Below are 56,522 nucleotides of genomic sequence, written 5' to 3'. Positions count from 1 at the left end.
CGGAGCCGCTGAAGGTCCAGCGCTGGTTGCTGTGGCCGGTGCACGACCACTGGATGACTCGCGCTTCCGCCGCGGTGGACGCTCCGCTCACGTCCATGCACTTACCACTGTCGATGTTCACCAGCGAGAACGACCCGTCTCCGCTGTGGGCAACGGCCTGCCACAGCTGACTCGGGCCGCCGGAGGGGGTGTTCTGCACCACCGCAGCCGCGTCGGACGGCGAAGCCGACTGGACCTGTGCGTTCTTGCCGCTGTGCGCCGCGGTCAGCGCGTACACATGGCCGTCCTGCGGTCCGGTGGCGGCGGTGGCCACGTCGGCCGGGACGAGCACCAGCCCTACGACGAGAGCCGCGGCTCCCATCGAGGCCGTCCTGTTCCGAAACGTTCTCATGAGTCCTGCTCTTCCATGTCGTGTGTCTCCTCATCGGTCACACGGTGACGACGAAGCCGGCGCCCCCGTCCAGAGCGGTTCGGCTTCGCCTCGCCGCAGGAGTGGGCGCGCCAGGGGAACCGCCCGAGCCGCCGGAAGGGCCGGCTCGGGCGGAACCTCGGTCTTGCCGGATGTGGCGACTGCCGTGTCACCGGGGAGGGCGTGGGGCCTCGGGGGCCCGGCCGAAGGCGGCCTTCCCCGCAAGGCGCCGAAGCCGCGGTCGCGCCGGCGGCAGCCGCTGCGCGGCTCGGATCAGCTCCGCGTCCAGCGCTGGTTGGTATCGCCGTGGCACGACCAGAGCTGGATCCCGGTGCCGTTCGCGGTGCGCCCCTCGACGGCGTCGAGACAGAGCCCGGACTCGGCTCCCACCACGGTGCCGTTCGAGTTGACGGTCCACTTCTGGTTGCCGCCGCCGTTGCAGGACCAGATCTCCACGGGTGTGCCGTTGTAGGTGCCGTGGTCCTTCGCGTCCAGGCACTTGTCGCCGAAGACCCGCAGTTCCTTGGCCGAGGTCAAGGTCCACTGCTGGTTGTCACCGGCATGGCAGTCCCACAGGTGCGTCAGGGTGCCGTTGGTCTCGTTGTAGCCCGGCACATCCAGGCAGCGGCCGGACCCGACGCCGACGGCCTTCGTGGTCGACCCGATCGACAGGTTGTCGAACTGGCCCGTCTGTCCTTGGCTGTTGCCGTAGCCGGCCTGCCCCTCGGTGTAGGTGCTGTCGTTGACCGACCCCACCTTCACGCCGTCGATCCAGGCGGTGATCCTGTTGCCGTGGAAGCCCAGCCTCAGGTTGTGCCAGGAGTTGGTGCCCAGCGCGGCGACCGAACCGCCGGCCAGCGTCACGAAGTTGTTGTCGGTGTCGTTGCGCAGGATGGACCAGGCACCGGTGTTGCCGACCCGCAGGTAGTAGCCGTTCAGGCCCTCCGGACCGAAGGAGTGCTGCCAGGTGGCGCGGCCGATCAGCTCGGTGAAGCCCGCGCTCTCCAGCAGCACGTCGCCGGCGACCTGGTAGTCCTTCCAGCCCAGGTCGCCGAAGAGTGCGTAAGGGTGTGACAGGGGCGCCCAGGTGATCGGCGCCTGGGCCGACATCTGACGGACGCACTTTCCGGAGCGTCCGCCCCCGCAGCCGACGACCTCGTAGGCGCCCTGCTGGTCCTGCACGTACTTCGCCTGGGTGCCGGTCGCGTAGCTGTCGTAGGAGTCGGCGTACGGCAGTGCCAGCGAGCCCTTCGCCGGACTGGCGGCGGTGCCCTTGCCCTGACCTGTCGTGGTGGTGATGGTGTAGACGTACCCCGGCTGGACGGTGAGCGAGTAGGTGCCCCCGGAGGGGGCGATGTCGCTGCGGCGCACCATCGCGGTCGAGGAGTCGGTGGAGTTGACGTTGGTCGACCAGACGTGCACGGTCCCGGTGGACAGGCCGCCGGTCACCGTGAAGTCGAGCGTCTGCGCCGTGGAGGCCGGGGTGGTCTCGATGATGGTGCTGTAGTCGCGGTTGTTGGTGGACTTGAGGGTGACGTAGCTGCCGTTGGAGGCGCTGCCTCCGATGTAGCCGGTGGAGCTGTCGAGGTACTTCCAGCCCGGCGAGGTGAACTGGGTGGTCTGAGCGGTGACCCACAGGCTCTGGCCCGTGGAGTACCAGCCGGACCAGGGCTGGTTGGCGACCATCAGGCCCGTCGTCGCGTAGGGCAGGTTGGGCGTCATGGCGCCGATGAGCGGCCAGTTGATGGTCGCGGTCATCCTGCCGTCGATGTAGTCCCGGTTGTTCGCGCGAGCCATGGGTGCGGCGCCGCTGTTGTAGTCGTGCGAGCCGTTCTCACTGGCCCACAGCTGTTTGCCGGTTGCCTTGGCGTTGGCGGAGCTCGGGCAGGAGGTCTGGGGGGTGAGCCAGCCGCACGGGTAGTGGGCGCCGATGATGTCCACGGCGGAGGCGAACGTGGGGTCCGCCAGTACGTCGTTGGCGATCTCCCAGCTGTGGTCGTCCGAGCCCACGATCTTGACCGAGGAGTAGCCCTTCGAGTCGAGCGCCGACCGCAGGTTCTTGTACCAGCCGATGTTGTAGCCGCGCTCGTTCCAGCCGCCCAGGTAGCTGATGTTCAGGCCGTGTGACGTGGCGCAGCCCAGCCAGGAGATCAGATAGTCGATCATGTCGGCGGTCCAGAAGTTGCCGCCGCCGATCCAGCCCGGCGCACCCCAGGCGAGGCCGGCCAGCTTGATGTCGGGGTTGCGGGCGACCGCCTGCTCCATCAGCCAGAACTCGTAACCGACGTTGCAGTTGATCGTGCCCCTGGTGTGCTCGATGCTCGGCTCGGCGCCACTGGTCGAGTTGGTGTCGCCACCGATCTCCGTCTTGAGGATCTGCAGATTGGCGCCGTAGTCGGGCTTGAAGAGATAGTCCAGGATCTGGCTGCGCTGCGGCTCCGGGTAGTCGATCAGCAGTCTGGTGTTTCCCCCGCCACCGCTGATGGCACCGATGCCGTCGAAGGTACGCCCGCCCGAGGCGCCGTCGAGGGTGATCGACGTCGCGGCCTGGGCTGGGGCGGCGGTGAGCAAGGATCCGATCATTGCGATGACGAGCGCGCACACCAGGGCGAGTGTCCGCGGTACGCGGTGGCGTAGTCCGCGCCAAGTGGGCGGGTGTCCGTGGATCAGCATCCGTTCTCCTCGGATTGTTTGTCTATGGCGGATTTCGTTGGAGGGGGAGGGTGGTTGGATGAGCGACACCTTGGCGCAACCAGCGCCTGAAGTGGAGAACTGCCCGCACACCTAGGGCGTTTGGTCCAACGCTCGGGCGACGTCAAAGCCTCGGACGCCGAAGGTATGGGCGATTATGTTCGGGGTCAATGCTTCCGGCAGAGCAGGTCGCGGCCGACCCCCGCCGCGTGGCAGCCCACGTGAGACGGCCGAACAGAAGCCCTCCTCCCACTCCATGAACCGAACAAGAGGTCCGATCTATCATGAGCACGGAAGAGAGCCACGATGGGTTCACACTTCGACGGACGGAGTCGGAGGACCCAGCGTCGAGGCCGTCGGGACGTGCGCGCGCCGGCGCGCGAGGCCGTGTCCCTGCGCCGGACCCGGACAAGGGTGGCCGGTGTGAGGAGCCGTACTCCCGGCACGCCAGAGGCCACCGCGCCCGTGGACGCCATGGAGAGTGCAATCGAGACCTCGGGGCAGCGCGGTCCCCCGGTCGGTGAGTGACCCGGTCAGGCCGGCTGTGGACCCGACGGCGACGAGGGTGCCGCCGCAAGCATCGCCGGTGCCTCCTGGTGTCGCAGGACGCCGTCGATCGCGGTCATGCCCACGGCCGCGGAGCGCGGCACCTCCGCGAGTCCCTGACCGCGGGTCGTGCCGGGCCCAGGACCGCCTGGCCCACCAGCCGTTTCAGTTCGCCACCGAGCTCGCAGCAGACGAACTCATTGCGTCGGAGATGGACTTGACGCCGCCGTGCGTGGTGAGTCCGCCGTCGACCGGAATGTCGGCGCCGGTGATGAAGGAGGACTCGCCGGACAGGAGGAAGACCACCAGCGGGGCGACCTCGTCCACCGTGCCGGTGCGGCCGAGCGGGGTCTCCCGGATGTTCGCCTCACGGAATGCGGGGGCGGCGGAGGCGGTCATCTCGGTCTCGATGAAGCCGGGGTGAATCGTGTTGACGCGGATGCCTCGCGGGCCGAGCTCCGTGGCCGCGGTCTTCGACAGGCCGCGCAGTGCCCATTTGCTCGTCGTGTAGGCGACCGGGTAGTGGCCGCTGAGCGCGGCGGTGGAACCGACGTTGACGATGGACGAGCCGGGCGGCATCAGCGGCGTCAGGTGCTGGATGCCCAGCAGCGGGCCGGTGACGTTGACGGCGTGGACGCGGGCGAAGTCGCCGGGGGTCACATCGCCGAGGCGGGCGCGCCAGGTGATGCCCGCGTTGTTGACCAGGCCGTGCACCTGGCCGTACGACTCGCGCAGTTCCGCGGCCAGCTGTTCCCAGTGCTCCTCGTCGGTGACGTCGAGGCGGCGGCAGCCGGGGGCCTCGGTCACGTCGGTGGCGATGACGCGGGCGCCTTCGCGGGTCAGGGCGTCGGCCTCGGCGGCGCCCTGACCGCGCGCGGCGCCGGTGACGACGACGACCTTGCCGAGGAGTCTTCTGGGGCGCAGGTCGTTCACGGCCGCTCCCGGGTGCGGCGGCGGGCGGTCGGCAGGGGCTCCGGGTTCCTGCCCGCGACCACGGTGTTGGAGACGGTGCCGATGCCCTCCACGGTGAGGGTGACGGTGTCTCCCGGCTTCAGCGGGGGCGGGGACTGCTCGCCCCGGACGCCCCACAGCTCGGCGAGGCAGCCGCCGTTGCCGCAGGTGCCCGAGCCGAGCACGTCGCCGGGGCGCACGACGGTGCCCCGCGAGGCGTAGGCGACCATCTCCTCGAAGGTCCAGCTCATGTTGGACAACAGGTCCTCGCCGACGACCTCACCGTTCACCGAGGCGGTCAGCGCCAGGCGCAGAAGGCCGTCGGAGTCGCGGTACGGCTCCAGCTCGTCGGCGGTGACCAGGTACGGGCCGAGAGTGGCGGCCGTGTCCTTGCCCTTGCACGGACCGAGGCGGACCTGCATCTCGCGGGACTGCAGGTCGCGGGCCGACCAGTCGTTGAAGACGGTGTAGCCGATGATGTGGTCCCGTGCCTGTTCCGGCGTCAGGTCCCGCCCCTCCCGGCCGATGACGGCGGCGACCTCCAGCTCGAAGTCGAGGACGTCGCTGCCCGGCGGCACCGGGACGTCGTCGTGGGCGCCGATGACGGCGTACGGGTTGGTGAAGTAGAACGTCGGGGCGTCGTACCAGGCTTCGGGCACGCCGCCGACGCCGGCCCCGTCGACGGATCGCCGTACCCCTTCGACGTGTTCCTCGAAGGTGACGAAGTCCCGCACGGTGGGCGGCTGAAGCGGTGGCAGCAGCCGCACCTCGGACACGTGAGGACCCGGCGGGACGTCGAGCGTGGCGGCGCCGGCGCGCAGGAGCACGTCGAGTCCGTCGCCGCAGCCGATCAGCTCCGTGAGCGAGCGCGCGCCGGGAACAGGGTGGAGGGTGCCGTCCTCCTCGACGACGGCGACCCGTCGCTGGTGTCGGTGTTCATAGGTGGCGAAACGCATGCACGGCTCCAGGCTCCGGCGATCTTGGACAGCGGTCGAGGCCGGGGACGCGGCAGGGGCGTCAGGGCGGTGACAGGGCCACCGCGTCCCCGGGGTTCGAGGGGGTCAGACCGGCGGGGCGACGAAACAGCCGCGGTCGACGTCGTTGAAGGACTCCTTTGCGACCAGTTCGTTCATGGGATTGGCGGTGCCCCACTGGTCGGTGACCTCGGGCTGGGAGAAGTCGTAGACGTGCGGGTGCCAGGTGTCCTCGTCCAGCAGCTCCAGCTCCGTCGTGTACTCGACGGTGTTGCCGTGCGGGTCCAGGAAGTACGTGAAGGTGTTGTCACCCGCCATGTGCCGGCCGGGGCCCCAGACCTTGCGGACGCCGGCCCGCATCACTCGGCCGGAGCCGCGCATGTACTCGTCCAGGCCGCGCATCTCGAAGGAGACGTGGTGCAGGGAGGTGTGCGGGCCCTTGGCGAGGGCCATGGAGTGGTGCTGGTTGGAGATCCGCATGAAGTGCATGACGTCGCCGACGTACGGCGAGCTGAGCGTGTCGGAGTGGCGGAAGCCGAGGTGGGTCTCGTACCACTCGCGCGTCCTGTCGAGGTCCGGCGAGTTCAGCACGACGTGCGACAGCTTGACCGGGATGGCCTCCTTCTCCTCGATCTTGCGGTGCTGCCGTACGTCCACGTCGGCGGACACTTCGATGGTGCGGCCGTCGATGTCGAAGAAGCGGAAGCCGTAGCCGCCTCCGGGCGTGTCGATCTTGCCCGGCTGGGAGATCAACCGCACGCCTCCCGCGAGGAGTCGCTCGGCGAGAGTGTCCACGTCGTCGGTGGAGCCGGCGCCGTACGAGACGAGGTCGAGGCGCTTCTCCTCGGCCTTGCGCAGCCGCACCACGTACTGCTCGGGGCTGCCCTCGGCGGCGAGGAAGGAGATGCCGGAGTCCTCGGCGACCTGGGTCAGGCCCCAGACACCGGCGTAGAAGTCGAGCTGCTTGGCGTAGTCGGGCACGGCGAGGTCGACGTGCCGCAGATGGGTGAGCAGGCGTGCACTCATATCGGGTTCTCCTGTGGGGGGTCAGGTGAGGCGCAGCAGCGTTGTCGCGTTGCCGCCGCGCACGGCGTGGAAGTCGTCGTCGGGCAGGCCTGCGGCGCGCAGTGCGCCGACGGGGTCCTCGGTGCCCATGTCGAAGGGGAAGTCGGAGCCGAGCAGCACACGGTCCGCGCCGGCCGCGCCGATCAGCGCCCGCAAGACATGCGGGTCGTGGACGAGGGAGTCGAAGTACAGGCGCTCGAGGTAGCTGCTGGGCAGGTGGGCGCAGCCCGCGCCCGCGTCGGAGCGGGCCGACCAGGCGTGGTCGGAGCGGCCGATGTGGGTGGGCAGATAGCCGCCCCCGTGCGCGGCGATCACCTTCAGCTCCGGGTGCCGGTCCAGCACCCCGGAGAAGATCAGGTGGGACAGCGCGACGGCGTTCTCGGTGGGCTGGCCGACGGTGTTGGACAGGTACCACTGGTCGAGGCGTTCGTCGAGCGTGCAGCCGAAGGGGTGCAGGAAGAGGATCGCGCCCGTCTCCTCGGCCCGGGTCCAGAACGGTTCGTACGCAGGGTCGGACAACTCGCGGCCCGGGGCGTGACTGGAGATCTCGACACCCAGGAGGCCCTGGTCCAGGGCGTGCTCGAGGGCACGCACGGCCTGGACCGGATGCTGGAGGGGGGCGAGACCGAGTCCCCGCAGCCGGTCGGGCGCCTGTGCGCAGTGCGCGGCCGTCGCCTCGCCCGCGAGCCGGCAGAGCTTCTCGGCCGTCTCCTCGTCAGTCCAGTAGTGGTAGTGCGACGGGGACGGGCTGACCAGCTGGACGTCCACGCCCTGCGCGTCCATCGCGGCCAGCCGCACCGTGACGTCGGTCATCTTCGGGATGCGCTCGCGGATCATGGGGCCGTTGACGGCGAGGGCGGCGGGCCCGTTGCGCCGGGCGTCGAGGGCCCGGACCTCCGCCAGTCCCGGCAGCTCCGACACCAGCGCCTCGACATCGGGGATCAAGATGTGCGCGTGTACGTCGACGGTCTGGGGGCGGTGGTCGGACCGGGGCCGATGCCCGGCGGGATCTGAGGGAGGGAGGGCCGTCACGGCAGCTCCTTGAGCCCGGTCATGGTGGCTTCCATCAGCCCGGGCACGTCACCGGGCACGCCGTCGAGTTGCCACTGCCCGATCTGCACGGACGCTTCGACGACCGACCGGACCCGGTCGATCCGCCGCTCGTAGTAGCGCCTGAGCAGTGCCTCGTCCCACTCGGTTGCACTGGTCAGCAGCTGGGACAGCACCCAGGCGTCCTCCAGCGCCATCGCCGCGCCCTGGGCCACCGTGGGCGGGCAGCAGTGCGCTGCGTCACCGACGAGGACGACCCTGCCCCGGTGCCAGGCCCCTTCGACCAGCATCCGTTCGAACCAGGTGTAGTTCACCTGCGCCGGGTCGGTGATCGAGTCGCGGATCTCGTCCCAGGCACCGCCGTAGCTCTCGGAGAGGCGGCACATCTCCCGCGCGTAGGATTCGGCCGGGATCGTGCCGCGGTCGCGGCTGGGCTCCACCAGGTAGGCGTAGATCGTGTCCTTGCCTGTGGGCGTGTAGCCGGCGATGTAGCAGGGCCCTCCGTGGGACAGGACGCTGCGGTCCACGCCGGCCGGGCGGGGTGCCGGGACACGCCATATGCCCATGCCGGTCGGTTCGGGTTCGGCGTCGATACCGATGGCGGCGCGGGTCGCGGAGTGCAGGCCGTCGGCGGCCACGACGAGGTCGTAGCGCCCTTCGCTGCCGTCACTGAGGCGTACGGTCACCGACGTCTCGTCCTGGGTGAGGATCTCGGCGGTGGTGCCGAGCCGGACGTTCGCGCCGGACGCGCGGACGGCCTCGACGAGGATGCGCTGGAGCACCGGGCGCTGCATGCCCAGGGTGGCGGGGAGGTCGTCTCCGCCGGTGCGGACGGTTTCGATGACGTGCAGCATGGTGCCGTCGGGCGCCGTATGGCCCAGGGAGTTGGAGCAGTGGCCGTTCTCGCTGACCTCGTCCCAGACGCCGATCTCGCGCAGCACGCGCAGGGCGTTGCCCTGAAGGGTGATGCCGGAGCCGCGTACGTTCCAGTCCTCCTTGACCTCGACGAGGTCGACGTCGATGCCGGCCCGCCGCAGCAGCACGGTGACGACATTGCCGGAGGTGCCCCCTCCGATGACCAGGACCCGCTTTCTTTCCATGGCCAACTCCTTTGTTGGTCGGATCACTTGACGGCGACGGGGTTGACGGGGGAACCGACGGCTCCGGTGATGGGCAGCGGCGCGGCGGTGAGCCAGAACTCGTACACGCCGTCGCGAGCGCAGTCGTCCGCGAGCGTGTCGGGGTCCCACATCTCGCCGATCAGCAGACCCATGTTGGGAATGGCGACCTGGTGCAACGGCTGGAAGGCGCCCTCGAACTCGTTCGGCCGAACCTCGAATCCCCAGGTGTCGGTGGCGATGGCGGCGATCTCGCTACGGTGCAGCCAGTCGGCGGTGGTGAAGGACAGACCGGGAGAGTCTCCGCCCGCGTAGTCGCCCCACCCCTCACGGCGGGCGCGCGACAGCCGCCCGGTCCGGACGACGACGATGTCTCCGCGGCCGACGGCCACGCCGTGCGCCTCGGCCGTCGCGGTCAGGTGCTCCTCGGTGATCGCGAAACCGTCCGGCAGTTCTCCGGATCCGTCGCCGATCACCCGGCCGACGTCGAGGAGGACTCCGCGCCCGGCGACGTACGGCGCCATGTGCTCGATGCCGGTGACCAGATCACCGTCGGAGGTGACGACCTTCTCGGCCGCCCGACCGTTCCACGCCTTGCCGTGGTCGAAGATGTGCCCGAGCCCGTCCCACTGGGTGGAGCACTGCAGGGGCATCGCGATCACGTCGTCCGCACCGCCGAGACCGTGCGGGAAGCCCTGGTTGCCCAGCGCCGCGTCCGTGCCCGTGTCGAGCATGGTGTGCACGGGGTTGGTGCGGCGGCGCCAGCCCTTCTGCGGGCCGTTCACGTCGAACCGCTGGGAGAGGGAGAAGCAGGCTCCCCGGCGGACCAGTGCGGCGCCCTCACGGCGCTTGTCCTCGTCGAGGAAGTTGAGCGTGCCGAGCACGTCGTCCTCGCCCCAACGTCCCCAGTTGGAGCACGCCTTGGCGGCCTCGGCGATCGCGCCCTCGGGGTCGTGGCGGTCCGGGCTCATGACACCTCCTCCGCCACACAGCGGGTGCGCTGCGCGCCCAGCCCGGTGATGGAGCCCTCCATCACGTCGCCGTCTCGCAGCAGGCGCCCCCAGTGGATGCCGTTGCCGGCCGGGCTGCCGGTGAGCACCAGGTCACCGGGCAGGAGCCGGGAGGTCCGGGAGATGTACGACACCAGCCGGGCGATGCCGAAGAGCATGTCCTTGGTGGACTCGTCCTGCTTGGTCTCGCCGTTGAGCTTCAGCGTGACGCGCAGGTCACCCGGGTCGGCGATCGACTCGGCGGGCACGATCCACGGGCCGAGCGGGGTGAAGCCGGGGGCGTTCTTGCAGCGCAGCCAGTCGGTGCCGATGGCCTTCATGTCCCGGCGGAAGACGGTGGCGCGGTCGGTGAGGTCGTTGGCGATCGTGTAGCCGGCGACGTACTCCAGGGCCTTCTCGACCGTCACCCGGTGGGCGGGTTTGCCGATCACGGCGGCCAGCTCCAGCTCCCAGTCCGGCTGTTCGGCCCAGGAGGGCAGGACGACGTCGTCGAAGGGGCCGGTGATCGCACTGGGCAGGCCGATGAACACGTACGGCAGGTCCTCGGCCGCCCGTTGGTCCATGACCGCTGCGATCTCCGCGCGCGCCTCCTCGACCGTGCGCGGATCGTCGGGGGTGCGGTGGGCGGCCTCCAGGTCGATGACGTGCTGCCGGTAGTTGGCGCCTGACTGGAAGACCTGGCGGGGTTCGACCGGCGCGTGCACCCGCAGTCCCTCCAACGGCCGCCAGTCCAGGGCCTCTTCGTGCGCGAGGGTGTGCAGGACGGGGAGGGCCTCCTCCCACCGCTCCAGGACGGCACGCAGATCGGACGGCTCCCACGCCAGGGTCTGGCGCAGGTCCAGCACGCGCCCCTCAGGGGTCACGACACCGGGGAAGGGGGCCTGGTCAGGGGCGGAGAGGACGCCAAGGGCGAACGGTCCGGAGAAGGACGTGGAAGCGGCTGCGGGTTTCACGGGAATGTCCTCCAGATTGCGGTGGGACCAATCTGGCCCCTCCCCCTCTAATCTGGGAAATAGATTCTTCGGATGTTGATCATCCGCTGTGTGAATGCCGCCGCGCGCGGCCTCGTTGTGGAGGCGTCGTGTCCCTCTCCGGTCTCGATCTCAATCTCGTCCTGTCGCTGCGGGCCCTGCTGGAGGAACGCAACGTCACCCGCGCAGGGCAGCGCGTCGGGCTCAGTCAGCCGGCGATGAGCGCGGCCCTGGCCCGCCTGCGCCGCCACTTCGACGACGACCTGCTCTCCCGCGCCGGCAAACACTACGAACTGACCGCGCTCGGCCTCGCTCTGCTGGACCGCACCTCCACCGCCTGCGACCTGCTCGAACGGGTCTTCAGCAGCAGGGCCGACTTCGCCCCGGGCAGCGAGGAGCACGAGTTCACCGTGCTGACCTCCGACTACGCCCTCACCGTGTTCGGCGCCGAACTCACCCGGACCGTGCACGCCGAGGCCCCAGGGGTGCGGCTGCGCTTCCAGCAGACGCCCACCGACGTCACCGAAGACCCGGCAACGCTGCTCAGCACGGCCGACGGTCTTCTGATGCCGCACGGGATCATCAGCGGCTTCCCGGCCGTCGAGCTGTTCACCGACCGCTGGGCCTTCCTGGTCGCCGAGGCCAATGACGAGGTCGGCGACCAGCTGACCATGGACGATCTGGCACGGCTGCCCTGGGTCGTCTACCAGCGCGCCTACGACGCTCCGGCCGCCCGGCAACTGAGCATGCTCGGCGTCGATCCCCGTGTGGAAATCTTCGCCGACAGCTTCCAGGCGCTGCCCTTCCTGGTCGCCGGAACCCGCCGGATCGCCCTGGTGCAGCAGCGCCTGGCCGAGCTGCTGAGCGGGGTGGCCGCCGTACGCCTCATGGAACCGCCCTACGGTGCGGTCCCTCTCCATGAGGCACTGTGGTGGCACCCGGTGCACACCCACGACGCGGCCCACATCTGGCTGCGCGAGACCGCGGCCCGCGTAGGAGCGGAGCTGGCCGCTTCCCAGCCCGGCCGTATCACCGCGGTCGCACCGAGATAGCGGGCTGCTACAGGTGTCCGGCATCCAAGACCCGGATGATCCACATCCTCGATCTCGATCGGACAGGGGCTAGGCAGGGCCTGTGCCTTGGCCCATAGTCGTCTCAATCCGGCGCCGGAGCCGCACCTTCACCCGTTGCCGGAGCCGCACCCTCGCCCACCGCCGGGACCGCACAGACGCCTGGCAGCCGACCTGCCGGCGACGCCCGGCGGCATCGGCACCCCCGTCGTGAGCCTGCCACGGATACCGGGTGGCCCGACCGCGACGGCCGCACCATCCCGCCCCCTTCCGACACGCCCCGTGGAGTTCCCGCATGCCTGCACCCGTGCCCCCGCTCCCGCCCCCGCCGTCCAAGGCTGTGGCGGACTCCCCGGCCGAGCAGACCGTGTCCGGCCCCGGCCATCGGCTTCGCCTCACCCTGCTGATGGCCGGGGCCTGTCTGCCCATCCTGGGCGCCGTGCTCATCGCCCCGGTCCTGCCGCAGATGCAGGACCACTTCGCGCACGTGCCCGGCGTCGACGCGCTCGTCCCCGTCGCCCTCACCGTCCCCGCTCTGGCGCTGGCGCTGCTGGCCCCCTTCGCCGGCGTGCTCGTCGACCGACTGGGCCGCAAGCGCCTGCTCGTCGTGGCGACCGTCCTGTACGCGGTTCTCGGCACCGCCCCCCTCTGGCTGGACTCCCTGGGCGCCATCGTCGCCAGCCGCGCGCTCGTGGGCATCACCGAGGCCGCCATCATGACCTGCTGCACCACACTGATCGGCGACTACTACTCCGGCCGGCAGCGCGATCGCTACCTCGCGATGCAGACGATGTGCGCCTCGATCTCCGCGACGGCCTTCTTCGTGCTGGGCGGCGCGGCCGGATCGGCCGGCTGGCGCGCACCGTTCTGGGCCTACGCCGTGAGCTTGCTGCTGGCCCCCGCCATGGCCGCCTTTCTTCCCCGGCCGCGACCGGACGAGCACACGGACTCCCCCTCCCTCACCGTCTCGGAACCGACGGCCAGGCGGCCTTTCCCCTGGCGTCCGCTGGCCGGCACTTGCGCACTGACGGTCTTCGGCGCCGTCCTCTTCTACACCCTCCAGGTGGAGATGGCGTTCCTCCTGGACGACATGGACGTGACCGACACCGGCATCATCGGACTGGCCACCGCCGCCGCCAGTGCCGCGATCGTGATCGGCGCCATCGTCTTCACCAAGGCCGGCCGCAGCCCGCAAGCCTGGCTGCCGACCGCCTTCGGTCTCTGCACCGTCGGCTTCGCAGTGGTCTGGGTCGCCCCCAACCCCGTCGTGCTGACCGTCGGAGCCGTGATCAACGGCCTGGGCGGCGGCCTCATGCTGCCGAGCCTGCTGACCTTCGCCATGTCCAAGCTCCACTACGCCGACCGCGGTCGCGGCATCGGCCTGTGGACGGGTTCCTTCTTCCTCGGTCAGTTCCTGTGCCCGCTCGTGGCACTCGCCCTCGCCTCCGCCGTCGGCACCCTTGCGGGCGCCATGAGCGTATTCGCCCTCGCCGGGGCCGTCGCCACCGCCGCACTCGGCCTCGCGTCCCGGCGTCGCCGGACCGGCACCGCCCCGGAGCCCGTCCGGCAGATGGCGGGCTGACCTGCCGCGGCACCGAGCGGCCGCGAGAACCACACACCGTCGGGATCGGCATCGCGGACGTGCCCGCGATGCCGATCACCACTCGCACCACTCGTCCCATCGGAGAGACATGCCGACCCTGATCGCCGCCATCCGCCGCAGGCCGGGCATGACCCATCGGGCCTTCCTGCACTACCTCCACCACGTGCACGGATCCCTGGCCGCCGCGAACCCCCTCCGGATTCGGCGCTACGTACAGAACCACGTCTTCGACGCGTCGTTCGGCAGCGAGGGGGACCTGACGTACCTGACCGAGTTCGGCCGGGACTCCGTCACCGAACTGCACTTCGAGGACATGGAGGCGCTGACCGCCACGATGTCCGACCCGTACTCACGCGAGGTCATCGCCCCCGACGGCCCCCACTTCAACGACCTGCCCAGTGCCCTGGCCCTGCTGACCCGCCCCGCGGTACTCATCGCCCCGCCGACATCCGACGCGGGCGAAAGCCACGTGAAAGTACTCCACTTCGTCCACAAACCCGAAGGGCCGGGCAGGGACGACGTCACCGGGCGGTGGCAGGCCGCGCACGAAAAGGTGCTCAACGCGGAGTCCCAGGACAAGGTACTGCGGGGATACATCCAGCACCGGCAGATGCCGGGGGCAGAGAGGGCGCTGCGCCATTTCGGCGCCGGGGACGAACCCGCGTACACCGGAGTCGCCGCCCTGTACTACGACTCCCCGGAGGAAGCGCTGACCCACTTCCCCTCGTACGAGCGTTCACTGCGGGAGCTGTCCGCCGAGACCGGCGAGTTCTACGACCCGTCCCGCTCGTTCGCCCTCTACGGCCGCGAGGTGACCATCTTCTGATCGGCCCCGCACTTCTCGGCCTTCTCTGTGTGGGTGATCTTCCGAGAATTCGCCCGTCGAAGCCGATCGCCGCCCTCCGACCTGCGATGATCCGAGTTGTTCGAGTGACTCCTTCGAGTAATCAAGTCGGTATGGTAGGCGCATGGCTCATGTCTCAGCGGCCGAACGCCGCCCTCAGTTGATCAAAGCGGCCATCGACCTCATGGCGAGAGAGGGAGTCGCTGCCGGCAGCACCCGTGCGATCGCCGCCGAGCTCGGCGTCGCGCAGGCCACGGTGCACTACACGTTCGGCACCAAGGAGGACTTGTACCGTGCGGTCATCCAGCACCTGACCCAGGAGATGGAGCGTCAGGTGCGGCAGGCCGCACCTGACGGCGCCGGCTTCGAGGAAACCGTGGGAGTGCTCGCTTCCGCGCTGTGGCGCACGGTGCGCAACCAGTCGAGGAGCTATCAACTGCTCACCGAACTGACCATGTTCGCGCTCCGGTCGCCCCATCTCCGCGAGGCACTCGAAACGCACAACCTCGGTGTCCTCAGCGTGACATCGGAGCTTGTGACGGACGCGGCCGACCGCGCGGGCCTGCAGCTCGCCCAGCCGGCGGGGACGATCGCGCGGTTCTTCCTCGCCGGATTCGACGGACTCGTGTTGCAGCACCTGACACACCCCGACGACGAGGCGGAACTCTCCTGTCTGCAGGCTTTGATCTCCTCCACGCTGGCCCTCGCCGGCGGTCGCGTGGAGATGGTCGCCGTACCTCGTGATCTCATCGAAGGAAATCTGCCGAGCGGGTGACGCGGCCCTGCACGGGCTCCGCAGCCCGGGACGTGCCTGACCCATCCTCATGGTGGCTGCGCGCATACCCCACCTGCCAACTATGTTGTCCCGCCACATGTGCCCCTGACCTGCGGCTTCCTACCGTGTGCCGTCACGTACCGTCCCCACCGCACACGAGGAAGTGGCGTCCATGGCCTCCGCAAGCACCGCTCCCCCGCCCCCGGGCAACCTCAAGCGCATCGTCGCCGCCAGCCTCATCGGCACCACCATCGAGTGGTACGACTTCTTCCTCTACGGCTCCGCCGCCGCGCTCGTGTTCAACGAGCTGTTCTTCCCGGACTCCGACCCGCTCGTCGGGACGCTGCTGTCGTTCCTGACCTACGCGGTGGGATTCGCCGCAAGGCCGCTGGGCGCCCTGGTGTTCGGGCACTACGGTGACCGGCTCGGGCGCAAGAAGCTGCTGGTGCTGAGTCTGCTGCTGATGGGCGGGGCGACCTTCGCGATCGGGCTGCTGCCGACACACGCCGGCATCGGGACGGCCGCGCCGGTCCTGCTCACCGTGCTCCGGCTGGTCCAGGGATTCGCGCTCGGCGGTGAGTGGGGTGGGGCCGTGCTGCTGGTGTCGGAGCACGGGGACGCGCGGCGGCGCGGGTTCTGGGCTTCGTGGCCGCAGACCGGCGCGCCGGCGGGACAGTTGCTGGCGACCGGGGTGCTGTCCCTGCTGACCGCCGTGCTGTCGGACGCCGCGTTCGGCGGCTGGGGCTGGCGGATCCCGTTCCTGCTCTCCGGCGTGCTGGTGATCGTCGGTTTGTGGATTCGTCTGTCTGTCGATGAATCGCCCGTCTTCAAGCAGGCGTTGGCGCAGGCCGAGGTACGCAGGGCGGAGCGGTCCGAAGAGGCGGAGAAGCTGCCGCTCGTCGCCGTGCTGCGGCACCACTGGCGTGATGTCCTGGTCGCGATGGGGGCGCGCATGGCGGAGAACATCAGCTACTACGTCATCACCGCGTTCATCCTCGTCTACGCCACCACCTCGGCCGGTGTCTCCAAGCAGACGGCGCTCAACTCGGTGCTGATCGCCTCGGCCGTGCACTTCGCGGTCATCCCGGCCTGGGGGGCGCTCTCCGACCGGATCGGACGTCGTCCCGTCTATCTGGTGGGCGCCGTCGGTGTCGGACTGTGGATGTTCCCGTTCTTCTCCCTGATCGACACCGGCGGCTTCGGGAACATGATCCTCGCCGTCACCGTCGGGCTGGTGCTGCACGGCGCGATGTACGCGCCGCAAGCCGCGTTCTTCTCGGAGATGTTCGCGACGCGGATGCGCTACTCCGGTGCGTCCATCGGCGCCCAGTTCGCCTCGGTCGCGGCCGGCGCGCCCGCGCCCCTGATCGCCACCGCGCTGCTGTCCGACTACGGCAGCTCCACGCCGATCGCGCTGTACGTGATCGCCGCCGTCGTCCTCACGGTTGTCGCGGTGGCGGCGGCCGAGGAGACCCGCCATCGGGACCTGGCCGAGGGCGCCCTGCCCGCCGGAACCGACGCGGGCCGGGCGGCGGCCGGTGCGGAGGACGCCCGGACCGTCTGAGGCACCCTGAGCGGAGCCCCCGTACGCACGCCCGTGCGTACGGGGGTCAGTGCGGTACCGGGGCCGACAACCGGTGCAGACGCAGGGCGAGCTGGATCTCCAGGACGCGGGCCGGGCTCTGCCAGTCGTCGCCGAGGAGACGGCCGACGCGCTCGAGACGCTGGGCGACCGTGTTCACGTGGACGTGCAGTTCGTCCTTGGTGCGGGCGGGGCTCATGCCGCAGGCGAAGTACGCGTCGAGAGTGCGCAGCAGTTCGGTTCCGCGCCGGGCGTCGTACTCGGCGACCTCGCCGATGGTCCGGGCGACGAAGCCCGGGATGTCCCGGTCACCGGCCAGGAGCAGTCCCAGGAAGCCGAAGTCCTGGGCGGCGGCCCCGTCCCCCGAGCGGCCGAGGAGCCGCAGGGCGTCGAGGCAGCGCCGGGCCTCCTCGTAGGCAGCGGCCACGGCGTCGGGTTGGGTGGCGAGGTCGGCTGCGGGCGCGGAGGCGCCGACGGTGACCGGTGCGTGGACCGCGGTGCCCAGCTGCCGGGCGGCGCGGCGTGCCACATCGGTGGCGGTGGCGCCGGGGCGGAGGGGCAGCAGCAGGACGGTGCCGCCGTCGCGCGCGGCTGCCAGGCCGTGCCGGGTCGCCGCGAGATGGGAGGCCGCGGCCGCCAGACGTCTGCGGGCGAGCGCTTCCTGGTCGGCGTCGGCCGCGTCGCCCTCGAGACGCGCGGCCAGCACCACGTGGACCGCGTCGAGGTCGGCGTGGAGGCGGGCGGCGCGCTCCCGTAGCAGGCGCGGGTCGCGGTCGCGGGCGTCCAGCAGGTCGTCCAGGAGCTCGCCGCGCACGCGCTGTTCGGCCTCGGCCGCCGACCGGCGGGCGAGCAGCAGCAGGGACGTGACCATGGCGGCACGCTCCAGGGTGCGCTGGTCGACGGGGTCGAGCCCAGGGTGGCCCCGCAGCACGAGCGCGCCGAGCAGCTCACCGCCTGCGGCGACGGCGGCGATCCAGTCGTCCTCGTGCCGCACCGCGTGCCCTTCCGCCCGGGAGACCTCCAGCGTCTCGGCCGGCGCCGTGGCGGTTTCGGTGAACTCCACCGTGCCGTCGAGGACCTCGGAGACCGCGGCGGCCACGTCGTGCACCCCGCCGCCGCGCAGCACGAGTTCGGCGAGCCGGTCGTGCACGTCGGAGGCTCGCTCGATGACGCCGCTGCGGTCCCGGATGATCTCGTTGGCCCGCTCCAGTTCGGCAAGGGCAGACCGGGTCTCGGTGAGCAGGTTGGCGGTGTCGATGGCGGCCGCGGCGAGAGCCGCGAAGGAGCCGAGCAGGGCGATCTGCTCCCGCTCGAAGACCCGGGCACGGCGGTCGGCGGCGAACAGCACGCCGATGACGTGGTGTCCGAGCGTGAGGGGCACCCCGAGGATGGCCACCAGCCCTTCGTCCCGTACGCCCGCGTCGATGGTGAGGGTGTGCTGGAAACGGTCGTCCTTGAAGTAGTCGTCGGTGACATAGGGGCGCGCCGTCTGTGCGACCAGGCCTCCGAGCCCCTCCCCCATGCCGAGCCGCAGCTGCTGGAATCGGGCCGCGACCGAGCCCTCGGTGACCCGCATGTAGGTGTCGCCGCGCTCCGTGTCGTTCAGGCTGAGGTAGGCGACGTCCGTGCCCAGCAGCGAGCGGGCGCGCTGCACGATCGCCTGGAGCACGGCGTCGAGGTCGCGCAGGCCGGCGAGGTCGTGGGCGGTCTCGAACAGTGCCGACAGCTCGGCCTCGCGCCGGCGTCGTCCCTCCAGCTCGGCGCGGACGCGCAAGGCGAGCGGCTTGGCCTGACGGAGCGCGGCGATCCACTCCGCCGGGCGTCCTTCGGCCCGCGCGAGCAGCTCCGGCTGCTCGTAGGCGTCGGCCGACGCGCCCCGGGCCAGGAGCTCGAGGAACGGCATTTCGGCGGACTGCACGTGATCGCTGGACATGCTCACAGCATTCACCATGCCGGGGCCGCCCCGTCAGCCCTGTGGACAACTCCCCGGGCCGAGGGGAACGGCCGCTCAGTGGGCGGTCCAGCCACCGTCGAGCACGAGTGAGGTGCCGGTCACGAAGGACGCCTGCGGGCTGCACAGGTAGGCCACCGCCTCGGCGACCTCCTCCGGCTCGATGAGCCGTTTGACGGCGCTGTCCTGCAGCAGCACTTCGGACAGGACCCGTTCCTCGGGGATGCCGTGGGCCTGCGCCTGGTCGGCGAGCTGCTTCTCCACCAGTGGGGTGCGTACATAGGCGGGGTTCACACAGTTCGAGGTGACACCGTGGGCAGCTCCTTCGAGGGCGGTGGTCTTGGACAGTCCCTCCAGCCCGTGTTTGGCCGCCACATAGGCCGACTTGTAGGCCGAGGCGCGCAGCCCGTGCACGGAGGACACGTTCACCACGCGGCCCCACCCCTGCCCGTACATGTGGGGCAGGGCCCCGCGGATGAGCCGGAAGGGCGCTTCCAGCATCACGGTGAGCACCGTGTGGAAGACCTCGGGCGGGAAGTCCTGGATGGGGCGCACCAGCTGGATCCCGGCGTTGTTGACGAGGACGTCGGCGCCCGCCGCGGCGAGTTCGGCGGCGTCCAGGTCGGTGAGGTCGAGGACGTGCGGCTCCACCGTGCCGGCCAGGCCCTGTCCCAGGTCGGCCAGGGCCTCCAGGCCCGCCGCGTCCCGGTCGACGGCTCTCACCTTGGCTCCGGCGGCCGCGAGTCGCAGCGCGCAGGCACGGCCGATGCCGCCGGCGGCGCCGGTGACGAGCGCGGTGCGGCCGCCCAGGTCGAGCGGGGAGGCGTGGGGGGCCAAGGAGGCGGGGGGCACGGTCATGCCCGCGACCCTAGGCAGTGCCGAGGCTCCACCCCATGTGGTCACGCTCCATAGTTCAGCGCGAGACAGTGGGGTCGAACCATGTGGGGGCGTCCGACAGGGCCAGCTTGATCCGGTGCAGGCCGAACTCCTCCAGCTGGGGCAGTGCGTCGACGTCGAACCAGGCGACGTCCAGCGACTCGTCGTCGTTGACCCGCGCCTCGCCGCCGACGGCCCGGCAGCGGAAGGTGATGTCCATGAACTGGCAGATGTCGCCGTTCTCGTACGTGACGGGCTCCAGCGCCTGGACGAGGACGACCCGTTCGGCCACGCAGCGTACGGCCGTCTCCTCGTAGACCTCGCGCACCGCGCAGGCGGCGGGCTGTTCCCCGGGGTCGGGGATGCCGCCGAGCACGGACCACTTGCGGGTGTCGGCCCGGCGGTTGAGCAGCACCCTGCCCTCGTCGTCGAAGACGAGGGCGGTGACTCCGGGGAGCCAGAGCAGCTGCTGACCGGCCGAGGCGCGGAGTGTGCGGATGAAGTCGGGAGTAGCCATGCCGTCGACCCTAACGGGCCGCTCGCGGCGCCCCGACGCGATTCAAACGGCGTGCGACGGGCGTACGGTCACACGTCACCGGCGCGTCGCCCGCGCAGTCCGGCGCCGACTGCCCAGCCGAGGCCGCCGGCCGCGATCAGGACGAGGGCGATCTCCGGCAGGATGCCGAGCTGGGTGGCGGGGGTCTGCGAGGAGCGCAGCGGCACCTTCTGCACCAGGGAGTCGGCCACGAACATGCCGGTCTTCTGCGTGATCCTGCCGTCCGGCATGATGATCGCGCTGACGCCGCTGGTCACGGGTACCGTCACGGTCCGGCTGTGTTCGACCGCGCGCACCCGGGACATGGCGAGCTGCTGGTAGGTCATCTCGCTGCGGTCGAAGGTGGCGTTGTTGCTGGGCACGGAGATCATCTGGGCGCCGTCGGTGACCTCGGAGCGCACGGTCCAGTCGAAGGCGGCCTCGTAGCAGGTGACCAGGCCGACCTTGGCGCCGTCCATGGTGAACACGCCCGGCTCGGTGCCCCGGCTGAAGTCCTGGCGGACCATCGCCGTCCAGTTCCTGTTGATCGCGCCGATGAGCGAGCGCAGCGGCAGGTACTCGCCGAACGGCTGGATCTGGCGCTTGTCGTAGGTGTCGACGGGGCCCTTCGCCGGGTCCCAGAGGATCTGCTCGTTGTACAGCTTGCCGTCCCGCTCCACGACACCGCCCACCGAGACGGGCACGCCGACGGACTTCGCGGCGGCGTCGATGACGGCGCGGGCGTCGGGGTTGGCGAAGGGGTCGATGTCGGAGGAGTTCTCCGGCCAGAGGACGAAGTCGGGTCGTGCGACCTTGCCCGCCCTGACCTCGGCGGCAAGGCGTTCCGTCTCGCGCGCGTGGTAGTCGAGTACGGCCCGGCGCTGGGAGTTGAAGTCGAGGCCGGCGCGGGGCACGTTGCCCTGGATCACCGCGACGGTGGCGGTGCCGTCCTCGGCCGCGTCGCTGACGAGCGGCCGGGCCGCGACGGCGCCCACGACCGGGACGGCCAGGCACAGCAGGCCCATGGCCGCCGCAGTGCGCCGCACCTCACCGGTCCGCCGCCATCGCACGGCCAGCCGGACGACCTCGTACAGTCCGAAGCCGCACAGGACGACCGCGAAGCCGAGCACGGGGGTGCCGCCCACCGCGGCGAGCGGCAGGAACACGCCGTCGGCCTGACCGAACGCGATCTTCCCCCAGGGGAAGCCGTGGAAGGGCACACGCGCGCGTGCCGCCTCGCCGGCGATCCATACGGCCGCCGCCCACACCGGCCAGCCGGGGAGCCTGGACACGGCCGCGACACCCGCGCCGACCGCGGCCGTGAACAGCGCCTCGATCGCCACCAGGGCGAGCCAGGGACCGGGCCCCACCTCCACACCGGTCCACACCAGCAGCGGCAGCAGGAAGCCGAGGCCGAAGAGGTAGCCGAGTCCGAGTGCCGCCTTCCAGCCTCGGCCGCGCAGCACCCAGCCGAAGCCCGCGAACGCCGGCAGCGCCAGCCACCACAGCGTGCGGGGCGGGAAGGAGACGTAGAGGAGGAGGCCGAAGAGCGCGGCTGCGGCGGCCGGAGCGAGACGGACGAGCCGCCGGGACCACGTCCGAGCCCCGGGCGCGATCCCCGGCTCCAGCTGGTCCGACTCGCCGACGGAGGTTGCGGTGACGGTCACTCCCGGAGTGTAAGACGCGTGACCTGGGAGCCGACAGCGCGGTATGCACCGCGGACTGTGTGTTCATTTCGTCACGACACATCCTCAAACCGTCCACCAGCCGTTACGGTGTGCCCAGCCTCAGTCGTGCGGCCCGTGGCGGCTCGCGGCGGGGGTCTTCACGAGTCGGGGGCGACGGTGCGCCGGGGGGCGGGCGGGGGGGGTTCCAGCGGGATGACGTCCGTGTCCGGACCGGACGCGGACGGCGAGAGACGAATCGTTTCCGACACGGCCGGTGTCGTGGTGCTCGGCGCCTGCGCCACCTGGTCCCTGGTCACGGCGGCCGTGCACGACGGCAGGCCCGAAGGGGTGCTCCTGGCGGTGCTGGCCGTGGCCGCCGGGTACGCCGCCGGACGGATCGGCGGGGCACTGCTGCCGGTCGGCGCGCCCTTCGCCGGGGCACTGGCCGGTATCGCGCTGACGGTGGCCGTCCCCCACCTCGCGCCGGGCCCGCAGATCACCGCACCCCTGGGGCATGCGGGGGCCACCGCCGCCGTACTGACCCTGTCGGTCGGTGCCGCGTGCTGCGCGGCCTGGTCCACGCCGGTACGGTCCGCCCGGTTCGCGCTGCGTCTGCTGGCCACCGGGACGGCGGTGCTGGCGGCCGTGCTCGGTTCGGCCAGCGGCTTCGCGGCCTGTCTCGCGGTACTGCTGTGCTCGCTGGCCGCAGGCCGCATCCGTCGCCCCGGCGCCGGTACGGCCGCACTGGCCGCCGTCGCCGTCCTGGTCACCGCTCTGGTCTGGGCGGTTGCCGCGCGGGCCGTACCGGGCGGCTTCGCCGCGGCTCTGGAGGGGCGGCTCACGCCGCACCGCGTGCGGCTGTGGCAGGACGCATGGCATCTGCTGGGCGACGACACCCTGCTGGGGGCCGGGCCGGGCCGCTTCGGGGAGCTGAGCACGACGTCCGCCCAGTCCCTGCTGTCCGACGACAAGCCCCATTCGGCGCCTCTGCAGCAGGCGGCGGAACAGGGGATCGTCGGCGTGGCCCTGCTCGCGGCCGTGTTCGGCTGGGTCCTGTACGCCCTGTGGCGCGGTCCGCGCCCGGCCCCGGTGGCGCTCACCGCGGGCGCCGCCCTGACGGCGCTCGCCGCGATCGCCGCCGTCGGCAACGCGCTGAGCTTCACGGCGGTGACCGTCGGAGCGGGCCTGCTGGCGGGCATGGCCACGGCGCGCCCCCTCGCCGACGAATCGTCGAGCCGTACGGGGCGGGGCCGGACGCGTGGAGCGGGTCGCGCCGCTGCGTGGTGACCGGGCGGGCAGCCGGCGTACGGGGACGTGGGCGGCACCATCCGGTGATCACAGCAGGTGACGGGTGCCGTCCCGCGGGTCAGTGCGCGGGAGCGCCCGGCTTGGTGGGCCGCAGGCGGGCCTCGATCACCCGCACGGCGGCCTCCGCGTCGTCCACGGTGATCGTGAAGGTGTGTCCGTCCCACAGTTCGAGCTCGACGCCCTCGCCGCGTCGTACGACCACCGCGGTGCCCTTCTCCGGCCGCCACCGGTAGCCCCAGCCGCCCCAGTGACGGGGGGTGACGTGGGAGATGTACGTGGCGCCGGCCACGCTCGACAGCGGGATACGGCGGCGGGGCACACCGATGTGGCCGCAGCGCACCTCGAGGTGCTCCTCGTCGACCCGCAGGGCGACGTGCACGAAGGCGAGCGTTCCGAAGAGGACCAGCAGCCCGGCGGCGATGCACCCGACGACGGCCATGACCAGGGGGGCGACGCCGGATGTCCACGCCGAGTCGACGGCCAGCTCGATGCCGAGTGCCATGCATGCGGCGCCCACGAGCGCCAGCAGCCACTGCACCCGGTTCGTGGCACGGCCGGTCCAGACGTCGGTGTGCGGGTGGGGGGCGTTCTCGCCGTGGCGGTGGTCCCTCATGCTTTGAGGGTAATCGGATTTCGCTCCGTTGGGACCTCGTGGCGGAGCGTGACTGCGCCGGGCGGGGGTCACACCGATCCGGATCGCCGGTGACCGCCGGTGACCGCCGGTGACCGCCGGTGACCGGACTCCCGGTCAGCGGGCGGGGGAGGCCGCCTGCAGCAGACGCCCTTCGGCGTAGGCCAGGGCGGGCGCGGGCAGCGTGCCCTCGCGTCCGCTGAGCAGCACGGTGAGCGTGCCGTGCGGGGCTGCTCCCGGAGCGGGCTGCCGGCCGAGCCGGCGCAGGGCCTGGGCCGCCACGGCTCCGGCGGAGCCGTGCAGCACGAGGGGCGGGCGGCCGGGGCGCTGCACGGCGGCCCTGATGCGCTCGGCGACCAGCTCGTAGTGGGTGCAGCCGAGGACGACGGTGGTCACCTCGTCCGGGGTGAGGGCGGCGGCCGCGGCCACGGCCGCGTCGATCGCCGCCTCGTCCGCGTGTTCCACGGCCTCGGCGAGGCCCCAGCAGGGCACCTCGGTGACGGGCACACCACCGGCGAATTCGCTGATCAGGTTCTGCTGGTAGGGGCTGCCCGTGGTGGCCGGGGTGGCCCAGATGGCGAGGTGGCCGCCGCCGGCCGCGGCCGGTTTGATCGCGGGGACGGTACCGATGACCGGAAGCTCCGGTTCGAGGCGGGCACGCAGGGCGGTCAGCGCGTGCACGGTCGCCGTGTTGCAGCCGACGATCAGGGCCTCGGGGCGGCGCTCCGCGGCGGCTTCGGCGACGGCCAGAGCACGCTCGGTCAGGTCCTCGACGGTGCGCGGGCCCCACGGCATGCCGTCGGGGTCGAGGGAGAGCACGAGATCGGCGTCGGGGCGCAGCCGTCGTACCGCGGCCGTGGCCGCCAGCAGACCGATTCCGGAGTCCATGAGCGCGATCTTCACCCGATCACGATAGACGATGAGCCGTCCGGGGCAGCGGGCGTGGGGCAGACTGCGCCCGTGAGCGCCGTTGTGTGGACTGCCGCTGGATCACTCCTCGCCTGGTTGTGGCTGCTGCTCTGTCAGGGCTTCTTCTGGCGCACCGATGTGCGACTGCCGTCGCGTACGGAGCCGGAGGTGTGGCCGTCGGTGTGTGTCGTCGTCCCCGCCCGCGATGAGGCGACCGTGCTGCCCGTCGCACTGCCGTCACTGCTCCTTCAGGACTATCCGGGACGGGCAGAGGTCTTCCTCGTCGACGACGGCAGCTCGGACGGCACCGGTGATCTGGCGCGTGAGCTGGCCCGCCGGCACGGCGGGCTGCCTCTGACGGTGGGCTCGCCGGGTGAGCCTCCGGCGGGCTGGACCGGCAAGCTGTGGGCGGTGCGCCACGGTATCGGGCTGGCACGCGCGCGTGGTCCCGAGTACCTCCTCCTGACGGACGCCGACATCGCGCACGCCCCGGACAGTCTGCGGGAGCTCGTGGCGGCGGCCCGTTGCGGTGGATACGACGTCGTCTCCCAGATGGCCCGGCTGCGGGTGGAGAGCGTGTGGGAACGGCTCGTAGTGCCGGCGTTCGTCTACTTCTTCGCGCAGCTCTACCCCTTCCGCCGGATCGCCGCGGCGGGCCGGACGGCGGCCGCGGCCGGGGGCTGTGTCCTGCTGCGGGCCGAGACCGCGGAGCGGGCCCGGATCCCGGACGCGATCCGGCACGCCGTGATCGACGACGTGGCGCTCGCCCGGGCCGTCAAGCGCGGCGGCGGCCGCGTCTGGCTCGGGCTCGCCGAGCGGGTGGACAGCGTGCGGCCTTATCCGCGTCTGCACGACCTGTGGCGCATGGTGTCGCGCAGCGCGTACGCCCAGCTGCGGCACAACCCCCTGCTGCTGGCCGGGACGGCCGCCGGGCTGGCGCTGGTGTATCTGGTCCCACCCGTGGCGGTCCTGGCCGGCCTCGCCGCCGGCAGGACGTCCGCTGCGCTCCTCGGCGGTGCCGCCTGGCTCGTCATGGCGGGGACGTACGTCCCGATGCTCCGCTACTACCGGCAGCCGCTGTCGCTGGCTCCGCTGCTGCCGTTCACGGCGTTCCTCTATCTCCTCATGACCATCGACTCGGCAGTTCAGCACTACCGGGGACGGGGCGCGGCCTGGAAGGGCCGCACCTACGCGCGCCCGGACGCCCTGCCCGACGAGGGCTGACGTCCGCCAGAGGAGTCATTTCCGGCCAGGGGTCCAGTTCATGCCCCAGCCGTAGGCGTGGTCGACGGTCCGCTGCGGGCTCACCCCGCGCTCGGGCACCAGGTAGCGCGCCTCGCGCTGGACGACCAGATCACCTCCGGTGTTGGTGATCAGGGCGAGCGCGCACACGAGCGAGGGAACCGTGCACTCGTCGAGGGAGAACTCGATCGGCGCACCGTGCTCCGGCCGGAGCGTGACCGAGGCGTGCAGATCGGCGAAGGAGCGGGCGCCTTCGTAGATGGTGACGAAGACGAGGACGCGCCGGAAGGCGTTCTTGTGGTCGAGGTTGACGGTGAGGTTCTCGCCGCTCGACACGGCGCCGGTGCGGTCGTCCCCGTCGAGGTGGATGTACGGCGGCCGGTGCAGCGCTCCGAAGCTGTTGCCGAGGGCCTGAACGACGCCCTTGCTGCCGTCGGTGAGTTCGTACAGCGCGCACAGGTCGAGGTCGAGGTCGGAGTGCATCGCGGTCGGGCGCCCGAGCTTGCCGCTCCAGCCCGAGAACTGTTTGCGCACCTCCCAGTTGAGGTTGACGTGCAGCGCTCCGGAGGTGCCGCCCTGCTTGGTGAGGGAGACGGACGGGGCCGCCTTGGTGAGCGTCACTTTGGTGAGGCGGACGGGCGCGGGCGGTTCGGCGGGCGGGGGCGGAGCGACGGAGGGCTGCGCCATGGGCGCGGGCGGGTACGCGGCGGAGGGCGTGGTGGTGGGAGGCGCCGGGGCGGGGGCCTGTGCCGTCTGCTGCGGATCGTCCACCGTGATGCCGTAGTCCGTGGCCAGCCCTTCGAGGCCGCTGCTGTAGCCCTGGCCCACGGCGCGGAACTTCCAGGCGCCCTGGCGACGGTAGAACTCGCCCAGGACGTAAGCGGTTTCGGTCGTGGCGCCCGGGTTGTCGAAACGGGCCACCGGGGTGCCCTGGGCGGCGTCCTGGACTTCGATGTAGAGGCCGGGGACCTGTCCGAACGTGCCGCCGTCGGCCGAGGCGGCGAGGACGACGGTGTCGATGGCGGGTTCCACCCGCGCGAGGTCGAGGAGGAGCGTGTCGGTCACCCGGCCGTCGGCGGTGCGTTTGCCCTCGTGCCTGATCGCGCCGGAGGAGTGGGCGGGCTGGTTGTAGAAGACGAAGTCCGCGTCCGAGCGGACCTTCCCGCTCACCAGCAGCAGAGCGGAGGCGTCGGCGTCGGGCACGCCCGCTCCCGCCCGCCATCCCAATTCCACCCGCAACGCGGCTGTCGGCACCTGAGTATTTGAACCTTTCAGCATTTGCATGTCCGCCCCCATTGCGTGTCGCCGCGCCCAGGCCCGTCCCGGCCGTCCTTCGCGTTTCGTGCGCACAACCTAATCGCTCGCGCCGGCGAAGTCCCTCGTCCGGCCCCCGCGGGGGCCGGCGTCCGACCGCCGGTAACCCGCCCGGAACTCGGCCTTTACACGATCAAGACCTCGTTCGCCGCCCCTTTTTGGCGAGTTCGCTCGCATTGGGGATCCCGGGTCACCGCGGACACGGAAAACAACCCTCTTATCGGTCTCCCCAACGAGCACATCGTTGGCTTAACTTATGTGGCATGACCTCCCCCCGCTCCACCTATGGCGGCGGCTACTACTCCGCCTCCTTCCCGGACACCCCGATCTACGACAGGCTCGTCGCCGAGCGGGGTACCCCGCAGATCGCCCCGATCCGGGTCCCCGCCCAGTACGACATGCCGATGCCGGGCGGCAACCTGCCCGCCCTCCCGTCGGCGCTGCCCGCTCTTCCGGCAGCCCCCTCCCAGCCCGCCTACGGCTATCCGCAGGCGCAGCAGCCCGCCCCGCTGCAGCAGGCGCCCGCCGCGTACATCCCGCAGCAGGCCACCGCTCCGCGTGGCTACCCCGGCCCCCAGCCGCAGCAGCCGCGTCCGGCGGCCCCCGCGGGCTACGAGGCGATGCGCCCCGCGGCTCCCCGGCCGGCCCCGGCTCCCTACCAGGACCCGTACAACAGCCAGCAGTACCGCGGGTACTGAGCCGGACCCCGGGGCTGCCCGTGCCGACTGGCACGATGGCCCCATGGGGAACGCTCACCTGCACTCGATTCACGTCCATCCGGTCAAGGCGGCCCGGGGCCTTTCGCCCCGGCAGGCCGACGTGGAGCCCTGGGGGCTGGCCGGAGACCGGCGTTGGGTGCTGATCGACCACGGGGGAAAGGTCGTCACGCAACGCCGGCAGCCACGACTCGCGCTCGTCGCCGCCGAGCTGCTGCCCGGCGGCGGCCTGCGCCTGTCCGCGCCGGGCATGCCGCCGCTGACCGTGCCCGTACCCCGGCCCTCGGCCACCGTGCCGGTGGAGATCTTCCGCGACAAGGTCGAGGCGGTCCCGGCCGAGGACGAGGCCGTACACACCTGGTGCAGTTCCCACCTCGGCATCGGGGTGCGCCTTGTGCACCTGGACGATCCGGCCACGCGCAGGCCCATCGACCCGGAGTACGCGCGGGCCGGTGAGACCGTCTCCTTCGCCGACGGCTTTCCGCTGCTGCTCACCACGACCGCCTCTCTCGACGCCCTCAACTCCCTGATCGCACAGGGCGAGCACGCGGGCGAGGGCCCGCTGCCCATGAACCGCTTCCGGCCGAACGTGGTCGTGACGGGGACCCCGGCGTGGGCCGAGGACGGCTGGTCGCGCCTGGCCATCGGGGACGTGCCGTTCCGCGTGGCCAAGACCTGCGGCCGGTGCGTGGTGACCACCACGGACCAGGACACCGGCGAGCGGGGCCACGAGCCCCTGTTCAGCCTGGGATCGCACCGCCGGCTCGACGGCAAGCTGGTCTTCGGCCAGAACCTCGTGCCGCTGTCCCGCGGCACGATCCGGGTCGGGGACCCGCTCACGATTCTCGAATAGCTCTTCGAGCGGAGCGGGAACCGTGCCGCCGGCCCGGGCGTTCGGGCTTGTGTGAGAGTTTCGTGAGAGGCCCTGCGGAGAGGTGATGTCGCTCTCTCTTCGCCGGGTCCGTGCGTGGACGGCTCCGCCGGGGAGTATCACGGAGCGGGAAGGGGGTGCAGGCGGTGCGAGCGATCAGCGGACTCTGGCGCTGGCGGCGCAATCCACTCTGCCGCGCGACCGACCTGGCCGAGGCATGGGTGGCGCTGGCCTCCCTGCTGCTGATCCTGCTGGTCTCGCCGGTGGCCGGCTCACTCGTCGGGGGGTCGGCTCAGGACGCGCTGCAGCGCTCGGTGCGGGCCCAGCACGAGGCGCGGCATCCGGTGACCGCCACAGTGGTCCGCAAGCTGGACCGCTCCCCGCTGGACTCCGACCCCGAGACCTCGTCGGGCCGGGATCTGCGCAACCGCGTCCTCGCCGACTGGACCGCGCCGGACGGCACCGCGCACCAGGGCCCCGCCCTGGCGAGCCTCAAGGACCCGCAGCAGGGCGACACGTTCCGGATATGGACCGACCGGCACGGCCGGATGGTGCCCCGCCCGCTCGACTCCGCGACCGCCTCGACGCACGCGGTCCTCGCCGGCTTCGGCGCGGCCCTGGCGACGGCCGGTCTCATCGAGGGCGGCAGACGGCTGATCGTCTGGCGCATGGCCCGCCGCCGGTACGCCCGTTGGGACCAGGCATGGGACCGGGCGGGCCCCGACTGGGGCAGGACGGGCACCGGCAGCTGACGGCCTTCCCGCTCTGGTCAACCCACCACCCGCGCGCACGCTACGGTGGTCCGGCCGAACCGTTCGGCACAACCCGCGCGCGAGCGAGCCTCAGGGACGCGCCGGTGTCGACGCCGCGTGCGCGCCCAGGCCCCGAGGGCCGGGCTCGGTCGCGGTCGCGACCCCGGCCGGAACGTCCCGACGGCGGACGAGCCATCAGTACGACCGAGGTGGGGGCACGGCTACACCATGGCACAGGGCACGGTCCAGGTGACGCACACCGGCACGTCGCGGTGGCGGCGCCGCACGGGTGAGTACGCATCGCTCGCCGCCGCCCTGGAGGCCGCGGCCGACGGAGACGTCCTCACCGTCGCGCCCGGCACCTACCGGGAGAACCTCGTCCTGCAGCGCGCGGTGACCCTGCGTGGTCCCGAGGGCTCCCCCGGCTCGGTGCGGATCGCGCCCGTGGACGGCGTGCCGCTGACCGTACGTGCCTCGGCCGTGGTGCAGGACCTGCACGTGGAGGGCCAGGACGCGGCCGCCCCCGCCGTGCTGGTGGAGGAGGGCACCCCGGAGCTGCGGGACGTGCGGGTCGTGACGCGGTCCGCGGCCGGGATCGAGGTGCGTGGCAGCGCCCGGCCCACGGTGCGGCGCTGCGCGGTCGACAACCCTGCGGGCATCGGCATCGCCGTGGTCGACGGCGCGGGCGGGGTCTTCGAGGAGTGCGAGATCGTCGCGGCCGGCCAGGCGGGGGTGGCGGTGCGCGGCGGCGCCCACCCGCGTCTGGAGCGCTGCCGGGTGCACCACACCTCGGGCTCGGGCCTGTCGGCGACCGGGGAGAACTCGGCGCTGGAGGCCGTCGGCTGCGAGGTGTACGAAGTGAGGGGCAGCGGTGTGCAGATCACCGGCCGGGCCACCGCGCACCTCACCGACTGCGATGTGCACCGCACGACGTCCGACGGCGTCACGCTCGACACCGACGCGGTGCTGACCCTCGCCGACTGCCGTATCCACGACATCCCGGAGAACGCGGTCGACCTGCGTTCCCGTTCCGTTCTCACCCTGACCCGCACCACGGTGCGGCAGTTCGGGCGCAACGGCCTGTCGGTGTGGGACCCGGGCACCCGGGTGGACGCCAACCAGTGCGAGATCTTCGACAGCACGGGCGACTACCCGGCGGTGTGGGTCAGCGACGGCGCCACCGCCGTACTGGACTCCTGCCGGGTGCACGACGTGCCGGACGCCCTGTTCGTCCTGGACCGCGGTTCCCGTGCGGACGTCGTCGACACCGACCTGTCGCAGGTGCGCAACACGGCCGTGTCGGTGAGCGACGGGGCGACCGCGCAGCTCGACGACTGCAGGATCAGGGAGGCGGCGACGGGCGCCTGGTTCCGCGACCACGGCAGCGGCGGCACACTCAACGGCTGCACGGTCGACGGCACCCAGACCGGCGTCATCGTCACCAAGGGCGCGGACCCGACCGTGGAGCGCTGCACGATCGACTCCCCCGCGGAGGCCGGTGTCTATGTCTCGGCCGGCGGCCGGGGAAGCTTCCTCAACTGCCGGGTGACGGGCAGCGGCGGCTACGGCTTCCACGTCATCGACGGCAGCCGTACGACGCTGCGGAAGTGCCGCACGGAGCGGTGCGCGCGCGGGGGGTACGAGTTCGCGGACAGCGGGGCCGACGGGGCCTCCGGCGCGGCGGGCCCGCTCGTCGAGGACTGCACGAGCGACGAGAGCGCGGGGCTGCGGGCGCCTGCGGCGCGGGAGACGGCCGTGCAGACGGTGAACCACTCCCCCGGCCTGCTGGGCGGGGTCCCGGGACCGCGCACCGAGCAGGCGCCCCCGACGCCGGTCGCCGAGCCCGAGCAGCCGGCCCGGACCTCCAAGGACGTCCTCGGTGAACTGGACGCGCTGGTGGGCCTGGAGAGCGTCAAGCGGGAGGTGCGGGCACTGACCGACATGATCGAGGTAGGCCGGCGCCGTCAGCAGGCCGGTCTGAAGGCGGCCTCGGTCAAGCGGCATCTGGTCTTCACCGGCTCCCCCGGCACCGGCAAGACGACGGTCGCCCGGCTCTACGGCGAGATCCTCGCCTCCCTCGGCGTGCTGGAGAAGGGCCACCTCGTGGAGGTGTCCCGGGTCGACCTGGTCGGCGAGCACATCGGCTCGACGGCGATCCGCACCCAGGAGGCATTCGAGAAGGCGCGCGGCGGCGTGCTGTTCATCGACGAGGCGTACGCGCTGTCCCCGGAGGACGCGGGCCGTGACTTCGGCAAGGAGGCCATCGACACGCTGGTGAAGCTGATGGAGGACCACCGGGACGCGGTCGTCGTGATCGTCGCGGGCTACACGGCCGAGATGGAGCGCTTCCTGTCCGTCAACCCGGGCGTGGCGTCCCGCTTCTCACGGACCATCACCTTCAGCGACTACGGCCCCGAGGATTTGCTGCGGATCGTGGAGCAGCAGGCCGACGAGCACGAGTACCGGCTCGCGCCGGGCGCTGCGGAGGCCCTGCGGAAGTACTTCACGGTGCTCCCCAAAGGCCCGGCGTTCGGCAACGGCCGTACCGCACGGCAGACGTTCGAGGCGATGGTCGAGCGGCACGCGAGCCGGGTCGCCCAGCTCCCGGAGCCGAACAAGGACGACCTGACGCTGCTGTTCGCCGAGGATCTGCCCGAGCTGCTCTGACGATCCGCCTAGGCGCCGGGCGGCTCGGGCCGGCGGCGTGGCGACGGCACCTCCGGATGCTCCGAGCGGCCCCCCGCAGGCTCCGCAGGCGTTGCCGGGAGCTCCGAGGGCGCCTCGGGCCGCAGCCGGGCGAGCAGGGCGCGGCGTTCCTCGGCGAACACCGGGTCCGCCTGGTAGTCGGAGTGGCCGAGAATCGGCGCCGGCAACGGCAGCAGATCGGTGCGGCCGTAGGCGAGGGGGTCCATGAGTGGGGCGTGGTCGACCTGGGTACCGCGATCGCCCGGCAGGCGCATCGGGCCGCCGATGGGGTCGGTGAGCCGGTAGAGGTTGCGCCAGCAGTCGACGTCCCGGTGCAGGGAGCCGAGTGCGGCGGGCCCGAAGTGGGCCGGGAACCACCGGCCGTAGAGGCGCTCCAGCGGGGAGCCGTAGGTCAGGAGCGCGACGCGTTTGCGGGCGGACGGGGCGAGTTGCCAGGCCGCGGCGGCTGCGAGGACGCTGCCCTGCGAGTGCCCGGAGATGACCAGCCGCCCGCCGGTGACGCGGGTCCAGGTCGCCATCCGCCAGGTCAGGTCGGGCACCGCGCGCTCGGCGTAGCAGGGCGGGGCGAAGGGGTGGGAGGCGCGTGGCCAGAAGGTGCCGACGTCCCACAGGATGCCGATCGTGCGGCGGGCCGCGGGGTCCTTGTAGGCGCGCCGGCCCCAGGTGACGAAGAGCACGAAGCCGAGGCCGATCAGCCAGGAGCCGAGGGCCTGGGAGGTCTCGGCGGCGCCGTGGACGACGGGGTGGGCGCCCTGGGCGGCCTCGCCCGGGGTCTCGTCGGTGGCCAGGGCGCCCACGAGGGCTCCGGCGCCGAGCAGCAGGGTGATGCCGGAGGTGACGGCGACGACGCGGGGCCCCCGGTCGGTGAGCGAGGCCATCGCACGGGTGTTGGCGATACGGCGGGTGCGGGCCCGGTCCTGGTGCTCGTCCGGGTAGTCGAGTGCCACGGCGGTGCGCTCGGCTCGGGCGAGCCGCCAGGCGCGATGGGCCAGCCAGCCGAAGAGCCCCAGCAGGACGACGAGCAGCGGCGGGATCACGGACGCCTGCCAGGTCAGCAGCACCGGCGGGCCCTCGATCGACGCCCTGGTGCCGTCCAGCCAGTCGGACACCCGCTGGGAGACGCCGCCGGACATCACGCCGCCGAGCGCGCAGGCCAGCATCGCGACCGCGGGTCCGCCCAGGCCTCGCAGCACCGCCCGGCGGTCGGGGTCGGTGCGGTGCAGGGCGTGGGCGACGATCCCGAGGACGATCACGAGCAGGCCCTGGACCAGGGCGATCCCTCCGAAGGTCGTGTCACCCGGCAGCCGGCCCTCCGACGTCCACCCCGGGCGCTCCCACCCGGCGTACACCACGGTGAGGGCGAGCAGCGCGAGCGCGGCGAGCGGCAGGCGCCGCACGAAGCCCTCGTCGAGTTTCCGGTCCAGCCGTCTCTCGCTGCGGCCGCGGCGGCACACCACCCACACCACGGCGACCGCACAGAGGGCGAGGGACGCTTCCAGGAGCAGCCCCAGGGTGCCGAGCACTGCGGGGCCGCCGGGGCGGCGGTCGTGGCGGGCGGCGGCGCTGCCGACGGCGGCCGCGACGGTGATCAGACCGGCGGCGGTGTGCGCGGCGCGCAGCCGGGCCACCAGCCGGCGCCCGTACCAGAACCCGGGACGGCCGAGGGCCGTGGGGCCGCCGTCCGCTTCGGGCCCGGGGGCACTCTCGATGGGCTGCTGGGACTCGTAGTCGCTCCAGGTGCGCCGGGACAGGTACCACAGCAGCACGGTCAGGGCGGTGGGCGCGGCGGCGGCCAGGGCGAGACGGCGCCCGGGGGCGCTCCACCAGCCGCCGTCCGAGACGGTGGGTGAGAGGAAGCCCAGCCAGGAGTGGCGGTCGGCGCACGCGGCGGTGCCCGCGCACTGCCAGGCCGCGAGGTCGAGGGCGACCTCGCAGGCGGCCGCGACGAGCAGCACGGTCAGGGTGAGCGCCGCGAGTCGCACCAGCAGGCCGTACAGCCGCACGGTCCGGCGGCGGCCATGGGCGGCGGGGCGCATCCAGTGGGCCAGGTTGACGACCATGAACGGCAGCAGCAACAGCCACAGCGCGCGGGTGCCGTTGCCGGAGGTGAGGTTGCACCACACGTAGGCCTCGGGCACCGGCCCCTCGCGGCGCCGCCCGCCGGAGCCGTGCTCGGCGTGGACGTCGTCGGCGCGCCGGAAGACGGCCGCGGTGTGGTCGCCGGTGATCCGCACCGTCCGCGGATCGTTGAGCATCTCCTGCGGCGTGGTGCCGCCCACGCCGTGGACCAGGAGCTCAAGGGCGGGTCCGCCCTCGCCGCGCCGCGTGGCGGGACCGTCCGGTCCGCCGTTCGACGCCTCTTCCTGCGCGCGTTCCACTGATTCGCACTTCCCCCGTGACACGCCGTCGGCTCTGTCCGTGCCGGCACAAGGATCTCCCCTTCCGCGGCGCGGCACACCCCCTGTCACGGAATCTCACCGATCTGTGATGAAGCGGAGCGAGCAGACGGGCGGGCGGGTGGCACGGGCGCGGCGAGCGGTCGGTGGCACCGTCCGCCCCCCGACATGCGAGGATGGGGCGTCCTCGCATCACGGCCGGGAAGAATGTCCTGGTAGGGGCCGGTATGTGCGGGGCGTGTCGACGGCATTGAGGCGAAAGGACCGGAGCGTACGTGAGCGAGAATCAGAACCTCCTCGCGGAGCAGCGGCGATCCCTGATCCTCGACGAGGTCCGCCGCCGGGGCGGCGTCCGGGTCAACGAGCTGACCCGCAAGCTGGGCGTGTCGGACATGACGGTCCGCCGTGACCTCGACGCGCTCGCCCGCCAGGGCGTGCTGGAGAAGGTGCACGGCGGCGCGGTGCCGGTGGTCGAGGCGAGTACGCACGAACCGGGCTTCGAGGCGAAGTCCGGTCTGGAGCTCACCGCCAAGGAGGACATCGCACGCGCCGCGGCCAAACTGGTCGCGCCGGGCGCGGCGATCGCCCTGTCGGGCGGTACGACGACGTTCGCGCTGGCGCACCAGCTGCAGGACGTACCGGACCTCACGGTGGTCACCAACTCGGTGCGGGTCGCGGATGTGTTCCACGCGGCGCAGCGCACCTCGGGCCCTAGGCAGGGCGCGGCCACGGTCGTGCTGACGGGCGGGGTGCGCACGCCCTCCGACTCGTTGGTGGGGCCGGTCGCCGACCAGGCGATCGCGGCACTCCACTTCGACCTGCTGTTCCTCGGCGTGCACGGCATATCGGTCGAGGCCGGGCTGTCGACGCCGAACCTCGCGGAGGCCGAGACGAACCGGCGGCTCGTGCAGTCGGCCCGCCGCGTGGTCGTGGTCGCGGACCACACCAAGTGGGGCAAGGTGGGCCTGAGTTCGTTCGCCGCGCTGGAGCGGGTCGACACGCTCGTGACGGACGCCGGCCTGCCGGAAGAGGCGCGCGGGGTGGTCGCGGACCATCTGCGGCGGCTGGTGGTGGCCGGGGAGCCCGAGGACGCCGAGGACATCTGACGGCTCTTCAGCCGGGGTGGCGCAGTGCGCGTCACCCGCTCCCCTCGGGGGTCCGGCCGCCGTGCGGCCGAGGGCCAGGGCTCAGTCGGGCCAGACGCCCGTCTCCAGGAGTGAGTCGATGGCGGCCGTGTACGGCTGGATGTCCAGCCCCTGAGCGGCCAGCCAGGCATCCGAGTAGTACTTGTCGAGGTAGCGGTCCCCCGGGTCGCACAGCAGGGTCACGACACTGCCCTGCCGGCCGGCGGACACCATCTCGGCGACGATCTTCAGCGCGCTCCACAGCCCGGTGCCGGTCGAGCCGCCGGCCTTGCGGCCGATGGCGCGCTCCAGGGCCCGGACGGCGGCGACGCTGGCCGCGTCGGGCACCTTCATCATCCGGTCGATCGCGCCGGGCACGAAGCTCGGTTCCATCCGGGGCCGGCCGATGCCCTCGATCCGGGAGCCGCAGTCACAGGTGACGTCCGGATCGCCGGTGGTCCAGCCCTCGAAGAAGCACGAGTTCTCGGGGTCGGCCACGCAGACGCGGGTGTCGTACTGCATGTAGTGGACGTAGCGCGCGAGGGTCGCGGAGGTGCCGCCGGTGCCCGCCGTGGCGACGATCCACGCCGGCTCGGGAAACCGCTCCAGGCGCAGCTGGCGGAAGATGGACTCGGCGATGTTGTTGTTCCCGCGCCAGTCCGTGGCCCGTTCGGCGTAGGTGAACTGGTCCATGTAGTGGCCGCCGGTCTCGGCCGCGAGGCGGGCGGACTCCGCGTACATCGTGCGAGGGTCGTCCACGAAGTGACAGCGGCCGGAGTGGAACTCGATGAGGCGGATCTTCTCGGCGCTCGTCGTGCGCGGCATGACGGCGATGAAGGGCACGCCGATCAGCTTCGCGAAGTACGCCTCGGAGACGGCCGTCGAGCCGCTGGAGGCCTCGATGACGGGCCGGTCCGGCCGGATCCAGCCGTTGCAGAGGCCGTAGAGGAAGAGGGAACGGGCCAGACGGTGCTTGAGGCTGCCGGTGGGGTGGGTCGACTCGTCCTTCAGGTACAGGTCGATGCCCCACCGCTCCGGCAGGGGGAACTGGAGCAGATGGGTGTCTGCCGAGCGGTTGGCGTCGGCCTGGACTCTGCGGACGGCTTCCTTGAGCCACGTCCGGTAGGCGGCGTCGCTGTGGTCGACGTCGAGGGTCACGCCGGTCCGGGTCTGCTGAGAAGTGCTCACGGGGGCTCCTAACGCTGCGCGCCGACGACGCGTCGCGCGGCCGACACCTCCGATCATAAGCAGCTGGCGCACGCGCTTCTCACCTGCATAAACGCACCTTTGAGCCCCCCAAAGCGCCCCCAGGAGCAGAGCCGGGGCAAGGGGGCGCGTGGTCCCGGAGGCGCATCCGCGAGCGTGCTGCGGGCGCCCCCCGGCGAGGGGGCCGCGGGCACTGGTGCTCGACGCCGGGCGGGGGCAGACTGCACGGCGGGACCAAGGCCCCGGACGGGGTGACCGCAGGGATACGACGCGCCGACCGGAGGGGAGCACCCCTGCGGACGGGGCACACTGGAACAGGACACGAGCCGACACGAGCCCGTACCGGGCGTCGCCCGGAGCGAACCGGTACACCGACGCACACCAAGGGGGCGGGTGGCATGGGAGAGCCGGAGTTCAGGGCCACGGGCGTGCGGATCGGGAAGCGGCTGCGCGCTCTCACCCGGGCCGGGCAGGTCCGGATCAACGACGGCCGGCTCGAGCTCCTGACCAGCTACGGCAGTGAGATCGACAGCGCACCGGTGCAGGCCGTGCGCGCCTCCAAGCCATGGTTCGGCCCCGATGACCGGGCCACGGCGGATCTCAACGGCAAGCGGTACCTGCTCACCCTGGGCGAGAACGATCCCGCACCGGGAGAGCCGGGCCCGCCGGCCGCGCGGCGCTTCATCGAGGCCGTGCGCAGGGCAGCGGGGCGTGGCGACTGAGATGTCCGCGAGTTGCGGTACCTCACCCCCTGCGTCACTCTGGTCTCACGTCACTCTGGGTTTACCGGCGATAACGCTGCGAACCAGCCCGCCGGACACGACAGCAGGCGGCAGTGTCACGCAGGCGCCCTGCTGGATCCGAATCCCGTGTTCTTCCGGACCTCACGTCGGGGAGTCGCAGCCGTGATCAGCTACCCAAGCAGGCACTGCACGGTGGAGCTCCAAGCCCTGCCGTCGCGGATCGGCCAGGTCCGCAGAATCGTATCTGCGCAACTGCGCTACTGGCATCTGGATCCCCTGATCGACCGGGCCTCGCTCGGCGTGACGGAGCTGTTGTCCAACGTCCACCGGCATGCCCAGCCCGACAAGACGTGCACCGTGGAGATAGAGCTGCTGCTGGACCGGCTCATGGTCTCGGTGCGCGACGGCGATCCCCGCATGCCCGTGGTGGAGGACCCTCACGACATCGCACCGATGGCGACCTGCGGACGCGGTCTCGCCATGGTCGCCGCCATGAGCGAGAGCTGGGGCGTCCGGCCGGACGGCGAGTCCGGCAAGGTCGTGTGGTTCACCCTGCCGACATCCGCCCCGGTGATGACGGCGCCGTCGCTCCGCACCCGGCGCGGCGCCCAGGAGAAGCCCGCGCGCAGGTTCGCCGAGGTCGGGGCTCCCACCGACGGACTCCGGCCCGATCATGCTCCCGCCCGGTCCGCCGTTGCCGGCTGACCGGGCGGTGACCAGCCTCCCCCTCGCGCCCCGGGGGCGTGCGCCGTCACGTGCGTTCCCGCTGCGCGCGCCACCGTCACTGTGACGGCTCCGCGCGCCACCCCACCGTGTCGCGACGGCACGCCCCGGTTGCGGGCGTGCCGCGCGCCGGGGTGGCCGCGGCCGGGGCGCTGCAGCGCGATGCCGCCGCCGATCACCAGCGCGCGGATCACCGGGAAGAGCAGGATCCACGGGCCGGGCCCGCCACCGTCGCCGAAGTTCGCCGTCGCCCTCGACTTCTGTAACTACTGGTATGTACAGTACGACTCATGAGCACCCCGGAACGGCTGATCGAGTCCACCCGTGAACTGCTGTGGGAGCGCGGCTACGTGGGCACCAGCCCCAAGGCGATCCTGGAGCGCGCGGACGCCGGGCAGGGCAGCATGTACCACCACTTCAAGGGCAAACCCGATCTCGCCCTGGCCGCGATCCGGCGGACCGCCGAGGAGATGCGCGCCACCGCCGCGGGAGTACTCGACGGCCCGGGCACGCCCTATGAGCGCATCGAGGCGTACCTGCGGCGCGAGCGGGACGTGCTGCGGGGCTGCCCGGTCGGCCGGCTGACGATGGACCCGGACGTCATCGCGAACCCCGAGCTGCGCGCGCCGGTCGACGAGACGCTGGACTGGCTGCGCGGGCGGATCGCCGGAATCGTCGAAGAGGGCAAGGCCCAGGGCCAGTTCGCCCCTGGCATGGACGCCCGGGAGATCGCGGCGGCGGTCGTCGCGACCGTCCAGGGCGGGTACGTCCTCGCCCGCGCCTCCGGCTCCCCCGCCGCCTTCGATGCAGGGGTCCGGGGACTGCTCTCCCTGCTGGCACCCCGGTCCGCCTGAGGAGACTTCCATGCACGCCATGCAGTACGAGCTCACCCTGCCCGCGCGCTACGACATGGGCATCATCCGCGACCGCGTCGCCCGTCGGGGACATCTGCTCGACGACTGGGACGGGCTCGGCCTCAAGGCCTACCTGCTGCGCGAGCGCGGGCTACGCGGTTCGCCGGTCAACCAGTACGCCCCCTTCTATCTCTGGAACACCGTCGACGGCATGAACGCCTTCCTGTGGGGCGGCGGGTTCCAGGGGGTGAGTGACGACTTCGGACGGCCGTCGGCGCGGCAGTGGACGGGACTCGCGTACGAGGAAGGGGACGGTTCGCACGCGCGGTTCGCGGTGCGGAGGCGTCAACCGGTGCCGGTCGGAGAGCCGTTGGCCGATGCCGTGGAGGACGCGGTGGGCGAGGCCGGGCGGTTGGCAGCGCAGGACGGTGCCCTGCTCGCCGCCGCAGCCGTCGATACGAGCCGCTGGGAGCTGGTGCACTTCTCACTCTGGGAGCAGGATGCGCCGCCCGGGGCCGAGGGTGACCTCTTCGAGGTACTGCACCTGTCCGCGCCGGGCCGTGACTCGCTGCCCCGAGGACGCCGGTGGTGAGCGCCGTCCGCACGGTGCTGGGAGACGTGTCCCCGGCGGACCTGGGCGTGTGCGACGCCCACGACCATCTGTTCTTCGGCAGTCCCCGGCTGCCCGGCCAGGAGCTGCGCAGCGTCGTGGCGGCGCGAGCGGAGCTGGCGGCGTTCAGGGAGCAGGGCGGCGGGGCCGTCGTGCAGTGGACGCCGTACGGGCTCGGGCGGCGGGTCGCCGATCTGCCGCCGCTGTCGCGGGAGACCGGTGTGCACGTGGTCGCGGCGACCGGTCTGCATCAGTCGGTGCACTACGACGAGGACACACTCGCCGGGCTGCGGAACCGGCTCGCCGAGGTCTTCGTCTCCGAACTCGCCGAGGGCATCGGCACGTCGGGGGTGCGGGCGGGGCTCGTCAAGGTCGCGGGCGGGTTCCACGCACTGGACGCGCACGCCCGCTGGACCATGGCGGCGGCGGCCGAGGCGCACCACGCCACGGGTGCGACGATCGCCGTGCACCTGGAGCTGGGGACCGGCGCACTGGACGTACTGGACCTGCTGTGCGGGCGGTTGGGGGTGCCGCCGCACCGGGTGGTGCTCGGGCACCTCAACCGCTCCCCCGACCTGGTGGTGCACCGGCAGGCGGCGGAGTACGGCTGCTATCTGGCCTTCGACGGGCCGTCCCTCGCCCACCACGCCACGGACTGGCGGATGCCGGACGCCGTACGGGCCTTGGCCGACGGTGGGTTCGGCGACCGGCTGCTGCTGGGCGCGGACACCACGACGGCCGCCGCCCGCTCGGTGGACGGCGGCCCCGGCATGCCGTACCTGCTGCGCCGCGTGCGGCCCCGGCTCGCGCACGCGGTGGGCGAGGAACTGGTACGACGCATCCTCACGGAGAACCCGGGCCGGGCGTTCGGGGCCGAGTGGCGCCGCCCGGGGCGGTGACCGGCCTCAGCCGCCGGCCTGGTCGCTGTCCTTCATCGAGCCCCAGCCGTGCCAGCGGTCGACCTCGATCCAGGCACTGACCCGGGGGCGGACACGGTCCGGGTAGGGCTTGCCGGTGTAGTGCCGGGCGAGGAGGTCGATGTCGGCCAGGTCCTCGTCGGCGTACGTCTCGGTGACGCGGCCGATGAGGGTGACGTGGGTGTACCAGTCCTCCCCGGCGAGGACGGTGAGGGTGACGCGCGGGTCGCGACGCAGGTGCTTGAGGCGTACCCGGCCCTCGTCGAGGTTGATCAGCACACGGCCGTCCTTCCACGCGTACCAGGTGGCGGTGGACACGGGCGCGCCGTCGGAGCGCAGCGTGGCCATCACGCACGGGTTGGGCTTGCTCAGCAGGGCCTGGGCCTCGGGCGGCAGCGGCGGCTTGGACATGGGAGGAACCTCCTAGGAACCGGTCTTCTCTTCGAAGCTTGCGAAGTAGGCCGCGACCATGTCCTCGTCGGCATGCCCCTGGGCGGCGGCGCGCTCCATACGGGCCGCTGTCGCCTCGGCGACGTCCAGACGGGCACCGTTCCGCGCTCCGGCCTCTACGATCAGCCGGGCGTCCTTGGCGGCGGTGGTCACCGCGAACTGGGGCGGCGTGAGCCGGTCCTCCAGGACGAGGGCGGACTTGGCGCGCAGATAGCCCATGTCGAGGGGGCCGCCGGCGACGAGGTCGAGGAAGCCGTGCGGGTCGACGTCGAGGGCCTTGGACAGGGCGAGGGCCTCGCCGGCGGCGGCGGTGACGGCCAGGACCCAGCTGTTGGCCACCAGTTTCAGGCGAGTGGCAGCGGCCGACGCCCCGTCCTCGCCGCACCACACGGTCCGGGCGCCGACGGCGTCGAAGACCGGTGTCACCTGCTCGCGCCCCTCGGCGGGGCCGGCGGCGAGCACGGTCAGCTTCCCGGCCTCGGCGGGCTGACGGGTGCCCAGGACGGGGGCGTCGTAGAAGAGAAGGCCGTGTTCGCGGGCGAGGGCGGCCAGTACGGCGACCCCCTCGATGCCCGCGGTGGTCGACTGCACCCAGACGATGCCCGGGCGCAGGGCCGGGGCGGCCTGTCGCAGGGTGTCCAGGGCGGCGGGCCCGTCGTGGAGCATGGTCAGGACGACATCGGCGTTCTCGACCGCCCGCGCGGGGCTGTCGGCGATGTCCACGCCCTCGGCGGCCAGCGGCTCGGCCTTGGCCCGGGTACGGTTCCAGACGCGGACGGTGTGTCCGGCCCGGGCGAGATTGCGGGCCATCGCGGCGCCCATGATGCCGGTGCCCAGGACGCTCACGGTGAGAGTGTCGGTCATTGCGTCAACTTCCTCGGTGGTGCGGTGCGGGCGGACTGCCTGCGGACCAGCCTGCCCGCTCAGCGGCGCGCCTTCCCGGAAGCGGCGCGGGCAAGCCTGATCCGGTGGGGTCACTCTCGCGGCCTGGCGCCCGGCGCCGGCTCACGTCTGCGGCGCGAGCGCACCCAGCGGATCGTCCAGGACCGGCTGCCAGGCCAGTTCCGCCGCACCCACCAGGCTGTTGTGGTCGAGGGTGCAGGGCAGGATGGGGACACCGCCGCTCTGGCCCCACAGGCTCCGGTCGGCCACGACCGCGCGCAGCCGGCCCGGGTCGGCGTCGAGAAGGGTGCGGTGCAGACCTCCGAGGATGATCCGGTCCGGATTGAGGATGTTGACCAGGCCGGCGAGGCCGAGGCCGAGGCGGTCGATGAGGGCCTCGGCGGCGGTGCGGACGCCCGGGTCGTCGTAGTGGTGGCGGATCAGGTCGATGGACTGCTGGAGCAGGGACACCTCGGGGCCCGGTTCGCGTCCGGCTTCCGTGAGGAAGGCCAGCGGGTCGGTCTCCACGTCGAGGCAGCCGCGGCTGCCGCAGTGGCAGGGGCGGCCCTCGGGGTGCACGGTGAGGTGCCCGACCTCCAGCGCGAGGCCCGAACTCCCCCGGTGCAGGCGGCCGTCGAGGACGAGCGCGCCGCCGACGCCGCGGTGGCCGGTGGCCACACAGAGCAGGTCGCGGGCGCCTCGGCCGGCGCCGTGCCGGTGCTCGGCGAGCGCGGCGAGGTTGACGTCGTTCGCGGCGAACGCGGGCCCGTCGATGCCGGCGGCGCGCACCTGCTCGGCGAAGATGTCCCGCACGGGCGCGCCCGCGGGCCAGGCCAGGTGGAGCGGGTTCAGCGCCAGTCCCTCGGGTTCGGCGACGGCGGAGGGGACGGCGAGGCCCGCTCCCACACACCGCAGTCCCGTCGTGCGCAGCAGTTCGGCGCCGGCCGTGACGACGGAGGCCAGTACCTTGGCCGGGTCGGCGTCGACGACCTCGCAGCCGGGTGCGGTGGCGACGATCCGGCCGCCCAGTCCGACCAGCGCCGCCCGGAACCCGTCGGCGTGCACCTGCGCCGCCAGAGCGACGGGGCCGTCGTCGGCGACGGCCAGTCGGTGGGAGGGCCTGCCCTGGGAGCCGGCCGCGGCGCCGGGCCGGGCGTCGACCCGGATCAGCCCGAGTGCCTCCAGCTCGACGGCGACCGCGCCGGCGGTCGCGCGGGTCACCCCGAGTTCGGCGGTGAGCACGGCCCGGGTCGGCGCGCGTCCGGTGTGGACGAGCTCCAGCGCGGGCCCGAGTGCTCCGCGTCCCCGGTCCAGCCGCGCCCTCGAAGTGCTCCCGTTCCCCGCGTGCCGGGGGTCCGCCTTCCCGCTCATGAGGGCGAGTCTCCCATGATCCGCCGGGATGGTGGCCGAGCATGCCCGCCGGGCCCGGCCGTGCGCCCGGGGACGCTGTCCGGCGGGCGCTGGAGGCCGCTCACGCGGAGCGTGATGTTGAGCCGCCCGGTCAGCCCCAGCCCCGGCGGTGCCGTCCCGGGGTGGATGCGGGGGACCCCGTGGTAGGCGAGGCGGGAGGGGCCGCCGAAGACGAACAGGTCACCGCTGCGCAGCTCGACGTCGGTGTAGGGCCTGGTGCGCGTCGCGGTGTTGCCGAAGCGGAAGACGCAGGTGTCGCCGAGGCTGAGCGACACCACGGGTGCGTCCGACTTCTCGTCGCTGTCGCGGTGCATGCCCATCCGGGCGTCGGCGTCGTAGAAGTTGATCAACGCGATGTCGTAGTCCGGGCCGGGTCCGCCGAGGGTGTCGCGGACCGCCCGGCGGCCCAGTTCGCCGAGCCACGGCGGGAACGGCTTCACCGGGGCGCCGTCCCCGTCGGCGACCGTGCGGGCGTAGGCGTACGGGTACCAGTGCCAGCCGAGGCAGACCTGCCGGGCGGTCATGGTGCCGCCGCCGGGAGTGCGGACCGTGCGCAGCCCGGCGGGCGGCAGGGCCCAGTCGCGGCAGGCGGCGAGCAGCGCCGACTGGCCTTCCGCGTCCAGCCAGTCGGGCAGGTGCACGGCGCCGGGCGCGACCTGCGTACGGGCCCTTGGGAACAGCTCGGCGTCCATGCCTTCCATGGTGCCCGACACACCCTGAGCTGCGGCTCGGCTGGGCCTGTCGTTCGGATCAGGCCCCGCGTCTGCGAGCTGATCCGAACGACAGGCCCTACCCTGGTCGCACGATGGACGACCGTATGACGACGCCGTGGGGCGAGCCGGCGCTGACCCGTTTCCCCGAGGACCCGCGCGACCGGCTGCGCGCCTGGGACGCCTCGGACGAGTACCTGCTGAGGCACCTGGCCGCGGAGCGGGTGCCGCTGGACGGCTCGGTCGTGGTGCTCGGGGACCGCTGGGGTGCGCTGGTCACGGCGCTCGCGGCGCACCGTCCGGTGCAGATCACCGACTCCTGGCTCACACAGGAGGCGACCCGCGTCAACCTCGCGCGGGCCGGGGTGGAGCCGGGTGCGGTGCGGCTGCTCACCACGCAGGATCCGCCGCCGGAGCGGATCGACGTGCTGCTGGTGCGGGTGCCGAAGAGCCTGGCGCTGCTGGAGGACCAGCTGCTGCGGCTGGCGCCGGCCGTGCACGCGGGGACGGTCGTGGTCGGCACGGGCATGGTGAAGGAGATCCACACGTCGACGCTGCGGATGTTCGAGCGGATCCTCGGCCCGACCCGCACCTCCCTCGCCGAGAGAAAGGCCCGGCTGATCTTCTGCACGCCGGACCCCGCGCTGGAGCGGCCCGCCAACCCGTGGCCGTACGTCTACACGCTGCCGGACGGCATCGGTCCCGCAGCGCACGGGACCGTCGTCAACCACGCGGGGGTGTTCTGCGCCGACCGGCTCGACATCGGGACGCGGTTCTTCCTCAGCCATCTGCCCGACGGGCGGGGTGGCCGGGTGGTGGACCTGGGGTGCGGCAACGGGGTGGTGGGTACGTCGGTGGCGCTGGCCGACCCGGGGGCCGAGCTGCTGTTCGTGGACGAGTCGTTCCAGGCCGTGGCCTCGGCGGAGGCGACGTACAAGGCGAACGGGGTGCCGGGGCAGGCCGAGTTCCGGGTAGGGGACGGGCTGGCGGGCGTGCCGTCCGGCAGTGCCGATCTGGTCCTGAACAACCCGCCGTTCCACTCCCACCAGGCGACGACGGACGCCACGGCCTGGCGGATGTTCACGGGGGCGCGGCGCGCGCTGCGACCGGGCGGGGAGCTGTGGGTGGTCGGCAACCGGCACCTGGGGTACCACGTCAAGCTGCGGAAGCTGTTCGGCAACAGCCGGCTCGTGGCGAGTGACCCCAAGTTCGTGGTGCTGAAGGCCGTCAAGCGGTAGCGGTGCCGAGGGTCTCCAGGGTTCTCGCCACCGCTCGTGTCATCGCCTCCCGCGCGAGCGTCAGGTAGCCGCGCGGGTCGACCGCCTCGCGCCGTTCGGTGAGGAACTCCCGGATCGCCCCGGTCAGCGCGATGTTCAGGGCCGTACCGATGTTGACCTTGGTGATGCCGCCCGCCACGGCCGCCGTGAGCTCGTCGTCCGGGACGCCGGAGGAGCCGTGCAGGACGAGCGGGACGTCCAGTGCGGCCGACAGGCGTTTCAGCAGGGCGTGGTCGAGGGCCGCGGTGCGGGTGGTCATGGCGTGGGAGCTGCCGATGGCGACGGCCAGGGCGTCCACCCCGGAGTCGGCGACGAACGCCCGCGCCTCGTCGGGGTCGGTGCGTGCGCCGGGGGCGTGCGCGTCCAGCGGAGGTCTGCCGTTCTTGCCGCCGATCTGGCCCAACTCGGCTTCGATCCACAGCCCTTGGGCGTGTGCCCAGGCGACCGCCGCCCGGGTCGCCGCGAGGTTCTCCGCGTAGGGCAGCCGGGCCGCGTCGTACATCACGGAGCTGAAACCGGCGTCCGCGGCCTGGTGCAGGAGGGCGTCGCTCTGTACGTGGTCGAGGTGCAACGCGACCGGAACGGCGGCGTGTTCGGCCGCGACGACGGCAGCGCGGGCGAGCGGGAGCAGTTGTCCGCCGCGGAACCTCACCGCGTTCTCGCTGACCTGGAGGACGACGGGGGCGCGGACCGACTCGGCGCCCGCGACGACGGCCTCGACGTGCTCCAGTGTGATGACGTTGAAGGAGGCGACGGCGGAACCGGCCGTCGCGGCACGGGTGACGAGGTCGCCGGTGGTGGTGAGGGGCACGGGTTCTCCTGGGCCTTGTCCGGGTCGGGTCGAGGGGCATCTGCTGCGGCCTGTCGTCGCCTCCCGTGTGCGGGGCCGAGCGCCCGCGGCGTGGCCTGGACGACAGGCTCCGGGTCAGGGCGCGAGGATCACCGAGCGCGTGAGGTGGCGCGGGCGGTCGGGGTCCAGTCCGCGGGACGCGGCGACGGCGACCGCGAGGCGCTGGGCGCGGACGAGTTCGGCGAGCGGGTCGAGGTGCCCGGCGATCCATGCGGCGCCGGTGCCGCGTACCTGTTCGGCGAGTCCGTCCGGCGCGTCCCCGAACATCCAGGTCGCCGTGCCCGCGGTGCTGACGCTGATGGGTCCGTGCCGGTACTCCATCGCCGGATAGGCCTCCGCCCAGGCCAGCGCGGCCTCGCGCATCTTCAGCCCGGCCTCGTTGGCCAGTCCGACGGTCCAGCCGCGCCCCAGGAAGGTGAACTGCCCGCATCGCACCAGCCCTTCGGGCAGCGGTTCGGCCAGGGCGGTGCGCGCGTCGGCGACGGCGGTCGTGGGGTGCAGGCCGAGGTGGGCGCGCAGCAGGGTGAGGGCCGTGGTGGCGAACCGGGTCTGTACGACGGAGCGTTCGTCGGCGAACTCCAGCACGGCGACGTCGTCGGCGGTCGTCATCACGGGTGTGTCCGGGTCGGCGGTGATCGCGGTGGTGCGCGTGCCACCTCTCAACCGGGCCAGCAGGTCCAGGACTTCGGTCGTGGTGCCGGAGCGGGTGAGGGCGACGACCCGGTCGTAGCGGCGGCCGTGGGGGAACTCCGAGGCGGCGAAGGCGTCGGTCTCCCCTTGGCCCGCGGCCTCGCGCAGGGCCGCTGCGGCCTGCGCCATGAAGAGCGAGGTGCCGCAGCCGACGATCGCGACCCGCTCCCCCGGTGCCGGCAGCACCTTGAGGAACCGGGATGCGTCCGACGCCGCGCGTTCCCAGCACTCGGGTTGGCTCGCCAGTTCGTCCTCGACATGCGTCATCCCGCACCCTCCGCTCCACCGGCCCGACCGCCCTGCTTGTTCCTGCAAGATATAGACACTTTTCGAGCAACATCAAGCATCCGGGCGGGTTGGGGTGCGCTAGGGTCGCCGGAGATCGAGACGTGGAGGTGCGGATGTCGCGCGACGCCCGCTGGAAGGCGCTGCTGGAACTGCTCGTGGAGCGCGGCCGGCTGGACGTCGAGGACGCGGCGGCGGAGCTCGGGGTGTCGGCGGCGACGATCCGCCGTGACTTCGACGGGCTCGCCGAGCAGCAGATGCTGGTGCGCACCCGGGGCGGCGCGGTCGTGCACGGCGTCTCCTACGAGCTGCCGCTGCGCTACAAGACGGCCCGTCACGCCTCGGAGAAGCAGCGCATCGCCAAGGCGGTGGCGGAACTGGTGGCGCCGGGTGAGGCGGTCGGGCTGACCGGGGGGACCACCACGACCGAGGTGGCGCGAGCGCTGGCCGTACGCGGGGACCTCGTGGCCGGGGCTCCCGCCCTGACCGTGGTCACGAACGCGCTGAACATCGCGAACGAGCTGGCGGTGCGGCCCCAGTTCAAGATCGTGCTGACCGGCGGGGTGGCGAGGGCCCAGTCCTACGAGCTGGTCGGGCCGCTCGCGGACGCGGTGCTCGGGCAGATCACCGTCGACGTGGCGGTGCTCGGTGTCGTCGCCTTCGACGTCACGCACGGTGCGTCGGCGCACGACGAGGCCGAGGCGGCGATCAACCGGCTGCTGTGCGAGCGGGCGGAGCGGGTGGTGGTCGCCGCCGACTCCAGCAAGCTCGGGCAGCGCGCGTTCGCCCGGATCTGCGCGGCGGAGGCGGTGGACACGCTGGTCACGGGCACGGCGGCCGACGCGGAGACGGTGCGCCGCTTCGAGGAGGCCGGGCTGCGGGTCGTCACGGTCTGACGGCGGCGGTCCGGCAGCGGCGGCTCTAGGCTTGGGCTGAGGCGCCTACCGGGCAGGGAGGCTGTCATGGGCGGAGCGGGCGAGGACCGGGGCGGGCGGCGGTACGTGCCGATCGCGGAGCACGGGCTGATCGGTGATCTGCGCAGTGTGGCCCTGGTGGGGACCGACGGCACGATCGACTGGTACTGCTGCCCGGCCTTCGACGCACCGAGCGTGTTCGCCTCGATCCTGGACGTCGAGCGTGGGGGCTGTTTCGAACTGGCGGCGTCGGTGCCGGCCCGGACCAAGCAGTTCTACTTCCCCGACACCAACGTGCTGATCACCCGGTTCTTCACCGAGGACGGGGTCGGCGAGGTGCAGGACTTCATGCCGCTCGGCGGCGGTCCGGCCGAGACCGAGCGGCACCGGCTGATCCGGCGGGTGGTGTGCGTGCGGGGTTCGATCCCGTTCCGTACGCGGGTGGCGCCCCGGTTCGACTACGGCTCTTTGTCCCACACCGTGCGGCTCTCCGGCGACACCGCGGTGTTCGAGACCGAGGGGCTGGCGCTCGCGCTCACCGCGACCGTGCCGCTGGAGGCGGACGGGCCGGACGTGCGGGGCGACTTCAAGTTGACCGAGGGCGAGACGGCGGTGTTCGCGCTCGACAAGGTCGGCGGCGACGTGACGCCCCGCCGCTGTGCGCGCACGGAGGCGGAGGAGCAGTTCGAGGCGACGGTGGCGTACTGGCGGCGCTGGCTGTCGGCATCCCGGTACAAGGGCCGCTGGCGGGAGATGGTGCACCGCTCGGCCCTGACGCTGAAGCTGCTCACCTACGCGCCGACCGGGGCGATCGTGGCCGCGCCGACGACGAGCCTGCCCGAGGAGCTGGGCGGCGAGCGCAACTGGGACTACCGGTACGTGTGGGTGCGCGACGCGGCGTTCTGCGTCTACGCCCTGCTGCGGCTGGGCTTCACCGGGGAGGCCGAGGCCTTCATGGACTTCGTGACCCGGCACATCAGCCCGGGCGACGGCAAGGTCTCCGGCCCGTTGCAGATCATGTACGGCATCGACGGCCGCACCGAGCTGCCCGAGCGCACCCTGGCCCATCTGGAGGGACACCACGGCTCGGCGCCGGTACGGGTCGGCAACGCGGCGGCCGACCAGCTCCAGCTCGACATCTACGGCGCGCTGATCGACTCGATCTACCTCTACGACAAGTGGGCCAAGCCCATCTCCAGCGGCCACTGGGACGACGTGTGCGCGCTGGTGGACTGGGTGTGCGCGCACTGGGACCAGCCGGACGAGGGGATCTGGGAGACGCGGGGCGGACGCAGGAACTTCCTGTACTCGCGGCTGATGTGCTGGGTGGCGATCGAGCGGGCCATCCGGATGGCCAACCGGCGCGGCCTGCCGGCGGATCTGCCGCGCTGGCGGGAGTGCCGCGACACGATCTACCGGCGGATCATGAGCCGGGGCTGGTCCGGGGAACGCCGGGCCTTCGTCCAGCACGAGGACGGCGACGTGCTGGACGCGGCGGTGCTGATGATGCCGTTGACGAAGTTCATCGCCCCCACCGATCCGAAGTGGCTGTCGACGCTGGACGTGCTCGCCGAGGAGCTGGTGTCGGACTCGCTGGTCTACCGCTACGACCCCCGCTCCAGCCCCGACGGGCTGCGCGGCGACGAGGGTACGTTCTCCATCTGCTCGTTCTGGTACGTCGAGGCGATGGTGCACGCGGGCCGGATCGACGAGGCGCGGCTCGCCTTCGAGAAGATGCTGACGTACGCCAACCACCTCGGCCTGTACGCCGAGGAGATCAGCCACACCGGGGAGCAGCAGGGCAACTTCCCGCAGGCGTTCACGCACCTCGCGCTGATCAGCGCGGCCTTCAACCTGGACCGGGCGCTCGGCTGACTCAGTGACCGTGGCCGTCCGCCTCATGCCCCTCGGGGGTGTCCGACGCGGGTGCCGCTCCCCCGGCGTGGACGGTGAAGGCCGCCGTGTGGACCTTGCCCTCGTGCTTGAAGTCGAGGAACAGGCGGTAGGAGCCGGAGCTGGGTGCCGTGGCCGTGAAGGAGATGTCGGGGCCGGGAGTCGTCGTGCCGTCGCCGGGTTCGCCGTTGGGGTGGACGTGCAGATAGGCGAGGTCGCCGGAGCGCAGGGCGACCAGGTGGCCGTACGCGCCGAGGTAGGGCTGGAGGTCGGTGACGGGCCTGCCGTCGCGGGAGACCCTCAGCTTCAGCTCGCTCGCCGCACCCGGCCGCAGGGTGCCGGCCAGCTTCACGTGGTAGCCGTCGATGCGGGCCGTGGTGTTCGCGGGCGGCAGCTGCCGGGCCCGGTACGGGCCGGAGGCGGCGAGGTCCGCGCCGAGGGTGAGGTTCCCGGCGTCCTTCCCGGCGGGGGTGAAGTCGGCGAAGACGCGGTAGCCGCCCGCGCGGGGCAGGACCACCGGGGTGCTCCAGGTGCCGTCGGCGGCGCGGGTGGGGTGCAGGTGGCGGTAGGTGACCAGGTCGCGTGAGGCCACGATGAGGTGCAGTTCCTTGTCGTGCTCGCGCTGGTAGGCGGTGAGCGCGCGACCGGCGGCGTCCCGGACGGTGAAGCGCAGGTCGGCCTGCTTGCCCGCGGTGACGCGGGGGGTTTGCAGGTCGAGCGTGTAACCGCCTTCGGAGATCTGCAGTCCGCCTGCCGGGGGTGTGTCGTGTCCGGCGTGCCCGCCGCCCTCCGCCTGCTCCTGGGTGGGCCTTGCGTGTTCGTTCCCGTGCTTCGGTGGGTTTTCGGCGACGACGGGGCCGACCGCCTGGCCGACGCCGTAGGTCGTGCCGAAGGTCGCCGCCAGGGCGGCGGCGAACGTGGTGATCCTCAGTCCGGTGTTCATGGCCGTCGGCTCCTTCGGATACCGGGCCTCCCGCTCGATGCGGGGGCCTCCATGCGGTTCACCATACCCCTGGGGGGTATTGAGTCAAGCCGGTCTCGCACTTGCATCATATACCCTATGGGGGTATATCTGAGGTCGACGAGGAGATACCCCCTCCCCGTATACAGCAAGCGATGGTTGGAACGTCTTGAGGAGGAAACCGATGCCCGCCACCACCTACGCCGTCTCCGGAATGTCGTGCGGTCACTGCAAGGCCACGCTCACCGAGGTGATCGGTGAGCTGGACGGCGTCCGCGGTGTCGAGGTCCACCTCGGCCATGGCCGCGTCACCGTCACCAGTGCAGGCGAGCCCGACGACGCCGCGATCACGGAGGCCGTCGACGAGGCCGGCTACGAGCTGACCGGGAGGGTCTGAGCCATGAGCACCGGTACGACGACCGGCACGGACGCCGAGGTCGAACTCGCCATCGGCGGCATGACCTGCGCCTCGTGCGCGGCGCGCATCGAGAAGAAGCTCAACCGCATGGACGGGGTCACCGCCACCGTCAACTACGCGACGGAGAAGGCCAGGGTCAGCTACTCCGGGGAGGTCTCCGTCGGCGACCTCATCGCCACCGTCGAGGCGACCGGGTACACCGCGCGGGAGCCGTCTCCCCCGGCCGCGCGGAACGACCCGGGCGTGGAGGCCGACGAACTGCGGCCATTGCGCGAGCGGTTGATCACGGCCGTGGTGCTCGCGGTCCCCGTCGTCGCCATGGCGATGATCCCGGCGCTGCAGTTCGAGTACTGGCAGTGGCTGTCGCTGGCCCTCGCCGCGCCCGTCGTGACGTACGCGGCGTGGCCCTTCCACAAGGCGGCGTTCACCAACGCACGGCACGGCGCGGCCACCATGGACACCCTCATCTCGGTGGGCACCTCGGCCGCGTTCCTGTGGTCGTTGTGGGCGCTGTTCCTCGGCACGGCCGGCACCCCGGGCATGACGCACCCCTTCGAGCTGACCATCGAGCGCACGGACGGCGCCGGGAACATCTACCTGGAGGCCGCTGCGGGGGTGACCGCTTTCATCCTGGCCGGGCGGTACTTCGAGGCCCGCGCCAAGCGCAGGGCGGGCGCGGCACTACGGGCGCTGCTGGAGCTCGGCGCCAAGGACGTCACCGTACTGCGCGACGACGGCCGCGAAACCACACTTCCCGTCGCGGATTTGAAGGCCGGGGACCGCTTCCTGGTCCGGCCGGGCGAGAAGATCGCGACGGACGGGACGGTCGAGGAGGGTTCCTCCGCGGTGGACGTCTCGATGCTCACCGGCGAGTCCGTCCCCGTGGAGGTGGGCGCGGGCGACCCGGTCACCGGAGCCACGGTCAACGTCGGCGGGCGGCTCGTCGTGCGTGCGACACGGGTGGGTGCGGACACCCAGCTGGCCCGGATGGCGAAGCTGGTGGAGGACGCACAGAACGGCAAGGCCGCCGCGCAGCGGCTCGCGGACCGGATCTCGGCGGTGTTCGTGCCGGTGGTGATCACCCTGGCGCTCGGCACGCTGGGCTTCTGGCTGGGCAACGGCGTCGGGCTGACGGCCGCCTTCACCGCGGCGGTCGCCGTCCTCGTCATCGCGTGCCCGTGCGCCCTGGGTCTGGCCACGCCGACCGCGCTGATGGTGGGCACCGGACGCGGCGCCCAGCTCGGCATCCTCATCAAGGGCCCGGAGGTCCTTGAGTCCACGCGCCGCGTCGACACGGTCGTCCTCGACAAGACAGGCACGGTCACGACCGGCCGTATGACGCTGCTGGCCGTGCGCACCGCAGAGGGCACGGAAGAAGCCGAGGTGCTGCGGCTGGCAGGGGCGTTGGAGCACTCCTCCGAGCATCCGATCGCCCGGGCCGTCGCCGACGGGGCGCTGGAGAAACTGGGCACGCTGCCCACGCCCGAGGACTTCGCGAACGTGCCCGGGCTCGGTGTGCAGGGCGTGGTCGAGGGCCACGCGGTGCTCGTCGGACGCAAGCGGCTCCTGGCCGACTGGGCGATGGAGCTTCCCGAGGCGCTGGCCCGGGCCGCGGCGGTCGCCGAGGAGGCCGGGCGCACGGCCGTCACGGTCGCGTGGGACGGCGAGGCCCGCGCGGTGCTGGAGGTGGCCGACGCGGTGAAGGACACCAGCGCCGACGCGGTCGGCCGGCTGCGGGCGCTCGGTCTCACGCCGATCCTGCTCACCGGCGACAACGAGGCGGTGGCCCGGTCCGTCGCCCGCGAGGTGGGCATCGGGGAGGTCGTCGCCGAGGTGCTCCCGCAGGACAAGGTCGACGTGGTCAAGCGGCTCCAGGCCGAGGGCCGGTCGGTGGCGATGGTCGGGGACGGTGTCAACGACGCGGCGCCACTCGCCCAGGCCGATCTCGGTCTGGCCATGGGCACCGGCACGGACGCCGCGATCGAGGCCGGCGACCTGACCCTGGTCCGCGGTGATCTGCGGGCCGCCGCGGACGCCATCCGGCTCGCCCGCCGCACGCTCGGCACCATCCGCTCCAACCTGTTCTGGGCCTTCGCGTACAACGTGGCGGCCCTGCCGCTGGCCGCGGCCGGCCTGCTCACCCCGATGATCGCCGGAGCGGCGATGGCCTTCTCCTCGGTCTTCGTGGTCGGCAACTCGCTGCGGCTGCGCACCTTCCGGGCCGCCGGCTGAGGCTCCGACGGCTCAGAGGCGCCGCCACACCAGCGTGTAGCGCCAGAACAGGCGGCGACGCAGCCGGACGCCGGGGAGGACGGCCCGGGCCTCGCGTGCGATCTCGGGGAAGGTCAGGTCCGCCGGGCGCGTGGGGGCGCTCATCGAGTCCGGGCGGGGCGCCGGGCGGCCCCGGTTCTTCAGCAACGCCATCAGGACGTTGAGCGGGATCGACGCGAGGCCGAGCAGGTGGTCGACGGGGGTGCGCTCCCTGGCCACGCCGACGAGCACCAGGGTGCCGCCGGTGGCGAGATGGTCACGAAAAGTCTCGAGGGCTTCGGTGAACGGCAGATGGTGGACGACGGCGACGCAGGTGATGACGTCGTACGACCGGTCGCCGAGGCCGGTCGTCGCGTCGGTCACCGTGTACGTCACGGGGGCAGCCACCGGCGTCAGCTCCCGCGCCCGGGCCGTGATCGCCGGGTCGGTGTCGATCCCGTGCACCCGGGCGGCGCGGCCGGTCAGCAGCCTGGCCAGGTCGCCGCTGCCGCAGCCCACGTCCAGGGCACTGCCCACCCGCTCGGGAAGCTGCCGCAGGATCCAGCGGTGGAAGTGGGCGTTGTGGTCCCAGGGCCGGGCCGCGTGGAAACGCTCCAGCCCGCGCAGGGCCCGGCGGGTCAGCGAAGTCATGTGCTCAGTGTTCCGGCTCGCCGGGGTGGTCGTGCGCCGTCCGGGCACTCGGGAGGTACCGGCTCGCAGGGGCGCCGAGCGTGCGCCGGGCGCGAGCCGGTACCTTGCTGGGAAGGCCACTGCGGGGAGAAACACATGAACGATCCGACGACCACCGACGCGGACGCCCCCCGTCCGCTGCAGCGCACCCGGGACCTCACGAGTCGGCCCGGCCGGCTCCTGAGCGCCGTGTTCGCCGATCTCCGGGCCGTGGACGGCGCCCTGTACGCGGCGGTGGCCGCCACCCCCACGCCGACCCTGGACCGGACGCTGCGCCACCTGTCGCACGCGGCCGACCACTCCAAGATCTCGTTCGGCATCGCCGCCGCCCTGGCCCTGGCCGGGAAGCGGCCGCGCAAGGCCGCCCTCGCCGGCGTCGGCGCGATCGCCGTGGCCTCGGCCTCCGCCAACCTGCTCGGCAAGCGCCTGGTGCGCCGGGCGCGGCCGGACCGGGAGGCGGCCCGGGTGACGGTGGACCGGCACGTCAAGATGCCGACCTCCGCCTCGTTCCCGTCCGGGCACACGGCGTCGGCGGTCGCCTTCGCGACCGCCGTCGGCGTGGTCCTGCCGCCCGCGGCGGTACCGCTCGGCGCGCTGGCGAGCGCTGTCGGTTACTCCCGTGTCCACACAGGCGTGCACTACCCGGGTGACGTGGCGGCGGGTGCGGTGCTCGGCATCGCGAGCGCGGCGGCGGCCCTGGCGGCGGCGGCCGCCACCCCGTCGGCAAGGGCCCAGGCCCTTCTCACGGCGGCCCGTTCGTGGCCGCGGATCAGCATCGGCGGCCCCTCCCGCGGATGAGTCGTGGGCCGGACGGCGTGAGGCCCCGCCCGCGCCGACGAGTCGTGGGCCGGCCGGGCGCGAGCAACCGCGTGCGCCCGGCCGGCCCGTGGAGAGGAGCCGTCAGCCGAAGGCCCTGACAGCCTGGTAGTACGTCCAGGCCGTGGAGTTGCACGAGGTCCTGGTACCGCCGCTGTACGCCGCGCAGATCCTCTTCAGATCCTCGTGGAAGGCGCTGTCGAGCCGGGACTTGTTGGCGCTGAAGGTGCCCGCGGCCTTGTAGTTGCGGTAGCCGAAGTCATGGCGGGCGCAGGACATCGAGAACGGGAAGCCGAACGGGTTGTCCGGCGAGGTGCTGCAGTAGTCGGTCGACCAGTCGAAGGCGTACGCGGTCCAGGCGGCCTGGTTCGCCCGGGCGGCGGCCCAGCCGCTGTAGCTCGACGCGCTGGTCTGCGTCCAGTTGGCGAGCACTTGGGGCTTGTCGGCGGGAACGGCGCTCGCGGCCGTGGCGGTACCCACGACGGTGACGAGTGCCAGAGCTGAGGCGGCAAGACCGGTTGCGAGTCTGCGGTGCATCCCACACCTCCACGAGGCTGCGACACGCCCATCGAGTCGCAGGTTCATGACAAGAGAATGACCACCTCCTGCCGGTGCTCACACCTGAAGGCCTCAAGAGCCGCTTGAGTCACGGCTGATGCGGGAGAACGGCAGCGGAACGGCGTACGTCGACGGCCGTGAGCGCCAGTGCCAGTGGCCCGGGAGCGAGAAAGGCGAGCGGCAGGAGCATCCAGGCGCACAGCACCGCCGTCGCGACGGCGAGCAGGACCAGGCCGCTGCCCCCCGCATCCGTCACGGCGTCCCGGCCGGCCCCGCGCACCGCGGCCCGCCAGTCGGTGAGCGACTCGGGGCGGCCGCAGGCCCGCAGCCCGACCACCACCGCGCCCGTGCCGATCACCGCGGCCGCCACCGCGAACAGCGGTGCTCCCGGCAGCCCTGCCGCGGCCAGCGCCACATCGGCGGCGAACACCAGCAGACCCGCCAGGGCGACGGCTCCCGCCACCAGGTCACCGGCCCGCAACCGCCGCCGCAGCAGGGCGAAGTACCGTCCCGCCGTCACGGGCTGGTCCAGTCCCGCCCCCCGCAGCACGGCGCACGCCGTCGACAGTGCGGCCGGGACCGTGACCAGGGGCAGGCAGGCCGCCGCCGCGGCCAGGCCGACGCTCAGCACATCGGCGAACAGGGTCATGCGCGGGCCGAACACCTCGCCCGTGTCCCTTGTGGTCATCCCGCTCAGCCCTTCAGTCCGGAGCTCGCCATGCCCTCCACCAGGAACCGCTGGAAGGCGAGGAAGAACA

At 72.3% G+C, this 56,522-nt stretch carries 52 protein-coding genes (2 of these 52 only partly in view); 23 read left to right on the top strand and 29 right to left on the bottom strand.

Translation table 11 applies throughout. The annotated features are described in order from the left end of the window. The 9 genes from ADK65_RS05315 to ADK65_RS05275 form a co-directional block, all read right to left on the bottom strand. On the bottom strand, positions 1-361 hold the 5' portion of the coding sequence (locus tag ADK65_RS05315; protein WP_053668617.1) for an RICIN domain-containing protein. Its footprint begins 1,238 nt before the window's first position; only the first 361 of its 1,599 coding nucleotides appear in the window; the start codon lies at positions 359-361; its stop codon lies beyond the left edge, outside the window. Between the two features lie 321 nt (positions 362-682). Then, complete coding sequence (locus tag ADK65_RS05310; protein WP_078955816.1) at positions 683-3,082, bottom strand: ricin-type beta-trefoil lectin domain protein; 2,400 nt, start codon at positions 3,080-3,082, stop codon at positions 683-685. Between the two features lie 729 nt (positions 3,083-3,811). Continuing rightward, positions 3,812-4,579 carry an SDR family NAD(P)-dependent oxidoreductase gene (locus ADK65_RS05305; RefSeq protein ID WP_053668616.1) on the bottom strand — a complete coding sequence of 256 codons (768 nt, stop codon included), beginning with the start codon at positions 4,577-4,579 and terminating at the stop codon, positions 3,812-3,814. After that, positions 4,576-5,553 carry a fumarylacetoacetate hydrolase family protein gene (locus tag ADK65_RS05300; protein ID WP_053668615.1) on the bottom strand — a complete coding sequence of 326 codons (978 nt, stop codon included), beginning with the start codon at positions 5,551-5,553 and terminating at the stop codon, positions 4,576-4,578. The genes ADK65_RS05305 and ADK65_RS05300 overlap by 4 nt, the downstream gene beginning before the upstream one ends. A 105-nt stretch (positions 5,554-5,658) precedes the next feature. Continuing rightward, entirely contained in the window at positions 5,659-6,597 is a 939-nt protein-coding gene (locus ADK65_RS05295) for a VOC family protein (protein WP_053668614.1), read from the bottom strand. 21 nt (positions 6,598-6,618) lie between these two features. Next, on the bottom strand, positions 6,619-7,668 hold the full coding sequence (locus ADK65_RS05290; protein ID WP_078955815.1) for an amidohydrolase family protein: 1,050 nt from the start codon (positions 7,666-7,668) through the stop codon (positions 6,619-6,621). After that, positions 7,665-8,786: an FAD-dependent oxidoreductase gene (locus ADK65_RS05285; RefSeq protein ID WP_053668613.1), complete on the bottom strand. Its 1,122-nt coding sequence runs from the start codon at positions 8,784-8,786 to the stop codon at positions 7,665-7,667. The genes ADK65_RS05290 and ADK65_RS05285 overlap by 4 nt, the downstream gene beginning before the upstream one ends. Before the next feature lie 23 nt (positions 8,787-8,809). Then, complete coding sequence (locus tag ADK65_RS05280) at positions 8,810-9,775, bottom strand: cyclase family protein (RefSeq protein ID WP_053668612.1); 966 nt, start codon at positions 9,773-9,775, stop codon at positions 8,810-8,812. After that, a complete protein-coding gene (locus tag ADK65_RS05275) occupies positions 9,772-10,767 on the bottom strand; it encodes a fumarylacetoacetate hydrolase family protein (protein ID WP_053668611.1) in 996 nt (331 codons plus the stop codon). The genes ADK65_RS05280 and ADK65_RS05275 overlap by 4 nt, the downstream gene beginning before the upstream one ends. A gap of 128 nt (positions 10,768-10,895) precedes the next feature. On the opposite strand from ADK65_RS05275, the gene ADK65_RS05270 reads away from it, so the two are divergent. The 5 genes from ADK65_RS05270 (at position 10,896) to ADK65_RS05250 (ending at position 16,641) form a co-directional block, all read left to right on the top strand. Then, positions 10,896-11,837, top strand: coding sequence for a LysR family transcriptional regulator (locus ADK65_RS05270; protein WP_053668610.1), 942 nt, complete (start codon positions 10,896-10,898; stop codon positions 11,835-11,837). A gap of 313 nt (positions 11,838-12,150) precedes the next feature. Continuing rightward, complete coding sequence (locus ADK65_RS05265; protein WP_053668609.1) at positions 12,151-13,437, top strand: MFS transporter; 1,287 nt, start codon at positions 12,151-12,153, stop codon at positions 13,435-13,437. A 109-nt stretch (positions 13,438-13,546) separates the two neighbouring features. Continuing rightward, on the top strand, positions 13,547-14,284 hold the full coding sequence (locus ADK65_RS05260) for an EthD domain-containing protein (RefSeq protein WP_053668608.1): 738 nt from the start codon (positions 13,547-13,549) through the stop codon (positions 14,282-14,284). Between the two features lie 142 nt (positions 14,285-14,426). After that, complete coding sequence (locus ADK65_RS05255) at positions 14,427-15,077, top strand: TetR/AcrR family transcriptional regulator (protein ID WP_053668607.1); 651 nt, start codon at positions 14,427-14,429, stop codon at positions 15,075-15,077. A gap of 172 nt (positions 15,078-15,249) precedes the next feature. After that, a complete protein-coding gene (locus ADK65_RS05250) occupies positions 15,250-16,641 on the top strand; it encodes an MFS transporter (protein WP_053668606.1) in 1,392 nt (463 codons plus the stop codon). Between the two features lie 46 nt (positions 16,642-16,687). Here the strand turns inward: ADK65_RS05250 and ADK65_RS05245 are convergent, their stop codons facing one another. From ADK65_RS05245 to lnt, 4 genes are all read right to left on the bottom strand, one after another. Beyond that, positions 16,688-18,592, bottom strand: coding sequence for a helix-turn-helix domain-containing protein (locus ADK65_RS05245; protein WP_234352796.1), 1,905 nt, complete (start codon positions 18,590-18,592; stop codon positions 16,688-16,690). A 75-nt stretch (positions 18,593-18,667) separates the two neighbouring features. Beyond that, entirely contained in the window at positions 18,668-19,468 is an 801-nt protein-coding gene (locus ADK65_RS05240) for a 3-hydroxybutyrate dehydrogenase (RefSeq protein ID WP_053668604.1), read from the bottom strand. A gap of 55 nt (positions 19,469-19,523) precedes the next feature. After that, complete coding sequence (locus ADK65_RS05235; RefSeq protein WP_053668603.1) at positions 19,524-20,003, bottom strand: NUDIX hydrolase; 480 nt, start codon at positions 20,001-20,003, stop codon at positions 19,524-19,526. A 68-nt stretch (positions 20,004-20,071) separates the two neighbouring features. Then, the gene (gene lnt, locus ADK65_RS05230; RefSeq protein ID WP_053668602.1) at positions 20,072-21,688 is read right to left on the bottom strand and encodes an apolipoprotein N-acyltransferase; all 1,617 of its coding nucleotides are present in this window, start codon (positions 21,686-21,688) and stop codon (positions 20,072-20,074) included. Positions 21,689-21,901: 213 nt separating this feature from the next. Here lnt and ADK65_RS05225 point away from each other — a divergent pair, with 213 nt between their 5' ends. Further along, positions 21,902-22,975: an O-antigen ligase family protein gene (locus ADK65_RS05225; RefSeq protein WP_053668601.1), complete on the top strand. Its 1,074-nt coding sequence runs from the start codon at positions 21,902-21,904 to the stop codon at positions 22,973-22,975. Between the two features lie 79 nt (positions 22,976-23,054). Here the strand turns inward: ADK65_RS05225 and ADK65_RS05220 are convergent, their stop codons facing one another. Next, positions 23,055-23,609 (bottom strand): hypothetical protein, encoded by a 555-nt coding sequence (locus ADK65_RS05220; RefSeq protein ID WP_053668600.1) that lies wholly within the window; start codon positions 23,607-23,609, stop codon positions 23,055-23,057. Between the two features lie 135 nt (positions 23,610-23,744). Further along, positions 23,745-24,530: a glutamate racemase gene (locus ADK65_RS05215; protein ID WP_053668599.1), complete on the bottom strand. Its 786-nt coding sequence runs from the start codon at positions 24,528-24,530 to the stop codon at positions 23,745-23,747. A gap of 39 nt (positions 24,531-24,569) precedes the next feature. On the opposite strand from ADK65_RS05215, the gene ADK65_RS05210 reads away from it, so the two are divergent. Next, positions 24,570-25,760 (top strand): glycosyltransferase, encoded by a 1,191-nt coding sequence (locus ADK65_RS05210; protein WP_053668598.1) that lies wholly within the window; start codon positions 24,570-24,572, stop codon positions 25,758-25,760. Positions 25,761-25,775: 15 nt separating this feature from the next. Here the strand turns inward: ADK65_RS05210 and ADK65_RS05205 are convergent, their stop codons facing one another. Beyond that, positions 25,776-27,056 (bottom strand): TerD family protein, encoded by a 1,281-nt coding sequence (locus ADK65_RS05205; RefSeq protein WP_053668597.1) that lies wholly within the window; start codon positions 27,054-27,056, stop codon positions 25,776-25,778. Positions 27,057-27,355: 299 nt separating this feature from the next. Here ADK65_RS05205 and ADK65_RS05200 point away from each other — a divergent pair, with 299 nt between their 5' ends. The 4 genes from ADK65_RS05200 to ADK65_RS05185 all read left to right on the top strand — a co-directional run bounded on the left by ADK65_RS05200 (position 27,356) and on the right by ADK65_RS05185 (position 32,098). After that, positions 27,356-27,790, top strand: a complete 435-nt coding sequence (locus tag ADK65_RS05200; protein ID WP_053668596.1) for a DUF6643 family protein — start codon at positions 27,356-27,358, stop codon at positions 27,788-27,790. 43 nt (positions 27,791-27,833) lie between these two features. Further along, on the top strand, positions 27,834-28,661 hold the full coding sequence (locus tag ADK65_RS05195; RefSeq protein ID WP_053668595.1) for an MOSC domain-containing protein: 828 nt from the start codon (positions 27,834-27,836) through the stop codon (positions 28,659-28,661). Between the two features lie 164 nt (positions 28,662-28,825). Next, positions 28,826-29,431, top strand: a complete 606-nt coding sequence (locus tag ADK65_RS05190) for a hypothetical protein (protein ID WP_053668630.1) — start codon at positions 28,826-28,828, stop codon at positions 29,429-29,431. Between the two features lie 228 nt (positions 29,432-29,659). Further along, complete coding sequence (locus tag ADK65_RS05185; protein WP_053668594.1) at positions 29,660-32,098, top strand: right-handed parallel beta-helix repeat-containing protein; 2,439 nt, start codon at positions 29,660-29,662, stop codon at positions 32,096-32,098. 8 nt (positions 32,099-32,106) lie between these two features. On the opposite strand, the gene ADK65_RS05180 is transcribed toward ADK65_RS05185, so the two are convergent. Beyond that, a complete protein-coding gene (locus ADK65_RS05180; RefSeq protein ID WP_053668593.1) occupies positions 32,107-34,515 on the bottom strand; it encodes a hypothetical protein in 2,409 nt (802 codons plus the stop codon). A gap of 293 nt (positions 34,516-34,808) precedes the next feature. Here ADK65_RS05180 and ADK65_RS05175 point away from each other — a divergent pair, with 293 nt between their 5' ends. Continuing rightward, the gene (locus ADK65_RS05175; protein ID WP_053668592.1) at positions 34,809-35,639 is read left to right on the top strand and encodes a DeoR/GlpR family DNA-binding transcription regulator; all 831 of its coding nucleotides are present in this window, start codon (positions 34,809-34,811) and stop codon (positions 35,637-35,639) included. Between the two features lie 81 nt (positions 35,640-35,720). On the opposite strand, the gene ADK65_RS05170 is transcribed toward ADK65_RS05175, so the two are convergent. Continuing rightward, the gene (locus tag ADK65_RS05170; protein ID WP_053668591.1) at positions 35,721-36,845 is read right to left on the bottom strand and encodes a PLP-dependent cysteine synthase family protein; all 1,125 of its coding nucleotides are present in this window, start codon (positions 36,843-36,845) and stop codon (positions 35,721-35,723) included. A gap of 416 nt (positions 36,846-37,261) precedes the next feature. Between ADK65_RS05170 and ADK65_RS05165 the strand changes: the two genes are divergently transcribed. The 5 genes from ADK65_RS05165 (at position 37,262) to ADK65_RS05145 (ending at position 40,692) form a co-directional block, all read left to right on the top strand. Further along, a complete protein-coding gene (locus ADK65_RS05165) occupies positions 37,262-37,585 on the top strand; it encodes a hypothetical protein (RefSeq protein WP_053668590.1) in 324 nt (107 codons plus the stop codon). 183 nt (positions 37,586-37,768) lie between these two features. Then, positions 37,769-38,311 (top strand): ATP-binding protein, encoded by a 543-nt coding sequence (locus tag ADK65_RS05160; RefSeq protein ID WP_053668589.1) that lies wholly within the window; start codon positions 37,769-37,771, stop codon positions 38,309-38,311. 308 nt (positions 38,312-38,619) lie between these two features. Beyond that, entirely contained in the window at positions 38,620-39,183 is a 564-nt protein-coding gene (locus ADK65_RS05155; RefSeq protein WP_053668588.1) for a TetR/AcrR family transcriptional regulator, read from the top strand. Positions 39,184-39,193: 10 nt separating this feature from the next. Continuing rightward, the gene (locus tag ADK65_RS05150) at positions 39,194-39,775 is read left to right on the top strand and encodes a DUF4865 family protein (protein WP_053668587.1); all 582 of its coding nucleotides are present in this window, start codon (positions 39,194-39,196) and stop codon (positions 39,773-39,775) included. Next, a complete protein-coding gene (locus ADK65_RS05145) occupies positions 39,772-40,692 on the top strand; it encodes a phosphotriesterase family protein (protein ID WP_053668586.1) in 921 nt (306 codons plus the stop codon). Before ADK65_RS05150 ends, ADK65_RS05145 begins: the two co-directional genes overlap by 4 nt. 6 nt (positions 40,693-40,698) lie before the next feature. On the opposite strand, the gene ADK65_RS05140 is transcribed toward ADK65_RS05145, so the two are convergent. The 4 genes from ADK65_RS05140 to ADK65_RS05125 form a co-directional block, all read right to left on the bottom strand. Next, on the bottom strand, positions 40,699-41,121 hold the full coding sequence (locus ADK65_RS05140; protein ID WP_053668585.1) for a PPOX class F420-dependent oxidoreductase: 423 nt from the start codon (positions 41,119-41,121) through the stop codon (positions 40,699-40,701). A 12-nt stretch (positions 41,122-41,133) separates the two neighbouring features. Beyond that, a complete protein-coding gene (locus ADK65_RS05135; RefSeq protein ID WP_053668584.1) occupies positions 41,134-42,024 on the bottom strand; it encodes an NAD(P)-dependent oxidoreductase in 891 nt (296 codons plus the stop codon). A 141-nt stretch (positions 42,025-42,165) separates the two neighbouring features. After that, on the bottom strand, positions 42,166-43,413 hold the full coding sequence (locus tag ADK65_RS05130; RefSeq protein WP_053668583.1) for an ROK family protein: 1,248 nt from the start codon (positions 43,411-43,413) through the stop codon (positions 42,166-42,168). Continuing rightward, positions 43,410-44,144, bottom strand: coding sequence for an alpha-ketoglutarate-dependent dioxygenase AlkB family protein (locus tag ADK65_RS05125; protein WP_234352794.1), 735 nt, complete (start codon positions 44,142-44,144; stop codon positions 43,410-43,412). The genes ADK65_RS05130 and ADK65_RS05125 overlap by 4 nt, the downstream gene beginning before the upstream one ends. 125 nt (positions 44,145-44,269) lie before the next feature. On the opposite strand from ADK65_RS05125, the gene ADK65_RS05120 reads away from it, so the two are divergent. Beyond that, on the top strand, positions 44,270-45,400 hold the full coding sequence (locus tag ADK65_RS05120) for a methyltransferase (RefSeq protein WP_053668582.1): 1,131 nt from the start codon (positions 44,270-44,272) through the stop codon (positions 45,398-45,400). Here the strand turns inward: ADK65_RS05120 and ADK65_RS05115 are convergent. Both ADK65_RS05115 and ADK65_RS05110 read right to left on the bottom strand, forming a co-directional pair. Continuing rightward, positions 45,390-46,250, bottom strand: a complete 861-nt coding sequence (locus ADK65_RS05115) for a class II fructose-bisphosphate aldolase (RefSeq protein ID WP_053668581.1) — start codon at positions 46,248-46,250, stop codon at positions 45,390-45,392. The two genes, ADK65_RS05120 and ADK65_RS05115, sit on opposite strands and share 11 nt — an antisense overlap. Positions 46,251-46,364: 114 nt before the next feature. Next, positions 46,365-47,246, bottom strand: coding sequence for an SIS domain-containing protein (locus ADK65_RS05110; RefSeq protein WP_053668580.1), 882 nt, complete (start codon positions 47,244-47,246; stop codon positions 46,365-46,367). A gap of 134 nt (positions 47,247-47,380) precedes the next feature. On the opposite strand from ADK65_RS05110, the gene ADK65_RS05105 reads away from it, so the two are divergent. After that, positions 47,381-48,160, top strand: a complete 780-nt coding sequence (locus ADK65_RS05105) for a DeoR/GlpR family DNA-binding transcription regulator (protein ID WP_053668629.1) — start codon at positions 47,381-47,383, stop codon at positions 48,158-48,160. A gap of 66 nt (positions 48,161-48,226) precedes the next feature. After that, positions 48,227-50,053, top strand: a complete 1,827-nt coding sequence (locus ADK65_RS05100; RefSeq protein ID WP_053668579.1) for a glycoside hydrolase family 15 protein — start codon at positions 48,227-48,229, stop codon at positions 50,051-50,053. Between the two features lies 1 nt (position 50,054). Here the strand turns inward: ADK65_RS05100 and ADK65_RS05095 are convergent, their stop codons facing one another. Further along, positions 50,055-51,014, bottom strand: a complete 960-nt coding sequence (locus ADK65_RS05095) for a hypothetical protein (RefSeq protein ID WP_053668578.1) — start codon at positions 51,012-51,014, stop codon at positions 50,055-50,057. Positions 51,015-51,216: 202 nt separating this feature from the next. On the opposite strand from ADK65_RS05095, the gene ADK65_RS05090 reads away from it, so the two are divergent. Together ADK65_RS05090 and ADK65_RS05085 are read left to right on the top strand one after the other, a co-directional pair. Next, on the top strand, positions 51,217-51,429 hold the full coding sequence (locus tag ADK65_RS05090; protein ID WP_053668577.1) for a heavy-metal-associated domain-containing protein: 213 nt from the start codon (positions 51,217-51,219) through the stop codon (positions 51,427-51,429). 3 nt (positions 51,430-51,432) lie between these two features. Next, the gene (locus ADK65_RS05085) at positions 51,433-53,682 is read left to right on the top strand and encodes a heavy metal translocating P-type ATPase (protein WP_053668576.1); all 2,250 of its coding nucleotides are present in this window, start codon (positions 51,433-51,435) and stop codon (positions 53,680-53,682) included. 12 nt (positions 53,683-53,694) lie between these two features. On the opposite strand, the gene ADK65_RS05080 is transcribed toward ADK65_RS05085, so the two are convergent. Continuing rightward, positions 53,695-54,351, bottom strand: coding sequence for a class I SAM-dependent methyltransferase (locus ADK65_RS05080; RefSeq protein WP_053668575.1), 657 nt, complete (start codon positions 54,349-54,351; stop codon positions 53,695-53,697). A gap of 135 nt (positions 54,352-54,486) precedes the next feature. On the opposite strand from ADK65_RS05080, the gene ADK65_RS05075 reads away from it, so the two are divergent. Further along, on the top strand, positions 54,487-55,188 hold the full coding sequence (locus ADK65_RS05075; protein WP_053668574.1) for a phosphatase PAP2 family protein: 702 nt from the start codon (positions 54,487-54,489) through the stop codon (positions 55,186-55,188). Positions 55,189-55,290: 102 nt separating this feature from the next. Here ADK65_RS05075 and ADK65_RS05070 read toward each other — a convergent pair whose 3' ends face one another. From ADK65_RS05070 to ADK65_RS05060, 3 genes are all read right to left on the bottom strand, one after another. Next, complete coding sequence (locus ADK65_RS05070; RefSeq protein WP_053668573.1) at positions 55,291-55,743, bottom strand: phospholipase; 453 nt, start codon at positions 55,741-55,743, stop codon at positions 55,291-55,293. Positions 55,744-55,852: 109 nt separating this feature from the next. Continuing rightward, entirely contained in the window at positions 55,853-56,452 is a 600-nt protein-coding gene (locus ADK65_RS05065) for a hypothetical protein (RefSeq protein WP_053668572.1), read from the bottom strand. Positions 56,453-56,457: 5 nt separating this feature from the next. Then, positions 56,458-56,522, bottom strand: the final stretch of a protein-coding gene (locus ADK65_RS05060; RefSeq protein WP_053668571.1) for a carbohydrate ABC transporter permease. The gene runs 796 nt beyond the window's last position; 65 of the gene's 861 nt are visible here — the last part of the coding sequence; its start codon lies beyond the right edge, outside the window; it ends in the stop codon at positions 56,458-56,460.

Origin of the sequence: Streptomyces sp. NRRL B-1140, assembly GCF_001280065.1 — a bacterium.
Classification (GTDB): Bacteria; Actinomycetota; Actinomycetes; order Streptomycetales; family Streptomycetaceae; genus Streptomyces.
The sequence above is the reverse complement of the archived record's forward strand: the minus strand, read 5'-3'. Positions and strand labels throughout refer to the sequence as shown.

Coding starts and splice junctions, on each gene's coding strand:
- ADK65_RS05070 (WP_053668573.1), bottom strand. CDS start 55,743: ATGCACCGCAGACTCGCAACCGGTCTTGCCGCCTCAGCTCTGGCACTC.
- ADK65_RS05245 (WP_234352796.1), bottom strand. CDS start 18,592: ATGTCCAGCGATCACGTGCAGTCCGCCGAAATGCCGTTCCTCGAGCTC.
- ADK65_RS05135 (WP_053668584.1), bottom strand. CDS start 42,024: ATGACCGACACTCTCACCGTGAGCGTCCTGGGCACCGGCATCATGGGC.
- ADK65_RS05095 (WP_053668578.1), bottom strand. CDS start 51,014: ATGAACACCGGACTGAGGATCACCACGTTCGCCGCCGCCCTGGCGGCG.
- ADK65_RS05080 (WP_053668575.1), bottom strand. CDS start 54,351: ATGACTTCGCTGACCCGCCGGGCCCTGCGCGGGCTGGAGCGTTTCCAC.
- ADK65_RS05285 (WP_053668613.1), bottom strand. CDS start 8,786: ATGGAAAGAAAGCGGGTCCTGGTCATCGGAGGGGGCACCTCCGGCAAT.
- ADK65_RS05240 (WP_053668604.1), bottom strand. CDS start 19,468: ATGACCGTGCCCCCCGCCTCCTTGGCCCCCCACGCCTCCCCGCTCGAC.
- ADK65_RS05185 (WP_053668594.1), top strand. CDS start 29,660: ATGGCACAGGGCACGGTCCAGGTGACGCACACCGGCACGTCGCGGTGG.
- ADK65_RS05255 (WP_053668607.1), top strand. CDS start 14,427: ATGGCTCATGTCTCAGCGGCCGAACGCCGCCCTCAGTTGATCAAAGCG.
- ADK65_RS05205 (WP_053668597.1), bottom strand. CDS start 27,056: ATGCTGAAAGGTTCAAATACTCAGGTGCCGACAGCCGCGTTGCGGGTG.
- ADK65_RS05075 (WP_053668574.1), top strand. CDS start 54,487: ATGAACGATCCGACGACCACCGACGCGGACGCCCCCCGTCCGCTGCAG.
- ADK65_RS05220 (WP_053668600.1), bottom strand. CDS start 23,609: ATGAGGGACCACCGCCACGGCGAGAACGCCCCCCACCCGCACACCGAC.
- ADK65_RS05155 (WP_053668588.1), top strand. CDS start 38,620: ATGAGCACCCCGGAACGGCTGATCGAGTCCACCCGTGAACTGCTGTGG.
- ADK65_RS05120 (WP_053668582.1), top strand. CDS start 44,270: ATGACGACGCCGTGGGGCGAGCCGGCGCTGACCCGTTTCCCCGAGGAC.
- ADK65_RS05265 (WP_053668609.1), top strand. CDS start 12,151: ATGCCTGCACCCGTGCCCCCGCTCCCGCCCCCGCCGTCCAAGGCTGTG.
- ADK65_RS05150 (WP_053668587.1), top strand. CDS start 39,194: ATGCACGCCATGCAGTACGAGCTCACCCTGCCCGCGCGCTACGACATG.
- ADK65_RS05310 (WP_078955816.1), bottom strand. CDS start 3,082: ATGCTGATCCACGGACACCCGCCCACTTGGCGCGGACTACGCCACCGC.
- ADK65_RS05100 (WP_053668579.1), top strand. CDS start 48,227: ATGGGCGGAGCGGGCGAGGACCGGGGCGGGCGGCGGTACGTGCCGATC.
- ADK65_RS05110 (WP_053668580.1), bottom strand. CDS start 47,246: ATGACGCATGTCGAGGACGAACTGGCGAGCCAACCCGAGTGCTGGGAA.
- ADK65_RS05200 (WP_053668596.1), top strand. CDS start 27,356: ATGACCTCCCCCCGCTCCACCTATGGCGGCGGCTACTACTCCGCCTCC.
- ADK65_RS05090 (WP_053668577.1), top strand. CDS start 51,217: ATGCCCGCCACCACCTACGCCGTCTCCGGAATGTCGTGCGGTCACTGC.
- ADK65_RS05195 (WP_053668595.1), top strand. CDS start 27,834: ATGGGGAACGCTCACCTGCACTCGATTCACGTCCATCCGGTCAAGGCG.
- ADK65_RS05260 (WP_053668608.1), top strand. CDS start 13,547: ATGCCGACCCTGATCGCCGCCATCCGCCGCAGGCCGGGCATGACCCAT.
- ADK65_RS05225 (WP_053668601.1), top strand. CDS start 21,902: ATGACGTCCGTGTCCGGACCGGACGCGGACGGCGAGAGACGAATCGTT.
- ADK65_RS05105 (WP_053668629.1), top strand. CDS start 47,381: ATGTCGCGCGACGCCCGCTGGAAGGCGCTGCTGGAACTGCTCGTGGAG.
- ADK65_RS05165 (WP_053668590.1), top strand. CDS start 37,262: ATGGGAGAGCCGGAGTTCAGGGCCACGGGCGTGCGGATCGGGAAGCGG.
- ADK65_RS05280 (WP_053668612.1), bottom strand. CDS start 9,775: ATGAGCCCGGACCGCCACGACCCCGAGGGCGCGATCGCCGAGGCCGCC.
- ADK65_RS05125 (WP_234352794.1), bottom strand. CDS start 44,144: ATGGACGCCGAGCTGTTCCCAAGGGCCCGTACGCAGGTCGCGCCCGGC.
- ADK65_RS05130 (WP_053668583.1), bottom strand. CDS start 43,413: ATGAGCGGGAAGGCGGACCCCCGGCACGCGGGGAACGGGAGCACTTCG.
- ADK65_RS05065 (WP_053668572.1), bottom strand. CDS start 56,452: ATGACCACAAGGGACACGGGCGAGGTGTTCGGCCCGCGCATGACCCTG.
- ADK65_RS05300 (WP_053668615.1), bottom strand. CDS start 5,553: ATGCGTTTCGCCACCTATGAACACCGACACCAGCGACGGGTCGCCGTC.
- ADK65_RS05085 (WP_053668576.1), top strand. CDS start 51,433: ATGAGCACCGGTACGACGACCGGCACGGACGCCGAGGTCGAACTCGCC.
- ADK65_RS05295 (WP_053668614.1), bottom strand. CDS start 6,597: ATGAGTGCACGCCTGCTCACCCATCTGCGGCACGTCGACCTCGCCGTG.
- ADK65_RS05235 (WP_053668603.1), bottom strand. CDS start 20,003: ATGGCTACTCCCGACTTCATCCGCACACTCCGCGCCTCGGCCGGTCAG.
- ADK65_RS05140 (WP_053668585.1), bottom strand. CDS start 41,121: ATGTCCAAGCCGCCGCTGCCGCCCGAGGCCCAGGCCCTGCTGAGCAAG.
- ADK65_RS05250 (WP_053668606.1), top strand. CDS start 15,250: ATGGCCTCCGCAAGCACCGCTCCCCCGCCCCCGGGCAACCTCAAGCGC.